Annotated in this window: 31 protein-coding genes; 7 read left to right on the top strand and 24 right to left on the bottom strand. The window is 42.0% G+C overall.

The window, feature by feature from the left end; translation table 11 throughout:
* The 22 genes from Q7S11_01240 to Q7S11_01345 form a co-directional block, all read right to left on the bottom strand.
* On the bottom strand, positions 1-244 hold a 244-nt coding region (locus Q7S11_01240), incomplete at its 3' end, for a hypothetical protein (GenBank protein MDO8572376.1).
* Positions 241-681: an Imm44 family immunity protein gene (locus Q7S11_01245; GenBank protein ID MDO8572377.1), complete on the bottom strand. Its 441-nt coding sequence runs from the start codon at positions 679-681 to the stop codon at positions 241-243. The genes Q7S11_01245 and Q7S11_01240, both read right to left, overlap by 4 nt.
* Before the next feature lie 4 nt (positions 682-685).
* Positions 686-8,275: a SpvB/TcaC N-terminal domain-containing protein gene (locus Q7S11_01250; protein MDO8572378.1), complete on the bottom strand. Its 7,590-nt coding sequence runs from the start codon at positions 8,273-8,275 to the stop codon at positions 686-688.
* 137 nt (positions 8,276-8,412) lie between these two features.
* The gene (locus Q7S11_01255) at positions 8,413-9,699 is read right to left on the bottom strand and encodes a carboxypeptidase-like regulatory domain-containing protein (protein MDO8572379.1); all 1,287 of its coding nucleotides are present in this window, start codon (positions 9,697-9,699) and stop codon (positions 8,413-8,415) included.
* Between the two features lie 21 nt (positions 9,700-9,720).
* Complete coding sequence (locus Q7S11_01260; protein ID MDO8572380.1) at positions 9,721-11,352, bottom strand: hypothetical protein; 1,632 nt, start codon at positions 11,350-11,352, stop codon at positions 9,721-9,723.
* A gap of 31 nt (positions 11,353-11,383) precedes the next feature.
* A complete protein-coding gene (locus Q7S11_01265) occupies positions 11,384-12,970 on the bottom strand; it encodes a glycosyltransferase family 39 protein (protein MDO8572381.1) in 1,587 nt (528 codons plus the stop codon).
* 23 nt (positions 12,971-12,993) lie between these two features.
* Positions 12,994-13,908 carry a glycosyltransferase gene (locus Q7S11_01270; protein MDO8572382.1) on the bottom strand — a complete coding sequence of 305 codons (915 nt, stop codon included), beginning with the start codon at positions 13,906-13,908 and terminating at the stop codon, positions 12,994-12,996.
* Between the two features lies 1 nt (position 13,909).
* The gene (locus tag Q7S11_01275; GenBank protein ID MDO8572383.1) at positions 13,910-14,797 is read right to left on the bottom strand and encodes a glycosyltransferase; all 888 of its coding nucleotides are present in this window, start codon (positions 14,795-14,797) and stop codon (positions 13,910-13,912) included.
* Positions 14,794-15,978 carry a glycosyltransferase family 4 protein gene (locus tag Q7S11_01280; GenBank protein MDO8572384.1) on the bottom strand — a complete coding sequence of 395 codons (1,185 nt, stop codon included), beginning with the start codon at positions 15,976-15,978 and terminating at the stop codon, positions 14,794-14,796. The genes Q7S11_01275 and Q7S11_01280 overlap by 4 nt, the downstream gene beginning before the upstream one ends.
* Before the next feature lie 15 nt (positions 15,979-15,993).
* A complete protein-coding gene (locus Q7S11_01285) occupies positions 15,994-16,701 on the bottom strand; it encodes a methyltransferase domain-containing protein (GenBank protein ID MDO8572385.1) in 708 nt (235 codons plus the stop codon).
* 7 nt (positions 16,702-16,708) lie between these two features.
* Positions 16,709-17,515, bottom strand: coding sequence for a polysaccharide deacetylase family protein (locus Q7S11_01290; GenBank protein MDO8572386.1), 807 nt, complete (start codon positions 17,513-17,515; stop codon positions 16,709-16,711).
* Positions 17,512-21,513 (bottom strand): glycosyltransferase, encoded by a 4,002-nt coding sequence (locus Q7S11_01295; protein ID MDO8572387.1) that lies wholly within the window; start codon positions 21,511-21,513, stop codon positions 17,512-17,514. Before Q7S11_01295 ends, Q7S11_01290 begins: the two co-directional genes overlap by 4 nt.
* Before the next feature lie 8 nt (positions 21,514-21,521).
* Positions 21,522-22,259 (bottom strand): glycosyltransferase family 2 protein, encoded by a 738-nt coding sequence (locus Q7S11_01300; protein ID MDO8572388.1) that lies wholly within the window; start codon positions 22,257-22,259, stop codon positions 21,522-21,524.
* Entirely contained in the window at positions 22,252-22,671 is a 420-nt protein-coding gene (locus Q7S11_01305; GenBank protein MDO8572389.1) for a GtrA family protein, read from the bottom strand. The genes Q7S11_01300 and Q7S11_01305 overlap by 8 nt, the downstream gene beginning before the upstream one ends.
* Before the next feature lie 284 nt (positions 22,672-22,955).
* Positions 22,956-23,198 carry a type II toxin-antitoxin system HicA family toxin gene (locus Q7S11_01310; GenBank protein ID MDO8572390.1) on the bottom strand — a complete coding sequence of 81 codons (243 nt, stop codon included), beginning with the start codon at positions 23,196-23,198 and terminating at the stop codon, positions 22,956-22,958.
* Positions 23,191-23,418, bottom strand: a complete 228-nt coding sequence (locus Q7S11_01315) for a type II toxin-antitoxin system HicB family antitoxin (GenBank protein ID MDO8572391.1) — start codon at positions 23,416-23,418, stop codon at positions 23,191-23,193. Before Q7S11_01315 ends, Q7S11_01310 begins: the two co-directional genes overlap by 8 nt.
* Before the next feature lie 141 nt (positions 23,419-23,559).
* The gene (locus Q7S11_01320) at positions 23,560-24,450 is read right to left on the bottom strand and encodes a hypothetical protein (GenBank protein MDO8572392.1); all 891 of its coding nucleotides are present in this window, start codon (positions 24,448-24,450) and stop codon (positions 23,560-23,562) included.
* A gap of 22 nt (positions 24,451-24,472) precedes the next feature.
* Positions 24,473-24,958: a hypothetical protein gene (locus Q7S11_01325; GenBank protein MDO8572393.1), complete on the bottom strand. Its 486-nt coding sequence runs from the start codon at positions 24,956-24,958 to the stop codon at positions 24,473-24,475.
* Between the two features lie 101 nt (positions 24,959-25,059).
* Entirely contained in the window at positions 25,060-26,580 is a 1,521-nt protein-coding gene (locus Q7S11_01330; protein MDO8572394.1) for a glycosyltransferase family 39 protein, read from the bottom strand.
* Entirely contained in the window at positions 26,577-28,148 is a 1,572-nt protein-coding gene (locus tag Q7S11_01335) for a polysaccharide deacetylase family protein (protein ID MDO8572395.1), read from the bottom strand. Before Q7S11_01335 ends, Q7S11_01330 begins: the two co-directional genes overlap by 4 nt.
* 10 nt (positions 28,149-28,158) lie before the next feature.
* Entirely contained in the window at positions 28,159-30,195 is a 2,037-nt protein-coding gene (locus tag Q7S11_01340) for a glycosyltransferase (protein MDO8572396.1), read from the bottom strand.
* On the bottom strand, positions 30,188-30,607 hold the full coding sequence (locus tag Q7S11_01345; protein ID MDO8572397.1) for a GtrA family protein: 420 nt from the start codon (positions 30,605-30,607) through the stop codon (positions 30,188-30,190). The genes Q7S11_01340 and Q7S11_01345 overlap by 8 nt, the downstream gene beginning before the upstream one ends.
* A gap of 322 nt (positions 30,608-30,929) precedes the next feature.
* On the opposite strand from Q7S11_01345, the gene Q7S11_01350 reads away from it, so the two are divergent.
* Positions 30,930-31,643, top strand: coding sequence for an alpha/beta hydrolase (locus Q7S11_01350; protein MDO8572398.1), 714 nt, complete (start codon positions 30,930-30,932; stop codon positions 31,641-31,643).
* Between the two features lie 62 nt (positions 31,644-31,705).
* Here the strand turns inward: Q7S11_01350 and Q7S11_01355 are convergent, their stop codons facing one another.
* A complete protein-coding gene (locus Q7S11_01355; protein MDO8572399.1) occupies positions 31,706-32,104 on the bottom strand; it encodes a hypothetical protein in 399 nt (132 codons plus the stop codon).
* Positions 32,105-32,172: 68 nt separating this feature from the next.
* Between Q7S11_01355 and Q7S11_01360 the strand changes: the two genes are divergently transcribed.
* Genes Q7S11_01360 through Q7S11_01380 form a run of 5 tightly spaced genes read left to right on the top strand, consistent with a single transcriptional unit; the run spans position 32,173 to position 35,736 of the window.
* On the top strand, positions 32,173-32,370 hold the full coding sequence (locus Q7S11_01360) for a helix-turn-helix transcriptional regulator (GenBank protein MDO8572400.1): 198 nt from the start codon (positions 32,173-32,175) through the stop codon (positions 32,368-32,370).
* Positions 32,367-32,732 (top strand): hypothetical protein, encoded by a 366-nt coding sequence (locus tag Q7S11_01365; GenBank protein ID MDO8572401.1) that lies wholly within the window; start codon positions 32,367-32,369, stop codon positions 32,730-32,732. Before Q7S11_01360 ends, Q7S11_01365 begins: the two co-directional genes overlap by 4 nt.
* 41 nt (positions 32,733-32,773) lie before the next feature.
* Complete coding sequence (locus Q7S11_01370) at positions 32,774-33,787, top strand: thioredoxin family protein (protein MDO8572402.1); 1,014 nt, start codon at positions 32,774-32,776, stop codon at positions 33,785-33,787.
* A gap of 1 nt (position 33,788) precedes the next feature.
* Positions 33,789-34,589 (top strand): cytochrome c biogenesis protein CcdA, encoded by an 801-nt coding sequence (locus tag Q7S11_01375; GenBank protein MDO8572403.1) that lies wholly within the window; start codon positions 33,789-33,791, stop codon positions 34,587-34,589.
* Positions 34,590-34,599: 10 nt separating this feature from the next.
* A complete protein-coding gene (locus tag Q7S11_01380; protein ID MDO8572404.1) occupies positions 34,600-35,736 on the top strand; it encodes a redoxin family protein in 1,137 nt (378 codons plus the stop codon).
* Between the two features lie 123 nt (positions 35,737-35,859).
* Here the strand turns inward: Q7S11_01380 and Q7S11_01385 are convergent, their stop codons facing one another.
* Positions 35,860-39,084: an Ig-like domain-containing protein gene (locus tag Q7S11_01385; GenBank protein ID MDO8572405.1), complete on the bottom strand. Its 3,225-nt coding sequence runs from the start codon at positions 39,082-39,084 to the stop codon at positions 35,860-35,862.
* A gap of 207 nt (positions 39,085-39,291) precedes the next feature.
* Between Q7S11_01385 and Q7S11_01390 the strand changes: the two genes are divergently transcribed.
* Positions 39,292-40,407: hypothetical protein (locus Q7S11_01390; GenBank protein ID MDO8572406.1), on the top strand; the 1,116-nt coding region annotated here is incomplete at its 3' end.

The raw sequence follows: 40,407 nt of genomic DNA on the forward strand, positions 1-40,407 counted from the left end.
CAGTCTGGTTGCCGTTGTTGTCGTAGGTGAGGGGGGTGGTGGTGATATCAAGCGGAGCAATAGCATACGCAATAATGTCTTCCGTAATGGGAGTGACGGCAACAATGAAAGGTGGGTCTTCAGTGGTGAGGAAGAAGTAGATGGGGATGATATTTTCACCACTGACAGCCTCACCTTCTTGGGCGAGAGAAAGAGATGGGGTGAAGAAAGAGAGGATGAGGATGGCGGGGAGGAGGTTTTTCATGGCGCTTTTTGTTCGTTTCGTTCTCGTATGTCTTCTGCTCCTAAGTTAAACAGGGAAAGGATATCCGCTTCCAACTTGTCACCATCAAATCCTTTTTTGATTTTTCGTTTAAGATCCCTAATGGCATGAAGGATGTTTTCGATAAGAAGACGCCGCTTACCCTCGTCGTCGGCATTGATAAATTCGTTGTAATCTATGGCAAGGCGATAGTCGGTTGATTTATCTTTTTTTCGGTAAAGCTTGCGTTCTTTGTAGCTAAGAGACACCTGAAATTGAAAAGAAAAGATTGTTGGAATAATGTCTAAACTTTCTACAGCATCCCCATAATCGTTTTCTGCCATCAATATATTAATTTTTTTCTCAATTTCCTTACTGATTAAACTAAATTTTTCTGGGTGAGCGTCGTGACTCACCTCACCTGTTATAAAGAACTTCATAGATTTACCAGTCACTCATATTCAACGGTGGACGAATTCCGTTGTACTGCAGTTTGTAATCAAGAATCTGATTATGCTGCCAGTCGTGAATGTCGCGTTTAGTACCAGTAACTTCTGGCTGAAACTTATAATTATTTTCTTTCAAGAATGTTTTAGAATATCGCTGGTCCGGTCTTGTTGTTTCTCCGTACTTAAGAATATTACCTTCCGTATTTCTTAATGTATATCCCGTATTTAATTTCGTACTCTCCAAACTATTTCCATGTACCGGTTTAATTTTTTCCGCAACACTCTGACTAATAGTTTTGCTTGTGTTGAGTAATGTATCAGCACCCCTAGTTTCTGAAATTAATTTTTGTGTTCTTGCTATCGCCCCAAATGCCGGTATGCCAGGTATAAGCCCGGTTGCGGAGAGCGAAAGACTCGCACTCGCTTCTTTGATCCCCTGTCCTGATGAAAGCGCGTTGCTTAATCTGTAGAGGTCAATCGCAATTGCGGCGAGAGTAATGCCAAGATCAACGGGGCTTATCGCCTCTCCCGTTGGATCAGCATACCGCAGAGGGTTGTTTCTTGCATAGCTGTACGAATTCTGCTGTTGCGGATCAACAAGAAGTCGAGGAGTAATTTCAGACACTCCTATGCCGAGAAAGGAGGGGTCTTCAGAAATAAATTGTCCTCGATTCCCATCATAATACCTCGCCCCCATGTAGTTGAGCGTGGTCTCGCTGTCATACTCCGTCCCCGCATACTTCCTCTGCTCTGCATACCCATTGATTCTGTCATCTGTCCGTATCGATCCATAGGGCAGGTAATCAGTCAGCTCTGCAACATGAGCTCCACTGTCTGAAACGACATTGCTCCCCGTTAAGTGGTCCGTGTGGTCGTAGTAGAGTATTCCATTCCCCCATCCTCCCTTTACGGTAGCAAGCATGTTGCCGTTGAGAAAGATGTGCTTTATGGGAGTGGGTCCGCTGATGTTGTAAAGCGTGTTGGGGTAGTGAGTGGCGCTTGATCCTTGCGCTATCACAGCTCGTTCATTGTTCGAATCGTAGGAGTATGAGCTTGCCGCAGAGTTCACGGTACTATCGGTCATTCTGTTGCGATAGTCAAAGGCGTAGGTGGAACTTCCGTTACCAGTCTGGTTGCCGTTGTTGTCGTAGGTGAGGGGGGTTCCTCCTATGGATGTGGGGGCGTGAGGGTTGGCGTAGTTTGTTCCTGCGTAGGAGTAGTTTCCCGCTCCTGTCTTTGAAGTGAGATTGCCGAGGGGAGAATATGCGTAGGATTCTGAGAAATTCACGGTGACAGCATTCGTGGTCGAGGCGGAGGTGAGGCGAGAGAGATCGTCATAGGTGAAATTGACACTCTTTTCCGTTCTTGTATTTGATGTATCATCGATCTTGGTGATATTTCCATTTGCGTCGTAGGTATAATGAAGATCCTGCACCCTGTTCCCGCTTGTAGTGAAGTAATCTCGTCCGTTTGTCCAGGGACTTGCATTGTCCGAGCTGTCCCAGAGCTTGATACGCCAGAAGTACTTCTTGCCGTCCATGGGAAGCGTGGGACCAACATAAGTGGAAGAGGCGATGCGCGCACCTTCGGCTGTTTGAGGCGAGAGCGCGGTTTTTGCAGAGTCCCAGAGAGGAGAGGAGAACGAGCCGCCTTTTACTATGACCTGCACTTGATATGCCGAAGCGGTTTCTCCCGCCCCGTCGGGGTCGTCGAAGATAGCGGTGAATTTGGGAGAGACGGTAGAGATTTTGGTGTTTGTTTTCTTCCAGAATTTGACGTTGTCGAAATATACCGTGCTTGTAGCAACGCCAAGCTGGAACACAAAACGACCTTGGTTATCTCCTCCGCTAGAAGTAATTTCGATTACATACTTGTTCCAGTCCGGATAAAGAGTAAAGGTCTGGGCGGAAGAGAAGGTATTGTATGGGTCATGGTTTTGGCCGAGGATAACAGAAACATCGCGCGTTACAGAGGCTTTAGCGTCAAAGGTAAGCATATAGGTTGTAGAGGTGGCGAGAGACACTTCCTGATTCAATTGAACATACCAATCAGTGCCAGACTGATTGACAATCGTTTTGTTTGAGCAGTCGCCGGAATAGGCCACAGCGCAGTCAACAGAGTTCGTCGCACGCGATGATCCGCCGTTTGCCCAAAATGCCCATGGGGATGAGCCATTCTCAAAGCCGGGATTCGTCGTCCGCGTAAGCTGATCAGGCACGAGCTCCACATCGTCTATCCAGTAGGTGGCGGCAACAGCTCCTAAGCCGAAGTAGATGCGAGAGTTTTCGTCTATGCTCGGCGCGGAAGATGTGAAGCGATATTCGTACTCTTTCCATGCGGGAGAAATCGAGACGCCGGTCTTCGCTATGCCGTAGGTGAGATAGTTTCCATAGTTTTGACCAACATTGAATTCAAATGTGGTTGTGGCGGATGCTTTTGCTTTAAATTTGAGGATGTAATTCATCCCGGGATCGATGCGGAGGATGTGGGAAAGGGTTGGGCTCCATGAGCTTCCTGCAGTAGGGACTACAATTTTTTCCGAACAGGTCCCCGAGTATGCGACCGTGCAATCTTCACTCCGTGTTGCCCCCGAATTGGTCCAGAAGCCCCAAAAATTAAAACCATTTTCGAATGAGTGATTGTTGGTGATGGACTCGGAAAGCCAGAGGTTTTCAGTATTCATATTATCCGACTCAGTGGGGATACCAGCACCCAGAAGCATTACACCAATGTATTCTTTCGGGAAGAAAGGTAAAGGGGTTGGTTGTTCTATATTCGATTTTTTTGACATTTCGTTGCTGAACTTCCGCTCTTCTGGAGAAACGGGTTGAGAAAATGAGATGGGTGGAGTGATAAAAGTAAAGACTTCATCGCTCGGATGTTTCTCCCCTTCTTTTTTCCAGGAGCCTTCCGTCTTTAGCGTACGCTTCATCGATCCGGGAAGATTATTCTGGTCAACGGGTGATGAGAAGTCGGCAGGAGCACCTCCTTCTCCGGCACTCGACATCATCATGAGAGCGCCAGAACCAGAGCCTTGATCGCCAGTAATGTCGGGAAGGATGGTTACGCGATCTGATAGCCGATAGAGTTTTGCGGCATCATATGTATTCGTAGTCGTTGCGCCATTTGCGTAGACGATCTGTGTCTCGAGACCAAGAGGATTGTAATCTATCGACTTCGTAATGTTTCGAAACGAGAGCCAATTTCCATCACGCTGTTCTACTTTGTTCACAAAACCAGCATTACCATAGGTATACCGCGCTTCAGAAGTATCGGGGTAGGAAATGAGGGTTTGATTCCCTTGTCGATCATATGAATATGCAGTGGTATAAACTGAGCCATTGATTGTCTCCGTTTCAGAACCAAGGAAACCCAGCGGATTGTACGTGCGTGTGGTAGTGACAGAGGTGGTGGTCGCCGAGCAGAGACGCGTCTTACCGTTAGCGCAAGTGTCATAGCCATACGTGATTTCGGTTCCTGACGCACCGGTGTAATCTTCGGTAAGTGCGCGATTGAGTGAATCATAAACATAGTTGACCGTTTGATTTTTTGGATCAACACTTCGCGTCATGTTGCTTGCATCATCATAGGTGTACGTCCATGTACCGTAACTTCCATCACTTGTCGCATGCAAGTCCTGCGCAGTGAGACGGCGCCCGAGTCCATCGTAGGTGAAGTTGCGAACGTTTCCGTTTGCATCCGTAATTTTGGTGAGATTTTTCAAAAGGTTGTACTCGTAGGTTGTGGTGTAATTGGAAGCCCCATCACGTTCAACAACCGTCGCGAGATTGCCATACGCGTCCTTGGTGAAATCTTTTGTTTTGCCGTTCGCATCAGTCGTTGTTACTTTCCAATCATCATAAGCATTCGTGGTGTTCCCCACTGCATTTGATGCCTGTGTCACACGACCAAGCGCATCGTACGTGTAATTGGTGTAGAGCGCTGTAGTGCCTGTGGGAGATGTTTTCGCCGATCCAGTGGAAAAATATGGGAGCGATTCTTTATCAAGAAGCCCGCGATTATTGTACGCGAAGTCTCTTGCGCTAAAATTACTTCCTTCGGCTTGCGCTCTCGTCTGAAGAGTCCGCCCGAGTCCATCTTTGTACTCATATGAATCCGTTGAGGTGGCGCTGTTGAGATAGCTTGTCTTTTTCATGGAGACAGCAAGCGGAGTATCCGTATAGGTGTAGAGGGATTTTGTAACGAGTGTTGTCGGCGTTGTAATATCCGGCTGTTTTTCTTCCTTCACGCGATCAAGACCGTCATATGTTGTTTGAAAAACACGGTTGTTTTCGTCAGTCAGTTGTTTAACGTTGCCGGAAGAATAGTCGTATTGGAAACCGCGCGCCTGCGAGAGCGCGTTGGTCGAAGTCGCGACAAAAAGATTGTAGGAGTCGTAAATATAATTTGTGGCATTTCCTCGCGCGTCTTTTTCTTGTGTCACATTGCCATAAGTGCTGTCATATATTTTAGTCGTACTTGCGTACAACGAACCAGTTTTCCAAAGTTCCTGTTTTGTAAGGTTCCCTTTTTGAACGGAGCCGAAAGCCAGATTGTCATAATAATTTTTTGTTTCGCTTACCTTTGTTCCGGATTGATTAGTAAGGGTTGATTGAGATGGTGCCCCCGTGACGGCGTATGACCCGCCGGTGGCATACGCAAGTGTTGTTGTACGTTTGTCATTCCCCGTGTCGCTCCACGTTCCCCATGTCCCGTCGCTCGTATTTCCTGTCACCTCGCCCCAGTTTATCGTGGAAATAAGATTGCCGGTAGATGTGGCATAGTCAAATGAGGACGCGCTATCTTTGTGCGAAGAATTTAAATCGTAATCATACTGTATGGCATCTTTGAGATAGACAAGAGTACGTCCCCCGCCGAGGTCTTTCTTCTCCCATCTGTTTATAGCTATGTTGCTCGTGCCAACTCCCGGTGTGATTTTTTGGATTCTCCACGGCCGATACATCTTTGCTTCTATGTCATCGTATTCGCCCTGTGCGTAGCTATTCCATGGGTAGGGACTGTAAATATTATCCCCGTTTCCTTGATGGTAATTTGTTACCATGTAGTTGTTGAGAGAATCTATCTCGTCCACTTCATCGAATCCTCTGAATTTCCTATTCTGCCAGTCTGTCTGAAACTGTCCGCCAATAAATGTATAGGTTGTCGTGGCTACCGTAGCCCCAAGTCCGGGGTCGCGAGCGATTGTTTTAACTACGCGAAGAAGAGAAGTCTCCGCGTCAACTCCTTTATATGTTGCCAAAGTATTTCCACCCGAGGGAAAAGTAACGCTTGTCAAAACATCAACAGGATCCCCACTGCTTATGTAGTTATTTTTGGTGGTATTGTATCCCCCTCTTACGAAATCCGGAATGCCGTCATAATTTGCCTGAACCATCCGTACTCCAATATCTCGGTCGCTCGTATCAAGAAAATAGGGGATACTGCCAGCACCGATCGATAGGTCAACCCAACCCCATGGATCGCTTCCGGCGCCGGTACCTCGGTTAATATAAAAATGTATTCCCCTGGTCGGCGTAGAAACAACAAAGTCGATGAGCCCATCAGAGTTAACATCGGTCATTCTCGTGCCGATGTCTTTCCCATTGGCTCCCGTAATTTGAGGTCCGGCATATTGTGATGTATTGGGAATGTCGCTCGTACTCCAGTTTGTTCCGCCTCCGAGATTAAAATTAACTCTCGTAACCGTGGAGGTATCCGTTCTTGTTACAATGTCATCGAGACCATCGCCGTTCACATCCATAACTCTTGCTCCGTAGTCGTTACCGTTTACATCTACAAATTGTTCTGGATTACCAAAAACACCTACCCCGTCAGCCCACCCCGTACCATCGGCTTTATTGAGAAATAAATAATATGAAAGTCCTGCTTTTCCACGAAGATAATCGGGATATCCGTCGCCGTTGAAATCGCCGAAACGAATGCCATTATCATTACCGTCAGCGTCTACAAGATAGGGGGTATTGGAATAAGTGGTAGCTACAAAACTGGTGCCAGACCTCAAATAGACAGTATTATACAAGGGGTTCGGAAAACCATCTTTTCCAAGAACGATGTCTGTATGGCCATCGCCATTCACGTCAACAAGCGCGGAGCCGCGATCATTGCCTGAAGAGTCGACAAGAGCCGGAGCAGTTTGAGAAACTGAAATACCCGACCATGAATTTTGATATTCGTAGCCAGACGGCGAAACCCCTTCTTTTAAAAGGAGCGAATCGCTCAGTGAATTATTATTGTAGTCTAAAACGCGAAACCCTGTATCTTTCCAGTTGACATCGGTAATGTCGGGTAAATTCCACGGCGAGTCAGTAGTCTGCGGCCAGCTTGTGTTACTTGCCTGATATGTAAACGTCATTGGTGGCAGTGCGGTCGGCGTACCGGCTTCGTCGTAGCCGGTTTCTGTTACAGACTGAAGCAAACTTTTCACGCCGTTATGACCTGTTGTAAAAGCAAGAACGTATTTTTTCACCAGATTCCCGTTGAATTTTATGTCAATCTCTTTTATGCGATAAAGTGTTTTTACTAGAAAACCATATTTATAGACAATAGGATTATCGGAACGGCTTTCGGTGACAAAGCTCACTTCAAAAAGGCCTGACAATCCCCCGTTCCCCGTGTAAGTTATCTTTGATGGATATATCTGCGCATTATCTTTCGTGTATTCATACTTCATAAAATTACCATTCGTATCGCGCATTTCTTCAAGCATCCAACGGTAGACTTGTGAGGAATTGTTTGGATTAGAGAGACGACCAGTCGTTGTTGTGCCAAAGGTGTATTTCACCCCCGCCTTATCAGTCATCGTCCATATTGAAGTTGAGCTGGCAAATGAATAGTTTCTGAAGCTTCCATCGTCAAACTTCGCTCCATAAGTCGATGAGCTTGTCGTCGAAAGTTCTCCGTCAAAAGAGGAAATGAAATATTGCTGGCTGTAAAGATCTTCACTCCCACTTTTGTTCATTCGTTCAATAATGGGAATGTTGAGTGACCATCCGAGCCCAAAAAGATTTTCACCATCCCGGTCTTGGCTTTTATAGGAAAGCTTGAGACTAGGTTCCACTCCGTTTCTCCCCGGAGGAGTCACGATTGGAACGTCTTGAGTAAACGCCCCGGAAACATGTTCCGGTTCGGGCAAGCGTATAGAGTCAGAATAGCTATTGAGCCATTTATTTGCAGCCACTGAAGCAAGTGCAGATACGCCACCGGAAGATTCCTTACCCGCTGGTATTTTGTCTTCTGGTACTATTTTTGTTCCCGGCAATGTTGCAGCTTCGTTTGACGGAGTGTCACGAACTGGCTTGATTTCTGGAAAGCGTGGCAATCCCAAAAGCGACCATTCTTTTTCGGATGGTCCGGCAATAACATCTTTCTTCACAGGAGCAGACGACTCAATTACAGGAGAGGGTTGGGTAGGATTAGCCTCTGTATCAACGGGAAGGTTTGCAACTTGCCCGAAAACCGAGAGAGGAGAGGCAAATGCGAGTGAGAATAAAACGAATGAAGCAAGGAACTTTTTTCTCGCATGAGAAAATCTGACAAGAGACTGGGTCGTATCTCCTCTGTTCATATTTATATACTACTATCTTGTAATACCAGAATGATAGCATTTGAAAGGAAGGTACGCAAAAGAAGGTTGTGCTCATAATGACGTTAGGCTTTACTATATAAAATTTGGAAGCAAGGCTTCCAAATTCACTCTCACGCTCAACGCAGAAATAGCTGGTAGTAAATTTTCTTAATTTCGTACCATGGCGATGCATGTTCAGGCTCAAGATAAAAATCTTTTTGCGTGGAAGAAGCGATGTCGGCAGGAAATACTACCGTCAGATTTTTGTAACCTTTATGGTTAACGGTAACAGTTCTCTGTGGGTCCAACAAAAACATGTTGTATAAACCTGCATCGGTCTTGGTTGAATATGATGTGCTCGCAACGGCAATGTCTACTCCATCAAGTGGCTCGCCGAGTGAATTGAAAACAGTCCCATAAATACGTGGCGCGGTAAAATAAGTCTTGAGAACATGGTACGCCAAGCGCGGTGTTCCACTGTCATTCATAAGCGCCGTTGAACCGTCATTTAAAACCCAGTAATTTACAAGTGGTATTTCCTCGTTTCGGATGTACAATTCATCAAGCAGTTTTCGCACAAACTCTGCTTGTGACTTTTCTGTCATATTGCCATTGATATCTGGTATTGGAGCGCCGAACTCACCAAGTCCGATGCGAGCATTGAGCGTTTTAGATATTGAATCCACGTCCTCTCCAAATTTCTTTACAGAATTTACATAGTGATCAATGAGAATAACTCCGCCGAGCAAGCGTGCTGTATCGGGATCAAGAATTTCGCGAGCAATATCAGCATTCATGGTGGGACGGATAGCAATAGATTTCCCCATCGCATTAAACTCACGCTCTGCGATTGAGCGTTCTTCGATAAGAAACTTGGTGAATCCCGCCCTGTCGCCCGTTGCCCGCGGATCACCCTCTCCCCCGTTCTCACATTCCGGACATGGAGAAAATATGTCTCCGTCAACAAAAAGTTCGTGGTTTTTTACTAAAAATGACGCAAGAAGTTTTTTGTGGTCGGAACGATCAATCTTCTCGTACTCAAACCACCCTTCCCAGCCGGAAAAATTACCACGAAACCAAACCGAGAGATTGTTTTTTCTTGCAGAATTCACCCATCGCGTAAGTATCGGGGCAAACTCAGGATCATACGGAGTGCCAATTGCCACATGAGTCGCACCCATTTCACGTATGAGGCGCATCTGCGTATCTATGACCTGTTCAAACGAAACGTCATGAAGTGTTTCTCGCGCCTTATCACGAGAATATTTCATCGTGTCTACCGCTTGCACCAGAAAAAGATTGTTTTTATTGTTATTGGTGGGTGGTGGTTGATATTGGTGCGCTTGAGAAGCGTTGAACAAATAGACAGCAAGAAAAACGGCAAGAATTCCAATTAAAAGTAATTTTATTTTTATTCCGCGCATGTAATTTTCCAAGTCTATCGCCTAGTTATCAATTCTCCTGAAGATGAGAATATCTTCTGAAGTATATACTTTATTGAAATATTTGAAGAGCCGCGCGTTCGTTTGCCGATCTTCGTATATATTTTTCCAGAGAGTGTCGTTTTGCTGCATAACAATCCAACGAGCATACTTTTCCGGTTCAATAAGCGATTCTTCCCAATAGGGTTTATTGCCGATATAGATTACATCTTTCATGTGAACAGGAGTACGAATAATACTGATTGTTCGAGCAAAATCGTCTGTGAGAAGTTTCCCATGATCATAATTATCTTCAAGCCATTGTTGCGCATCTGGCATTTTGGCAATGGCTGACGAAAGACCCGAAACACTGTCATCGAGCGATAAAACCGGAGTAAATCCAATATAAAAAAGTGCGGACTGAAGAGCAATGATGCCAATTATCATAACACGCATTGCGAATTTCGCGCGATAAAACAAATATCCGATAAAAAGCGCAATGAGAGGAAGCATCATAACGCCATATCTCACATTAAAGAGCGTCCACTCAAATGTTGTTGGTGTAATTCCCGGGATAAATATGACTGATTGTCCAAGGTAGAGTGTCAATATATTGAATATAAATGGTACCATCAAAATTAAAAATATGTAACTGCGGTATTGTGTTCTCTTGCTCAAGAAAAACAGAATCATTCCGATCATTGCGGCTAACGACAACACGAAACCGCTACTCTCGACACTGGTAACGAAATAATAAAGAAATGCCACATCTAAATGTTTATACGCGGGCAGTTCTCCGCGCGCGAACCATGAAAGTTGTTGAGAGTTTGCCGAAAACTCACTATGCGTAAAATAAAGCGGGTCACCGAGAATTAAAAATCCCCACAGGATCCAAAGCGCGATCCCAAAAAACGCCATAGTCGCAAACATAATCAATCGTCCTTCAAGCAGTCCCCATCGTTCTCCAAATGTACGGTCTGTTGACGGGATAAATACATTTTGAATTTTGCGCGAGACATTGGACCAATCGACTCTGATCTTATAAGGAAGATAGTGGAGCACTAAAATCCCTGCTTCCATGAGCACAAGTCCCCATCCGTCATAACGGGAAAGCGATGCGCAAAATCCGAAAAATGCCGCAAGAATGAGCATCAGGAGATTACTGTCATCCAAAAGAAACGATATAAAGTAATAACTTGAAAGCACGAAGAAAACGATCAGCGTAAGCTCCGTCATAGGTGTCGACTGCAGATAAAGAACGTTGGGGTTTATAATGAAGACTAGTGAAGCAACAAAGGACGCCCCCGAATGTTTAGTGAGAAGAAATGCTAGTTTATAGATATAGATAGCTGATATTACAAAAGCAATTCCCGAAATTATGGCGCCGGCAAGTCCCGTGCGCCATAAAACGTCGAAATACACAAAAGGAATCAACAGAATATGAGGCAAAGGCAACCATATTCCTCCAAGTTGTGCAAAGCCCGGCGTCAAACTTTCGATGACTCGTTTGGCAATATTCAAATGCGATTCTGCGTCGCCATACGAAATCGTATACCCATAATAAAAAGAATATGCCGTTGCGAGAGTTGCCATGAATATCGAAATCCATGTGACCCACTGCAGTGGCGTAAGGCGCTTCACAAACGTTGTGAACATATCCCCATATCGCGTTTTAATGATAACATTGCTATTCATGGTGGTAGTGGGAAACAATGAGCGTTATTGCGGCAATAACAGCAATCGTTATGTATATGAAAAGAAAATAATCAACAAGAGATATGTGCTCCACAAAATATGTTTTATACATGAAACTACCGCTTTTCCCCTCCTGAAGTAAGGGGATGTTTTTGAGAAAATTAAATGTTTTAATCGGTAAGTTCAAAGCCTCTGATTTGGTGGGAATCGCGTTTGTAGTGAGTGCCCCCAAGAGTGCGACGGCGGATGAGTATAGAAAAAGATTAAACGCAAGAATTTTTTGCATCGCCGATGACTGCCGTTCAAAAAGCGCCACTCCGGCAAAAAGCGAAAGCCATGTCATCGAGGGAATGAGATACCTTGGCCCATACGCCCAACCACCCCATGGATCACCCCATGAGGCATAGAGAAATAGGTTTAATGCGATCAACGATATCGGAACAATGTATATTGCGGTGTGTTCTTCCTTTCTTCGGAGAGCATACGCGATTCCAAAAAATGAAATTATGAATATTGGTGTGAAATACAAAAGCCCGCGTTCATCAGAAAATAAAAGCACATAAAAACCGTTGGGGATGTTTTTCTCAAAAAAAGAAGCTGTGAGAGTTTTTTCTTTCACCGACACCGGAGCACCTGCGCGGGTCTCTTCCAGAACACGTGCGACTTGAGTTGAGGTACTGGCAACAATCGTGGGCAAACGTGGCGTGGTGGTTGCCGTTATTTGTCTATAGTTTGGCAATGTCCCCGCAACATTATTCCAACCCCCATAATAATGAGCGTTATGCAAAAAATGAAGTCCGGTGACCGCCACAAATGCGAGTGCAGAAACAATCCCCGCCCATCGAACGGATACACTGATCCCCTCCTGCACTTTTTTTATTCTAAATGTTGAATATGCAAGATAAAACATTATCGGAAGCATCAAAAGCGCGTTTGGATAGTCAACAAAAATAGCGAGCGCATAGGCAAGCCATGCATACGCCGCATAGAGCCATGAATATCGAGAATTATTTTGAGAAAATCGCCAGACGGCATAAAACGAAGTCACCATAAAGCATGCCGTGAAAGCATTTTGATAAAGCGTTATTGCGTAACTCCACGATGTTGAGCCAAATGCATACATAATAACAGTAAAATAAGATATCGCCCGTGGAAGTTTAAATATTCGCCGTGCAATCAAAAAAATAAATATCAACGTGATAATGCTTACCAACGATTCCGCGGCAAACGTAGAAACTTGACCCAATCCGTATTTGCTTCCCCAAAAATAGAACGGTAATGTAAAATACGCGACGCCCGGTGCAAAGAAGCTATAATATTCACCATTATAAACACCGACATCGGGATACGCGACATCCGCCCATTCCTTGGTAAGTTCAAATGTTCCATGCTCTGCCATACTCACGACATGCACATATCGCCCACGCTCCGGTGAAAGTTCAAAAGCGCGAGTCGGTAAGTCCCAATTATTCTTGAATTGATTTGCGGCAGGATTCCCGTGTGAACCACGCAACGTAAGCGCATACATCGTAGCGCCCAATATGACAATAGAAACAATAATAGCAATGTCTTTTTTCATGTGGTCTGTTATAGCAGAATGCGTCAATGTTTCTTGGTGGAAACAGCAATGTTCCACAGTGGAGTCATCGCTTCTCTGACGTGAAAAAGTGATACGGTCTTTGGTATTACCAAAAATAAAACATACGCAAGCACTTCGATTGGGTTCTTTACCCAAAATCGTAAAAGTGTTTTTAACCTATGGTGAGTTTTAATAACGTAAAATTGACTAACAAATCCCTTGTCAAAATTTTGCTGTTGGATCCGTTCTGATCCATGAAATCTGATCATTTGTTTTACATAGTCAATATACGAAGAAGGTTGTGAATAAAAAACGGTCGCATTGGGCGCAAATGCTATACGGTGATTATGCTTTTTACAGTAGAGAAACGGAAACGCATCGTCCGCGCTTGCGTTGGGGAATCTCATTGTTTTATATAATTCTCTTCGAAACGCACGGATCGTTCCTTGGCAATTATAAAGTTCTGCGTTGGGCGTATTCTTTTTTAGATCTTCCCACATATCCCAACCCACCGTAACTATTTTTTGGATTAAATTTTTCGGTGGCAAAATATCGGCAGATCCAAACACAGCTTGAGTGGTAATATTATGTATCATTGGCGTAAGGAGCTCTTCCAAGAGATTTTGAGAATGGACATCAATATCTGCATCAAACAGTACGACAATATCTGTGTTTATATGATTGAATATTTGATTGATTCTGGCAGGTTTTCCAAGTCTATCTCTATCATGAAGAACCGTCACGCGAGCATCTCCCGTAGATGATGCTCTTGAAACCGTATGATCTGTAGAACCATCAGAGGCGACTATAATTTCTTTCAACAGAAATACCTTGTCGTGTTGACTAAGTAACGATTTGAGAAGAGGAAGGATGGTGTGCTCTTCGTTATAAGCAGGAATCCCTATGGCAAGTGTGGGTTTTTTGGTTTTATTGTTCATGTTATATTTTTTTTGAACTCGTTGCCATATCCCAAGTTGAAACAAAAGAATCTTTTTGGTGTGTACGGACAATCATTGACATAACCACAAAGGCACCAAAAAGAATCGGGTGAAATAAAAATTCTTTCACCATAGATTTGATAAAAAGCGAGCGCGGAATAACATATGCGTGTTCCGCATCCTGTCCAAAAAGTTTAACAACAGCATCTTTCCCCGCAAGAAATCTTGAGCTTTGCTTAATATGGTCGGAAAGATTTGAAGGACAACGAAATACCGCTCGTGGGTAATCCACTGAAACAAACCTTAAATGATTTGTTGCGCAGTACATATACGAGATCGCGTCATAGGGACAATCATTGGGACACTGAAACATTGCATAAAGCTTGCGAGAAAAAGCTCGTGCCGGACCAAAACAGGTATAAAGATTATTACCTTGATTTATTTGTGAGAATACCCCCTTTTTCCACTCATGATTTCTGCTCAATATTTTTTCAACAAACGTTCTTGGTGTAGCTGGCAATAATGTCGCACTCGTTAAACCAACCGAAGAATCTTCTATGATCGGCTGTATGAGTTTTTCTATAAAGAATTCGTTTTCTGGCAAAATATCCGCATCCAGCATTACAAGAATATCGCTTTTTACAGAACCCGTAATAATATTCTGTGCATTGCACGAACCTCGTCTTTCGGGTAATCGCCTAAGTTCCACATGAGATGCAGAGAAAGACAAAACGATTGCGTCAGTCCCATCAGTGCTTGCATCTGAAACCACAATAATATCGACTAAGTGGGCAGATTTAATATTCTGCTCAAGAAGCGCAGAAAGGAGTGGGCCGATGTTTTCTGCTTCGTTGTATGCCGCTATTCCTATTGAGAGTGTGGGTTTCATATGGTTTTAAGATTTTCTAAATAAAAATCATTCATTTTTTTCGCCACATCTTTCCAAGACTGCCCTTTTCCGAACAGAATGTTCGCCGCTCGTATCTTTTGCACCGTGGAACTATTTTTCTTATCCAAAATCCATGTTATACGTTCGGCAACATTTTTTTCATTGTGGACAGAAAGACAAAATCCATTAATCTCGTCTTTTACCAAACCCGGCAAGCCATATACATTGGATACAATACATGGTAGCCCTTGGCTCATTCCTTCACGCACAACATTGCACCCACTCTCCCATAGCGCCATATGCACCATCGCAATAGCATGACGCATGAGATAATACTTATCTACGCCGCGAACAACTCCTGCAAATATAACACGATTTTCAAGATGAAGTCGTTTTATAAGCAACGCGAGTGAATGTTGATACTCTTCGTCCTGCAATTGTCCTACGATAACAAATTTTATATCTTCGGGTACATAAGCGAGGCTTTTAATCGCAGTCTCAAAATTTTTAATCGGATACACTCTGGCAATTTGAATGACATATCGTCCATACGCTTGCACGTCTTTCTTAATTTTTCCACTAGCCAATTTTTCAATATCTGTATATGCCTCATCTTCCAAACCATTATCAATAAGATGAACCTTGTCGTTTTTAATAAATTTTATTTCTTCTGAACGTTCCCATCCCGAAACTGCACGCACGCCATCGACCGTGGCATTGATAAGCCATGCGCCCAACGTATAAGTATAAATTTTTTTGATAAAGCGACTGAACGGAGGAAACATTGACCATTCTGGACTAAATCCTCCGTGCGGAGTTACTATTAGAGCAAACGTTTTTTTACCCATGAGTTTGAGGTACAGAGCCTTAACGAGATAGCGAACGAAAAAAATATCAAAATTATGGAGAGCGATAACATCGATATTTTTCCAATCTATCTCGGGATTAAACCCGAACATACCAGTTTGGTAACGCTTCACGGTGAGGGTGTTTATTGTCTCCTCGGGGGACAAACAATCTTTTTTTACATAGGTATCTTTGGATGTGTGAATCGTCACATCCCATCCAAAGTCCTTTTGAAGTGTTGTGTATGTTTGCATGATATTATTTTCTATGCCCGCTACGACAGGGTGAAAATACTTGGTAATCACAGCAACTTTTTTTCTTGGATGTGCGTTCATATTTATGGTGTATAATTATTTTTTCTGTATTACTCCCGCCGACACGATTGCGTATCTTGGATCGTTGTACGATAATTCTTCAGCAGAAAGTTCCTCTGCCGCAAGCCCAACCCAAAACGCCTGACCGGAGAGAACATTTCCATATGAGGTGGTTTCAATATTACCATCGGGTAGATATTTTTTAAACAAATATTTGAGTCCTGCCGGCGTATATCTCCAGAAACAATGCGCGGGGTCCTGTGCTACCCCCATTGCAGACACCGTCACAAGAATAACTCCACCTGGTTTCAATATTCGAAGTAATTCTTGAACCGCTCCCTCATGGTTATCAATAACACCAAGCGTGTGAGTAAGTATCACACAATCATAAGTGTCGTTTAAAATGTCGGGGATGTCTCTCAAGTCGCCATAAATATTTGCTTGAGTATTGTCGGCATTGATGTCAAGAACATCGCTTTTTGTAACATGAGAACCGCCGAATTTCTTTGTGTAATAATTGTCATGTATCTCAAGACACACGCCCTTTATGTGCGCGGCATGCAGACGAATAAACTGCTCAATATATGAACGATCTACTGGCGTTCCGCGATCGAAACCAAACTTCGCGCTTATTGGTCGAAGAGATTTTGCGGGGAAGAGAAAATACCCCTTTTTGGGGAAAAGGTTTTTTGTGACGAACGCTCGTATTGAACGCATTGTGTTTATAATAATGTTTTGATTCATAAATTATTTATCTCTTCAATAGCGCGCCCAAATATTTTACCCGCTGGCGAAATGAAATGACGAGTGGTGATGTTAAGTATTTAAACTCGATAAATGAATGTGTCCTATCGACACCGATACGAAAAACCTTCATTGGATCATCTCCCGTATTTACAAAACCTTCATCCATCGAGAATGCTAGATTATATCCAGCTTGCTTAACGGATTGAAGAATCTCATCAGAATAAACACCCTTGGGATATGCAAAATATTTTATGGGGAAACCCAATATCGACTCGAGTTTTAATTTTGATTCAATAATTTCCAAATCTCGCTCCTCTTTTGATAACGATGAAAAATCTTGATGGGTCATGCTATGACACCCAATATCCCATCCACTTTTTTTAAGTTCCTGAATCTCGCTTAACGAAAGAAATGGTCGATCACCGCCAAGTTCATTCTGATTTGCATGCGGGGAATCTCCCAACACTAAAGAAACTGGTTTTATTCCTCTCTCTTTAAAATATTCCTTCGTCCGTAAAATATCTTTATACCCATCATCAAATGCAATAAGGAAGGATGGTTCTTTAATAACATGTTTCCCGCTTACGTGCAGGAAGAGGTCATCTATCGATATTGCCTTGCGATGTAGTCGTAAAAATTCAATCTGCTTTTTAAGTTCATCGAAATTCTCGCTAAATCGCCATACATCTTCGGCGATACTGTGATAACAAAAAACCACAACACCCTTTGGGGGCACGCGCAACACCCCACCGATTGTCCCAAGGGTGACGTAAATTATTCGACGGATCAATATATATATTCGAAACATCATACGGAATCTACTAAAGAAGTTTTATAATTAACCGGTAAAAATTTAGGTTTTAAAATAATATCAACAAATGCATCACTACTTTTTTGCCATTCAAAATTTGCAGCCCATACAACTCCTTGAGTAGAAAGGGTTTCCCTCTTTAATTCGTCGAGAAGTAACTGCTTAATAGTTTTTGCCAATACATCTATTTTCCCATAAGGTACCAAAATACCAGTCTCACCGTCCCGTACAGAATCACGCAACCCTGGCACATCCGATGCGATGACAGGTGTCCCACAAGCATTTGCTTCGATGGTTGTTATCCCCCACCCCTCCATCATCGACGGATTGACGAACACCCACGATGCTCGCATAATATCGCGCTTATTCTCTTCGGTTACTTTTCCAAGAAATGATACCTTGGACACGATGCCAAGTTCTCCCGCAAGACGCTTTAAACTATCTCCTTCGTCACCATCCCCGCCTATCACAAGTTGTGCTTCCGGTATCGATTCGAGAACATCCACAAATGCCCTAAGGAGTAAGTCGACAGACTTATAGTCCTTCAATCGACCAACATAAGAAACTATCGGCACTAATGATTTTACACCAGGTGAAAGAAATTCGAGATCTACCCCGGGATGCACAACGTGTATTTCTTTGTCGGTGATCTTAAGTGCTTCCATATCATGCTTTGACGACTCTGACACCGTAATAAAATTGCTATGCCGATACACAAGTGGCATGAATCTTTTTTCCAGAAATCCCGCAAGTATTGCGAGGGGCAAAACGAGCGCCTTTCGGAATACTTCTTGGTGGATATGATGAATGAGACAATAGACTGGTTCTTTCACATACAGGGGGGTAAAAAATGGTACACCATTTTCACAATCTACGATTACATCAAATTTTCCTCGGAATTTAAAGAAATAATATACAAATGCGGCAACATATACACCGTAAAATCCTCCGCGTCGAATGAGCCGTACGCCATCAACAGAGCCGTTGGGTGTTTGCTTACCGTCATTACCAGAAAAAAGAGTTACCGAGTGACCTCCATTCACCCAACGTTTTGCCAATGCGTGAATATATGTTTCAGCGCCACCGGCATGGGAATTCTCGATATCGCGCCAGTTGAATATAAGAATCCTTGCTTGTCCTGGAAGTGGTTTTCGATCTTTTGGTAATTTTTTGAAAACGGAAACGATATCCCGCAGATTTCGATATACATATATAAATGCGTCTTCGGAAAAATAAACTAAAGCAACGGTAAAAAAATAAATGATATTAATGATAAAAATAATATGCACGAACTCATTGATCGATGTATGCGAACTGACGATATTTAAGAACATCAAAACGGACATGAGCAGGGATATGGCCGGATACATATAGTTTTTGCGTGCAAGTTGATAGAGAACGATTGTCGTTGACAAGGTAAAAAGTGTCATGGCTGTTGCATACAGTGATACAAAAGGAACGATCGAACGAGCTTTTTCGCCGAGCAGGAGCGGGACCAAGAATGAACCGAGTAAACTCAATCCTAATCCTCCTGATATCGTAAGAAATGCGGTGCCTGCAAAAATCTTTCCAAATTCCTTGCGCGGACTTGTCCCCTTGCCCACGGCACGGCTTACCACGGTTACAATAAACATATTGAGAAGCGAACCGAAAAAGTAGATCATCTTCCCCACCAAGGAAAGCATTGCGTACCTGCCGGCATCATCCGGACTCAAGTAATGCTTTGCTAAAATCACATCAATACTTAAAAATGCTGCAATCGAAATACCGCTTGCAAATGAAGCACAATAAAAGCTCCCTGGAAACTTTCCCTTTTCAAGTGCCACCCTGGGTGTTTTGCGTAATCTGCGATACACCAAGAGTGCGCCAATCGTTGAACTAACCGAGGCAAGTGCAATAGACGCAGGAATCGCAAAAGATGCAAAATCTTGAAATCCAAATTGTACCAGTGCAATCACCATCGCAAGTTTTGATACAACCTCAAAAAGAACCACAGCGGCCGTTGTTTTAAAATTAAACGTTCCTTGTAAATACCCCTTATTGAATAAATCGAGCGCGCCAAGAATTATGGCTGGAGCAAACGAGATAATTATAATAAAACTCTCCACTTGAAAAAATTGCGCAATCTTCGGGACAAATAAGAGCCACACAAAACTTGAAACCGCTGCCGTTATAAAAACGGGAACCCATGTTCTTCGAAAAAATCGATTACTTGCTCCGATGTGTTTCCCCTCAAGGAAAGAAACAACATGGGTAACCGTCGTTGAAAGTGCGCTTGTGAACAAACTTAATATGTATACAAACGTGCTTATTATTGTCACAATCCCAAATTGTTCAAGTGTTAATTCTCTTCCAAGATATGCATTAAAAATGAAATTTATACTATTCGCCACTATCGAAGAAAATACGAGCGTACCAGCACCCGACTGAAGAAACCCGAAAGTATTGCTAGACGCCTTTTGTACGACAACATCTTTTACCAGAGTTCCGCTCAAATGTAATCCGTGTTGCGTTTTATGCCAATAGTGAGGCTTTACAAATATCTCGTATACGGCTTTCCACGCTGCCAAGCTCATACCAAGCCAATAGAATGGAATTAAAAAAACATATTTAATAATGTCGTTGTACCCTCGCTTGGCGCATCCAGCCATGTAGTAGTAGAGTGAAAGAAAATTGCCGAAAATAAAAGAGAACACGCCAATATAGAGTATGGGCCCTGGAAAAAGAGACTCGATGAAGGGACCCGTCTCTGTGCGAAATATAAAATAAATTGCCGTAGTCACCCACATCACCGGATTAACAAAGAGCGACATGATTTTAGTGCCAACAATAAATTGAAATAGAAATAAGTCCCTCCCTCTTCCCTCTCGGATTAATTTAATTGGATGACGCATGTGAACAAAATACGTTTGTATGTATCCCTTAATCCACCTGCTTCGCTGTTTATACCAGTTGAGCATATCTGAATTTGCTTCCTCGTATGTTGTTGAATCAACGATTGCGGTTCTGTATCCCCTTCGTGAAAGTCTCATGCCAAGATCGCAATCTTCAGTTACATTAAATGCATCCCACCCTGAAAGCGAACGAAGTTTATCGGCACGAAAATGATTGGACGTGCCGCCAAGCGGGATCGGAGCAGAAATCGACTGGAGCCCCGGCAATACAAGATCAAACCACAGTGAATACTCGGCAGTAAACACGCGCGTTAAAATATTTTGATTTGGATTATAAAAATTGAGTTTCGCCTGCACACACACAACTTCCTCAGCGCTCTTTTGAAATGTAATAATCGCTTTTTTGAGCTGATCAGGTTCTGGCACATCTTCCGCATCGTAAATTACAATGTATTCACCGCGTGCATGCCGAAGACCGTAGTTCATCGCCTTTGGTTTCGTTTTTGGCTTTGAGTGTGGTACCACAATAATTTCAAAATGACTCGGTAAATTTGCGTCTTTAATCTTTTTTATCGTTTCTGCATCATCTTCCTCAAGGAGAAATAAGATTTGAAGTTTGTCCGTAGGATAATCAAGCTTTAGCATCGCCTCGGTAAATTGCGGAACAACCTGCCATTCTTTGTATAATGGACAAAATATCGTATAGGTCGGCCATGTATTTTTATCAAAAGCATGGAGCTCTTCCTCGCTTACTTTTATTTCAGGGTGCGTGTGAAATGTTCGATACGTAATAAATGCGCTAAAAAGAAAATCAAAAAAATAAATTGCCGTGAGAATCGAAAACAGCACAACAAGACTTTGATGCCAATCAATGACGAAAACAAGTACAATAAAAATAACAAAGCTTATGAGAAATATTTTTTGTCGTCTGATTAAATTAAAAAAGGCCGTTTCAAAGTGATGCAATTCACTGTGGTGGATAAATTCTTTTCCCTTATATATAAACCCCTCATAGTGTTTCTTGTCGGCAGGTAGAGACATCATGTGTGTATCATGTTCGGGACCGAGTATGTATTGCCAAATTTTTTGTAAAATATTTTTCATGCCAAGATTTACGGTGTTTCTGTGGAATATTTATTGAAAATTCTATTACGAACGATTACCAAAAGCTCGCGAAACGTCTGAAAATAGGATCCGAGAGTAACCTTGGAGCCGATCGGATTAATCCACGCGACAGGCGCTTCCTTGATTTTAAGCTTGTGTTTTCGTGCTATGACCAAAATCTCGATATCAAAGCCAAATCGCTCAATAGTTTGTTTCGGAAAAATTTTATTTGCCGCGGCACAAGTAAAAAGCTTGAAACCTCGCTGTGTATCCTTTATGCCAGAGACGGCGAGGAGTCGAACCAACACGTGAGAAATGCAACCCAGTATTCTTCGATGCCACCCACTGTTTTCTGTCACTGAAGCGTCGTCAAGAGCAATGGAGCCAATAACAACATCGTACCCTCGACCCATTAACCCCATAAATATATCGAGATGTGAAATATCAACGGAATTATCAGCATCCATAAAAAGCCGATATTCTCCATGCGCGGCACGCATGCCCCGATTAACAGAAAATCCCTTCCCACGATTTTTTTCGTTCACTAAAACACGTAAGCGGGAAATCCTATTTTGGTATTCTAAAACTAAATCCGGCGTTCCATCTGAAGAACCATCATCCACGACAATAACCTCATGGAGAAATGTTTTGCCCTTGAAATACTGTTCAATGCTCCCCAGCGTTTCGTGGATTCGCTTAGATTCGTTATATGCGGGGATAATGACCGATATAAATATTTTATTCATGTTTTTTAGAGAATACAAAAAATTTATACCCGATAAAATTCCAGAGGACAACGGCGCCCGTACCGGCAATTGCGCCGATATTCGCAGCAAGATGAGGAGATACTGCGTATACGGCATTGATAGAAAGAAATGCGAAATACGAAATGGAAACATTGAGTAAAAATCCAATGAAACTGACGGTAAAAAAGAAGAATGACTCTTTCACGTGTGGATCTCCTCCGTTTCGAAAAACCCAATATTTATTGAAAAAATAACTATTTGCTACCGCAATTAAAAAAGAAGCGGATTTTAACAAAATATAAAATTCTCCGTTAGTGCCGATACCAAAAAAAAGAATGAGCAGGTTAAGTGCAGTGAAGTCAATTACTGTATTGAGTATCCCAATAATAAAAAATTTTATAAATTCAATCATGCGTATATGAAGAACGTCTTAGGCACACTGAGTCGTTTAAGAAACACGCGATGCAATCAAAGCGCCATATTGGTATACCGCTCCTTCTTTGATTGCACAACATTAAAAGGAAACCCATATTTGTGGTTTCCTTTTAATGTTCGCCGGTTGCGAGAGATTAGTTCAAAAAATGAATCTGCTTACTATTGGCGCCGTATTTACATGTAAATGACTACTGTTAATGTGTATTCTACACGAAATCAACTTATTGTCAAGGTTTTTGCGTTGAAACACAGGACAAAGATTCAGTCAGAATAAAAATGTCTTCGAAGTTCTGATTCTGGAATATACCGCATGGCTTGTTTGAATATGCCTACAACGGCACCTGTTTTCAATTCTTTATGATTCGAAATGAGCAGGACTTGTTTTCTGTTGTTTTCAAAACGCGCAAGCTTCACATGACTTCCCCTCTGGCTCTCGATTGTAAAACTAAAAAGCGCAAATATTTTTATAATTTCCAATCCTGAAAGCCGCCTTGGTTTAGACATGCGCAAGCGTAGGAAGTTCAAAATTTACTAATACTGACGGGGTGGTAGCAAAGCCCAGTTCGGCGAGATTTTCATCTTTTATATACAATCCAACTGCTTCGCGAATATTCGCAGTAAGCTCGTCAAGCGTATCTCCCTGTGTCACGATAGGTACGCCCACGCCCTCTGCAACATAGCCCCCATCGCTCTCGGAGATTTGAAATTGGATGATGTTTCTCATGCCCACCAGTATACCATAGCGAGACTTAGTCATCCACCATGCCATGGTCTCCGCGCGGCCACGTTTACGTTTGGGTAGAAAATCACCCCACCTTCCATTACACAAACAGAACTTGGAAGCCTTGCTTCCAAATTTTGCCCGCTATATTTTCACAATTCTATAATCATCAAACAGAACATCCATGAAATCGGTGCGGATGCCAGCATAGCCTTCGTTTAAGATCGGCACCCCGCCGTAATTTTTGCCGTCATCTTTGGCTTCTGCGACTAATACCCAATTCCCTGTTTTGTCTTTATCAATGAAAAGCTTAATGCTAACTGTATTGTCGGAATTTGTTTTAACTTCGCTTTTTAAACCAATCCATTTAAGGGTAGGGATAAGATTCGGATTAGTGTCGCGATTGTATAACGTATCAGCTTTATAAAACGGCTTATACGCCATAGTGTAATATACCCCCTTTATTTTCTTTTTAATAACAGCCGCCCCATCAACCCGTATACCCGTATAATACAAATTATTGCCATCTTGATAACGATTAACGAGGAGAATGCCGTTTGAAGCATTTCTGTTCGTGCTAGTACTCATGTTTAATTTCACATTTTGGAAAGATGCTTCTTGGCTGAAATTCCTCCATTTGCTTCTGGTAACTAACCGAAAAATATTTTGCGGATGATAACCATTGTCTGTGTCAATCGGATTTGAAGCAGCATAAGTCAAACGCCACTTATTAAATTTTGCAAGTTCTCTCTGAACAGTCTTGCCGATGCCATCTTTGAGATAAAACTGACCCCCGGAATTTAACCACCAATAAGGACTCGAGCTATCATCCATTTTCCCCGCCTCATCAAGAACACCGTCAACTTTGAAAGTGTAATAAAATGGTGAATTTACTATCGCCGCGACTGAAGCCGCCTGTTTATCCGACAACAATATAATATGTGCGGCAATTCTATTAAAATATAGACTCTGCCATGCAAGAATCCCGCCGACAAAGAATACCGTGACTAAAAATCCTAAAAAATACTTTTTCATTTTATTGAGTTTTATTTCTTGTCTAACGATCCAATTGAGCTAATATAAAAATATATACGCAATCATTAGATTTGTCGGCATGAGATTCGTCTTGAATAATAACACCTTCCTTGGAAGGATTAATATCAGTGTTCAACATAAACATTGTCCCAGAATAAAAGATGCTTTCTATTCCTTCGCCCTTGAGAAAGTTATTTATTTCTGAAGCAAATTGCAGAGATTCTTTACTTTGCCTGTTCTCTACATAAATACATTTTAGCTTATTGATTTTTTTAGTTTCTTGTAAGCTTTTTTTTAATTCATCTGATATTCGTCTGGGTTGGAGTGGAATCTCTCCGATATTTACAACCCCTGCCGTTACTCCCCCTCCTTGATCTTGAGAAGAAACATTATAGACGGAGTTCCCGTTACCTCCTTGCTCTTTAAATACAAATGAAAGAAGTCCGATAATTGCTGTTATTATAATTCCGACTATTGTTATTTTTTGATTTCTTGTTAATTTTTTCATTTTATTTAAGAGTATATAATTCATTCAGTTTTGATATTGTTTCCTATGCTACTCAATCCTACCATACCCAAAAGAAAAGTTTTTCATTTTATTTCTAACAATCATTTTTCCAAAAGATTGAGGTAATCCTCTTCATCGGAATTCTTTCTTGTTACACGATATACAATTAAATCGCCGCCATATAATTTAGATAAATTTTCTGTGCGAAATATTTCTGTTAAAATAATATCAAATTCCACAGCCACATCCTGATTAATCTGTGGCTCCTTTAGTGTAGCGCGAACTATGCTGTAATGATCTTTTCTTAAATGAATACGAAAATCTTTTTTAAAGGTAGCTGCATTGTTAATTTTTAGTGTATTACATTTGGAGTACCACGAAACTCTTGGGCGATTAGTTGGAATTGCCCATATTGCACAGCCGTTATTATCTGTGCTATCATAACGAATTGCTTCCGATGCCTTAACATATGCAACAGAATATAGATCCATTTCTTTTGTTCTAAAAAATGAATTAATTTCCTGATAACTATTTACTCCATAAAACATTACACCTAACAAAAAAATTGCTATCAATGAATTAATAAATGCTTTTGGCCAATTTCGCATCAAATAATAAAGACTTGCGATACCTGTTCCCGAGAGAAGAACCATAGGAAAGAAAACGTATCTGGCTTCAGCGTGTACCAACAATCCCGTTACTATGAAATTAAGTAGTCCGATACTCCCAATCCACAGTAAACCTGCATAATTTTCTCGTAAATTTTTTCTAAAAATAATAACGACGGTCACGATAGTACCAATAATCGCAGTAATGCCAAGTGCCCAACCTCCAAGTTCATTTGGCAGCAACCTTATATAGTCTAATAATCCTTCGCCAAGATATTGACGACCCGCGGCTTCACCGCTGCGACTCAAGATGCCCAACAATTTCCCTTCTACAACAAGAGATTGTATAAAATGTGGAACAAATAAAAGAATGGAAATAATGAGCGAAGTTCCCAACTTGGAGTAATCCACACCCTCTTTTTTTATAAATTTAGGTACCAACACAAGGAGTGTTAAGACCCCGATTATTCCGAGTGCGCTCACTACACCGTAACGAAGATAAAAAGCGAGTGCAGCTAATGGTCCAACAAAATATATTACTTTACTTTTACCCGCACTCTCATAATAAATATAGAGCAACCAAAGAATCCCGATTAAAAGACCCGAGGAAGGGACATCATTTTGAAATAACGGGGCTTCCTGTAAAAATAAGGTTGATGTTCCGACAGTAATAGTAATGCCGAGGGCAACAAAAATATTGAACATCCGCTTAAAAAGCAGATGGACAAAAAGAAGAGCTACTGCGCCGAAAATCACACCAAAGAAGCGCACGAAGACTTCAGAATCACCAAAATTGAGGAAAATCCAACCGAAACCGGCCATCCCAATTGGTCTATAAATCTTAAATTCATCGGCAGGCGAACCATCTATCCACGAGCGTGCTTCTGTCAAATATACAGATTCATCATGGCCAAATGGCTGCGAACTGACAAGAGATCCTAGGATAAAAAGTGTACTACCTAAGATAAGGCACGGAATCAAGAAATGCGATAATTTTACTAAAATCTTTTTCATTTTATTTCTTCAACAGAAATTTCTTTGATAACTATATCGCTGTTATTAACCTCTGGATCCCATGTTTCAAAACCGACTCCTCCATGATTAGGTATTTTAATTACACCATCACTCTTTAATGCCACTTCGCCATCTATATAACAATCGACTACATTATCATTCACTCCCATTCCTACTTCACGATTTCTTCCAATAAATACAAATTTTCCTTTTTTCTCCTGTACTAATGTTTTATTTCCTTCTTTCGCATATTCTATTCTTATATACTCGGGCGTAAACTGGCAAGAAACGTGGTTGTCGCTGTCTTTGTATCGAGAAAGTAATGAAAAAGATTTTCCTTTCAATAATCTAATGTTACTTTTAAAAATATAATTTTTCCACAAGTAAGAGCCGTCAAGGAAAACCGAACTTCCCGTTGAAGAATTAGAACCTAGAATCATCGAGGTGTTCTCTATTGATAGTTTTCCATCATTTATTAACCACCCATTATAATTACTAAAATTATCAATATAGGGAAGGTTTTTCTCTTTTGCAGTGTCTAGTACTTTTAACAAATTATCAGAGCTCCAATATGGCCTAACCCCAATTCTTTTAACCAAAAATTGCTCTCCTTCCGGATAATTAAAACTAAAACCTTTCCGCGGCCAAACTTGATAAAAAGACATCGGGTAAACTGATTTTACCGTATCCAAAACAACATTTTCTGCTTCAGGATAATTTTTTGAAATATGGCCAAAATCACCAAAAGGATAGGCAAATCCATTTACATCTACTCCAAATGCTTGATGGATATCATCTTTTGAACCTGCAATATCTGCTTCTATTCGCAGTCTAAATTCTTCATCTGTTTCAATACTTTCCTTATCATGAAGCCATAATTTATTACCGAGAAAGGTTCCCATGGCTCCTTCGCTACTTATAGGATAAAGAGAATGAGCCATTCTGCCATGTGACTGTATTTCCCATCGTTTACTTTTCAGCATCACCCTAAGCTCTTGTGGAGATAAATAATACTTATTTCCGCCTAACGTTATGGAATGTTCGGTATCAATAAACATTACTGCCGTATAACTCAAACTTCTTAGAAGTGGATCCGTTGTATAATAGCTATCTTTTCTGCCATCATCAAACGTTAAGAGAAAGGATTTATCAGGAAGCTCTTTTTCTCCTTTCATAAATTTATAAAAATCTTCAATACTTACTGTTTGCCATCCAGCTTTTTTCAGCGCAAACATTTGTTCCTTAAAATTTTTCAGTAAAATATTCGATCCGTCAGGTTCGTTAATAATGCCGTGGTACAACAAAACAGGAATAGATTTTGCAACATCATTACCTTTAATACTTGGACTAGTGTTAGCAAAAATTGATATTACTGAGGCTGTTAAGTTTTTATCATTAGTATAAGTAAAAGACGATTTATAATGGAGATAGTCAATTACCTGCGATATATGTTGTGCAGTAAATAAATTACTGTCTTTAAGCACAGAAATGCCGATAATAATGCCCATTATCAGCAATAAAATAGTTGCCGAAAACAATATTTTTATATTTTTAAGATAATTTTCCATATTTTTAAATTTATCTTGTTCCCCACCCCCGATCTTGGATGCGGATAGCGGCATAAATAATAATGTAAGAAAAAATTATAATATTTAAAAATGACCATGCATAAAGATAGAGCCAGTGTTTATTTTTTGGAGCATATAAACGATAAAAAATTACGATAATCGTGGTTACCATCATAGAACCAAGAATGTAGTAAATTGGCAATGTTCCTTTAGCAATAGGTGAATAAATCATTGCTCTAAATACCATAAAAGGAGTTAAAAAAGAAATTAGTAATAAAGGGAAAAAATAAAATAAGGCCATAAATAAATGCTGCTTATAAATAAAGCGGGAGGTAAAAATACCGTTAATTATCCATGACTTTTTCCATCGCAATTGTTGTTTAAAAAGTTGTCTTACATTATCAGGAACAATCGTAAAAGCCTTAACCTTGTCTGTATAGATAACTTTATGACCCAATTTTAAGATCCAACTTGTTAAAGCCCTGTCATCACCCCAAGTAACAGGCTTTCCTAGAAACATCTCATTAAGCCATTCGTCTAAAATCGGCAAGACCACACTCTTTCTATAAGCAGAAGAACATCCGCTACAACAAAACACCGACATAAAAACTGATTCCGCGGCCTTTAGTATTCTGAACGACATAAAATAATACGCTGCTTGCATTTTTGTAATAAAATTTTTATTTGCATTTGTTGGATCTGCGTGGGCACAAACAGCGGCAATTTCCAAATTTTGAAACGGCTTTATTAAATTTCTAAAAGTTTTAGGTTCGATATAACTATCACTATCAAGTTGAATGATTATTTCACCTTTTGATATTCTAAATCCTTCTGCCATTCCATACCGTTTGCCTTTATTTATTTTCCAATTAACAATAATAAGATTTTTGTATTTTCTTTTTATTTTCTTTAAAACCTCCATTGTATTGTCTGTACTGCCGTCGTTTATTACAATGACTTCTAGTTTGTTTTTAGGGTAATCTGACTCAAAACATTGAGTTATCGTTTTGTAAATAGCTTCAGCTTCGTTCTTACAAGGAATCACAAAGCTAACAAGTGGCTCATACTCTTCTTTCTGACTATTCTTAATATCAATCACTTTTGATAAAGAGTGATTGTAGAATAAAGAACTGAATAATCTTGAAAAAATAAATGTTGTAACAAAAATTGAATAAACAAAAAGCATTGGATCGTTTTGAAACTCAACGACAGTTTTTGATTTTATTAAAATTAAAAGAAATAATGAAATAATACCGAGAAAAATCAGTATCATTTTGTAAGAAGTTTTAGAAGAGTCAAATCTCAAAAATTTATTTATTTTCACCGAATATTTTCCGAAAACGCGATTTCGAATGATTGTGAAAAGCTCCCAAAGTGTGTGCACATATGAGGTGAGGCTCACTTTTGAACCGCCGGGGTTCACCCAAGCAACCGGGAGCTCTTTCACCGCAAGTCTGTTTTCTTTTGCAATGACAAGAAGCTCGATATCAAAGCCGAAGCGCTCTATGGTCTGGAGGGGAAAAATTGTCTCCGCTGCTTGTGCGGAAAAAAGTTTGAAACCCCGTTGGGTATCCTTAACCTGAAGTTGTGTCGCAGCACGGATGAGAAATTTTGAAAGATCTCCAAGCACTCTTCTGTGCCAACCGTTCTTTTCATGTACTGCCGCATTGAGCGTGCGTATCGAGCCAATTGTTATATCAAATCCTTTGTTCATCCATGGAAGAAACATATCGAGGTGCAAGATATCAACAGAATTGTCCGCATCCATAAATAGTCGATGCGCGCCGGAGGCTACACTCATCCCGTGGCGAACGGAATACCCCTTCCCGCGGTTCTTTTCATTTTCGAGAACACGAAGACCTGGTATACTGCTTTGATACGTGCGGACAATATCGGGTGTGCCATCGTTTGACCCGTCGTCAACCACAATTATTTCGTATTGAAAATTTTTATTGCATAAATATCTCCTGAGGCTCTCAATCGTTACTCCAATACGTTCCGCTTCGTTGTATGCCGGTATGATTATAGAAAGTGCTAAATTACTCATATTGTTTTTTAAAAACAATAAATTTGTACCCGATAAAATTTAAGAGGAAAATAGCACCCGATCCAAAAAGTGCTCCTATGTTTGCCGCAAGACCCGGAGAGACATCCAAGATATGTGTGAGAATGAAGAAAGCGACGGAAGAGATACCGACATTTATAAAAAGCCCCACGGTAGAAATGCTGAGGAATAGAGCCGACTCTTTTATTTCCGGAGAGCCCCGCTTTGCAAAAACCCAATACTTATTAAAGAAAAAGCTGTTTATCACCGCTACAAGAAAGGAGGCAGATTTAAAGACGATATACAACCACCCTTGAGCTCCGCCTATAAAGACGAAAAAAAGTACATTAAGGACAGCAAGATCTACTGCCGTATTCAGCAACCCGACGCAAATAAATTTTATGAGTTCTCGCATATTACATAAACAAAGGAGCTCTAGATTAGTAGCACTAATCTAGAGCTCCTTGTTAGTAAAATTATTATAGATGACGTAAGAACCCAGTTGTTCTATACGTATCACTTAATCTAACACGTTGAAATATTTTGTCAACCCCGCGTACCGGTAAATTCCTCAGTATGGGAGAATCTACTGGGTTTAGGGAAGAACCCGCGCGGGCAAAAACTTTATAAAACAGGCGGGATATGAGGTAAGTCTTGTTGACACAGGTATTTTGCCCGAGTTTCGTTAACATTCAATACCCCTTTGCTCATTACGAGTAAGGGGGTATTATTTATCCATGGAAACTTATGAGATAAAGGGTCTTTTTTCAGATATTGTAAAAATATATCATTACCCGAGCATTCGTTCGTCAAATAATATCATTTTGGTGCTAAAAGGTATTTATAGTGAACATGTGCCGAGGGAAGAAGTGCTGAACTTTTCCTGGGATCATGAGCTCGTAAAACTGATGCGTGACAATTATCACCTGATCTTTGTGCGAACTTCTCGATTGAAAGATAGGAACGAAAGAGATGCTTTTGTTGGTAAAACGTTTAAACAAGAGTGTGTCGAGATTGAGAATGCCTTTGAGTACTGCAATAAAAATATTTTCTCACAAGATTACAGATGGGGGTGCGTGAGTATGTCATTCGGAGGCACGACCCTTCTTGGTATTCCGGAAGTACTTTCTGAAATGCAAGTGGTAATTATGGCGGGAAGTGGTTGTGGTAAAAGTCCCACAACAATAAAACCTTTACTATCTTCCTTGCCACACACAGAACAATTACTTCATTCTCTTGATAACTATCGCGGCGTATTTATTTTTCTACACGGAGTAAACGACACCGTTGTCCCGAAAAAATCCCAACAGTTAATCTATGAAAGGGCGGTGTCCGCAGCTAAACGTAAATGGGTTGAACTCCAAAATCTCGACCATACCCTCCGTGATATGTACACAGGGAAATCCAGCGCGGCAAATATTATGTCTCAATATATTAGAAAAATTTTTTGATACGATTTTCCCTCACTACTTATAAAGGAAGTAGGCCAATCATTGCGTATCAGCTTACAATCTCACGCGACATTTTTCTTTGGCGGATTTGCAAAAGTAATTTCCGGCAAACGAACAATTGTCTCGGCAGGGATACTCAGTTCCTTTTCGTATACTAGATCAATACTGCCAAAAACAGCTTTTTCGAAATCAAAATTTAATTCATTGGATATTCCTCGCACTATTTTCTCATTTGCTCCCTCAACCTCTACAAATGGATTTAATCCAGGACATGTATCAATCGTTACTTCCACTCCGTCACGCATCCATACCTCACGCATATTTTCTTGAAATGCTTTTGCGGGAGTATTACATGCTTCAAAATATTCCTGATTTTTATCCCATCTGTTTTGTAAAGTCTTTGCCCCGCGCGGATTCCTCCCCACACTCTTTCGACAGTGGCTCAAGCCATTTATCCACATCTCTTATGTAAAGTAAACTTGACATTCACATGTCCTTCGATATTATGTGAAGATGTATGAAAGAGTTATTGGTAAGCAACATTACGGAATTAAGAAAAAAATCGGGTGTCACCCAGGAGGCACTCGCGGGAGCAGTTGGCGTAACACGTCAGACGATAATTGCAATTGAGCGTGGTAATTACTCCCCTTCTATATTACTTGCGCTCAAATTAGCAAAATTTTTCAAAAAGTCCGTTGAAGATATTTTTATTCTAAAACATGTATGAGAAATGAATCTCTGCAAGAAATCATGGTCGCACTAGCGCTTGGATTCCTTCTTTTGTTTTTTATTGATCCATTCATGCTTTTTATGCCGGATGTCGTGATGATGATAATCATGGGTGGATTGATTGTGGCATTCGGCATATTCGCCATGTTTGTATGGAAAGAACACCCCACGGACGAACGCGAATCGCTCCATAGCATGATTGCAGATAGGGTTGCATTCCTTGCAGGGGGTGGAGCATTGGTGGCAGGAATTATCATTCAAACACTTCGCCACAATGAAGCCCTTTGGCTTGTACTCGTGCTCGGAATAATGATCGCCGCAAAAATAGCAGGTCTCATGTGGGCACGAATGAAATTATGAGTTTTTATTATGTATCAGTTTATTAATTAATAGTTAGTCATATGAATACAAAAAATCAACATGGTTCAAAAAAACTTTTCGCGGGAGGATTTTCTCCCATCATCGTCGTGATAATTCTTGTAGCACTGGGGGGCGCAGCATTCTATTTCTCACAAAAGAATGTTGCAGAAAAACAAAATTCTGGGGATGTTGTTACTATAAAAAAGAGTGAGGTAGTGATAGACGATAGGATGATGGATGAGATGGGTACGTTGACATATAACTTTGCCACACAGAATAATTCTGGAGAGACAGGAACCGTTACCTTTTCTGAAGCTGGAGAAGATACCACGAAAGTAGTGCTTGCGCTTCTCGGCGCGCCGAAATATGTTTCGCAACCCGCGCATATCCATCTGGGAACATGTAAAACAATTGGAACAGTTTCGCATCCTTTGAAAAATGTCGTTAGTGGAAAATCCGAGACAATTCTCACTATGTCGTATAGTAATCTCTGGAAGGAAGTTCCTTTCTCGGTGAATGTGCACAAATCAGGGGCTGAAGCAAAAATTTATACTGCCTGTGCAGATATTTCCTCTGACCACGCGATGATGAAGGATACTGGGGCACGTGCCCCAAGCGGAGTCGAGGGGATGATGAATCCTTCGACAGGCTCTGGACAAGAAAAAATGATGACAAATTATATGGGAGCAGTTCTTGCAGGAAAGTCATCTCCACTCATCGATTTCAACAAGGGTGATTATGACGCGGCAATTAAAACAAATAAATTGGTAGTACTTTATTTCTATGCCAACTGGTGTCCGATATGTAAAGAAGAAACCGCAAATGCCCTCTTCCCCGCCTTCAATGAATTAACAACCGACAAGGTGGTTGGTTTTCGCATCAACTACAAAGATAGCGACACCGACAAGGATGAAGAAAATTTGGCACGAGAGTATGGTATCCCCTATCAGCACACGAAAGTATTTGTGAAGAACGGCAAGCAAATTTTGAAAGCGCCGGATGGATGGAATAAAGCGCGATATCTCACAGAAATAAACAAAGCACTGGCACAATAATATGGAATACGCCACTCAAACTAACAAAACTAACATGGCAGAAAAACCCAAACGCGACTGGAGTATTTTCTTCTCAAGCGTCTTCTTTGTGTTTGGCTTTTCGCTTGTATTTTCGCTTGTTGGAGTGCTCTTGCAAACCATACTTTCAAATGTTTCCTACACGGTCCAAGAATGGCTAGGCAGAATCGGCGGCATCATTATTATTTTATTCGGGTTTTTCTTACTCGGGTTATTCACGCCGGCGTTTTTGAAACGCGATCATAAAATTTCGATCAAGTACCAATTTCGCTCCCATTATCTGACATCATTCGCTTTTGGCGCAGCATTTGCCGTAGGCTGGACTCCGTGTGTTTCCGCGGCACTTGGCGCAATCTTGGCGCTTGCAACAACGGCGGCAGGAAGTGCGTTTTTACTCCTCTTCGCTTATACGCTCGGGATTGGAATTCCATTTCTTCTGGTCGGACTTTTTACCAATCAAGCCCAAGCGCTTATCAACCGCATGGGGAAAAAACTTCAATATTTCCAATATTTTTTTGGCGTTATGCTGATCGCCCTTGGCGTCCTTGTCTTTACGGGAACTCTCTCGCGCGTCGCAAATCTGGAGTTTCTTACCAATATTCTTCTATCTTTAAATTTGGTAACCTCTATTGGCGGCGGTATTAATTCGCTTACAATTGTTAACTTTGGTATTTCTTTCCTCGCCGGTGTGGGGTCATTTTTAAGTCCGTGCATCTTGCCTCTCATTCCCGGCTTTCTTTCCTACCTTGCTTCTACTGCAGTAAAAAAGGAATCTCTTGCATAACCTAAATACTATGAGTATTCAAAAATCGATCGTGGTGGTGATACTTGTGGCTACCGTTGTTGTGAGTATTTCGTATTTGAATTCTCAGAAAGTTTCGCGTGATTCAATTGGCGGAAAAGTAGAAGTAAAAACAGCTGCCAATGTAATAAATAAAGAGGAGAAGGATAGAAAATATCCGGTCGCAAAAGAAATCACGACACCTGATGGTTTCATCAACACACCGCAAGCCGCTGACGGATCTGCAAAACCGATCACCATCGGAGAATTTATCGGGAAAAAAGTCGTGCTCCTCGATATCTGGACCTATTCATGTATTAATTGCCAACGTACAACACCCTACCTCAATGCCTGGTATAAAAAATATGAGGATAACGGTCTTGTTATTATCGGGCTCCATACTCCGGAGTTTGAGTTTGAAAAAATTTACAAAAATGTCGCCGAAGCGACAAAAAGATTGGACATTAAATACCCGGTGGTACTTGATAACGACTATTCTACATGGGATGCGTATGACAACCGATTCTGGCCCCATAAATATCTCATTGATATTGACGGCTATATTGTGTACGACCATATCGGAGAAGGCGGATATGGAGAGGCCGAAAAAAGAATTCAGAAAGCCCTTCTTGAGCGTTCACAGAAACTTGGAATTGCTGAAGTGATTCCCCAAACGATTCTCAATAAAAATGAGGTGGACAGTACCACAGCGGGCAATGTGGGAAGTCCTGAAGTGTATTTTGGCTCTGGGAGAAATTCGCTTCTCGTAAACGGACTGTCCGGAAAAACGGGCTTACAAACATTTATTCGCCCCCAAAATTCGTCCCTCAATCATCTCAACCTTGTGGGAACATGGAATATCCAAGATGAATTCGCCGAAAACACGGAGAGCAACGCGCGCATCATATTCGGCTACAAAGCGCAATATATATACATGGTCGCCTCGGCTGAAAAAGAAGTGCGAGCAAAAATTCTCGTTGATGGAAAGGTTGTTGAAACACCGGGTAAAGATGTTGATGAAAATGGGTTTGTAGTAATACAAGGAGATCAGCTCTACACTCTCGTTGCAAACATAACTTCAGAGGAACACATACTCGAGATTATTATTGAGAACCCAGGGTTGCGAGCATTTACCTTTACGTTTGGATAGAATTGCAAAAAATCCTCGACATATCTCGGATATGCCTCGATATTTTTTCTTCGTCTCGCTCGAAATTTTAACGACTTAACGGAAGACTTTAATTTGGGGTGGTATAAATTATTGAAAAGTTGCTCATTGGCTCCGCGCTACGCCAAGTGTCGCAAGCTTCTCAATAAGTCCCTTCAATATTTTCATAAGTTCAAGTACCTGTTTCTGAAGTGAAGCCACGAGCACTTCACGGTCAGTGGATATTCCTCCACTGCCTCCCCCTTCTGCACCTTGTGCTGAGCTTGTCGAAGCATAGAGTTCATTTAACTTGGCACGGGTTCCGGGACCGGCAAGACCGTAGCCAGTGGTATCGGGAGCTCCTGTGGTAACAAGGTTGTATTTTTTCTGAAACTTTTTTACTGCCTGCGTGGTGAGCTGTCCATAGTAGCCGGTTGCCTCTCCGCTTAAACTGCCGTCGGCGATGAGCATCTCCTGAAGTTTTTTCACTTCATCACTTTGTTGTCCAATACCAAAGGGACCAGTGAGTCGCGAGTGGCTAATAATTTGTTGTGTGGTTGGTTGATTCGTCTGTTGGTTCGCCGGTTGAGAAGAAGCGCTGGGATATGCATTGCCTCCCGTTCCCGCGCTATTGGCTGTACCCGCGGATGATGTGGTGCTTCCCAAAGTATCACCCACTCCTCCATTACCACTTCCACCTCCACCACCCGATGAGGCACTGCTTCCACCGCCACCGCCTCCACCACCGCCGGTCGTACCCGCCGATGACGTGGTGCCTCCCGAGGTGCCACTCGATCCCAAACTGCCGGTTGCAACACCGCCAGTTGATGAGCCCGAAGAACCTGAAGTGGGTGGGGCTTGTGTGGTGAAGGAAATTTTGGACGGGTCAGAATAAATCCCTAGATCGTCCACGGTGTACACGGTGTAATAATAAGTGACACCTGCGGTTACGGATGCATCTCGATAGTATGTCGCAGACGGATCAGTGAGCGTGACAAGAAGTGAGGACGAGTCGGTATTAGTAGGGTATGTTAGCAAGGAGCGGTAGATTTCGATTCGAGCTACAAAATCATTTTTTGGAGCTTCCCAAGAGAGAGCCACTGATCCGTTGGATGCCTGAAGATTATTCACCGTGGAAGGCTTTCCTTTGGTGGTGGTGAATGTAACAAGAGATGACGTCGCAGTATTCCCCGAAGTATCTGCGGAGCTTACGCGATATGAGTAGGTAGTGCGACGCTTAAGATTGATAAGCGACATGCTATGAGAAGTGACGGGCGAAGAATTGTTGAGTTGTTGCGTAAGAAGCGTGGAAGAAGTCCCGTAGATCACACGTGATACGGCCAATTCATTCGTCGTCCAAGAAATGAGCGCTGATGAAGTAGTAATGTTTGACGCGGTTATTCCCGAGAGAGTCGGTGGTGTGGTATCAAGCGGGAGCACAATACTGTTCAATACCGTAACAATAGACCCTACCGATGTAGTGGTATTACCAGCATTATCACGTGCTACTGCGATGAGTGTGTGGGAGCCATTTCCTACAGAGGTTGTATTCCAACTTACGGAGTACGGTGTGCTAGTGTCTTCGATTCCGAGGTTTACATTGTCAATCTTAAATTGAACACCGATGACACCCACGTTGTCAGAGGCGGTGGCAGAAACAGTGACTGTGTTTGATACCGTGGTGCCGCTTGCAGGTGTGGAAAGTGAGACTGTTGGCCGAGTGGTATCAGGGACGATGATTACCGCAGTCGTGGTAGCAGAAACGGGAGATGATTGAGGTGACGAGCTCCCCCCGGTAATAATCGCGGATACCGTGTAACTATATGAGGTTCCCGATAAAAGATTTGTGTCATTGTATGATGTAGTGACCACGGATGCGATTTGTGTGCCATTGCGATAAATGTTGTAGCCCGTGACTCCTACGTTAGCAGTAGAACTATTCCACGACAGATTGATTTGCGAAGTTGAAACCGTAGTGGCTAAGAGTCCCGTTGGTATAGCTGATGTGGTGGGAACAGGAGAGGGAGTGCCCGTTGCGGAAGGAAGGGCGTTTACAAATTCAATAAGTGAGTTTGGGTCTGACGATACGCGCCAGTCTCGTTCTTTATTTTGATTGAACCAGAGCCATCCGACAACTTCAGGATATTTATAGAGTTGTACCGTGAGCGCATCTTTGATCCACGCAGCCTTTCCCGGGCCTCCCGCTGAAGCAAAAGAAAAAATATAGACCGGCTTGTTGTACTGCTTCAGACGTGTGAGAGAGTTGCTAAATGCTTGTGCGAATGTCTGCTCCTCTACCCCGCCAAAATTAAATCCGTCCACCCCGACATAGTCAACAACATCATCACCGGGATAATAAAGCTCCATTTGATTTGTCGCAATGTTGGGTACTGAACCATTGTTGGGCGACCACCCAAATTTTACATTAGGGATGTCTTTAAAAAATTTATGAAGGTAGCGATACGCGGCAATGAGTTTTTCGGGAGTATTTGTTCCAACACCACCTCCCCACGGCATCCATTTTCCATTGAACTCTGAATACGGGATGATGATGATGGGACCGCCATATGTTTTTGCTCCCGCAGCAAAGTTTGTGAAATAAGAATCAAGTTTCCCCGTAAGAACCGCGTCAAAAGAAAATTCCGGCTGTGTGAAAGGGTCCCGTGTGTAATCACTTGCTTCCCAAAAAAGGACCATTGTTCTTCCTTTGTCGCGAATACGTGCTCCGTAATAAAAAGGAAATTGTGTTTCATTGCCCCAATGCACAAAAACCATTTCCATGTCAGGTTTTTTGTTGGTAAGCGCTTCAAATTCTGTGATCGAGGTAGCTTGCCATCCTGTATACACTCCCCACTTCATCCATGGTGGCATTTTGCCCGGAACAACAGTTGTTGGAGGTGGCGTTACGGGAGTTGGTGTTGGAGTTGTGCCAGATTGTCTGCATTCCGGGACTGCAATTGAGACCTCGCTCGAATAAACATTAACATCGGATCGTACTGCCTCGATACGGTAGAAAAATGTCCCGACACCGTAGTCGCTTCTCCATAGTACGTCGACATAACGAGTATCTCTAATTTGGCTATCAAGAATTCCGCTCCATGGTACGCTTGAAATGTTTTTTCTCTGAATCCTGTAATAGAGCGCACCGGTCTGTGACTTCCATGTAAGAGTTATTTCGGGTAAATTATTCACACAACGAACGGTTGCCGCATTTTGCACAAACGCTCCCGTCTCTTGCGCGAACGCCTGTTGATGGAAAACATCAACGGTGCTTCGAGTAATCACAAAAAACGCAGATATAAAAATAATACATCCTACTCCCCAAATAATTTTGTTATGTTTGCTTGCCATAGTCTCCTACCTTACTATAAATTCTAGTTGAACTCCAGCACGTGCACTGTGGATTCATTTGCACAATATCCCCACGTCAAAATATCCCCCTATGTAGCCCTATTTACCCACCATCTTCTCCGTGCTACCCTTACTCCAGATCTCCACAAAAAATTGTGGAGTTGATTGTTTCTTTGACAGACCAATACAGACCTATAGGAGGTCATCATGCAACGCACACAGTACTCTCTTCGACTCTGGATTATCGGGAGCATCTTCGCTCTCTTCTCATCCGCATCTTTTGCTATTGTTCTGCACGATGCAGTGCAGGCAACGGCAAACCTAAACACTCGTTCTACACCAAGCGCTTCGGGCACTCTTATCGCCACCATGCCTTCTGGCAGTACGGGAACGACAGACAACGGCTCGACAGTGGCAGACGGATACACGTGGTGGTACATGAGATGGAGCACGGGACAGCAAGGGTGGTCAATACAAGACTATCTCACCACTGTCTCGCCAAGTCTCATCGCGTACAGCGACAAGCTCGAGTACGGTTGGTATCTATACCCTTGGGCAAACACATCAGCCAACACTCTGTCTTCAACACACCAATATGGAACGAGTGGCATACAAGTAACTACCTATGCCTCATGGGCTCGCCTCTATCTCAAAACGAATGGATTCAATACGGCAACGTACGGAAGTCAGACGCTTCGTTTTTCGGTGAACGGCGGAAGTCTCGCGGGGCAAAATTTGTATGTTGCTCTCTATGATACAGGTGGCGCGCCAATGCAGTATGTGAATGTTGCCGCGTATGTGAACGGAGGAAATCTTTCTCCTGCACAATGGTATGACGTAGCAATACCGCTCACCGATATCAACGCATCAAATCGCATCGTAGGCGGATTCGTTATTGAAGCCGCGCAAGCAATGACGTTTTATGTCGATGACATCTGGTTCCCCTCTTTCCTCTCCTCTACCAAATGGACGCCGACAGCTCCAACAATCACAGGAGTGAGTGTTAACTGTTCGCCGAGTTCCATTGAGATATATCAAGCTTCACAATGCAATGCGATAGTAAACGGCACAGGAAGTTACAACAGTGCCGTTACGTGGAGCACTAATACCGGGTCAATTAATTCATCCGGATTTTTTACAGCTCCAGCGTATACAACTACTGCAACTGTAACCGCAACAAGTGTGCAAGATGCATCAAAATCTAGCACGACATATGTTACCGTCACCGCTCCCCTTCCTCCACAAGCAAGCCAAGCAGGAAGCATCGTATACAGTGAGACAATCGGCTGGGGATGGGATGTTGGAACGTGGCCCAATGTCATC

The organism is bacterium (assembly GCA_030648955.1).
Lineage (GTDB): Bacteria > Patescibacteriota > Minisyncoccia > Phycocordibacterales > JAUSHB01 > JAUSHB01.

Coding starts and splice junctions, on each gene's coding strand:
- Q7S11_01350 (MDO8572398.1), top strand. CDS start 30,930: ATGGAAACTTATGAGATAAAGGGTCTTTTTTCAGATATTGTAAAAATA.
- Q7S11_01275 (MDO8572383.1), bottom strand. CDS start 14,797: ATGAAACCCACACTCTCAATAGGAATAGCGGCATACAACGAAGCAGAA.
- Q7S11_01250 (MDO8572378.1), bottom strand. CDS start 8,275: ATGAACAGAGGAGATACGACCCAGTCTCTTGTCAGATTTTCTCATGCG.
- Q7S11_01365 (MDO8572401.1), top strand. CDS start 32,367: ATGAGAAATGAATCTCTGCAAGAAATCATGGTCGCACTAGCGCTTGGA.
- Q7S11_01285 (MDO8572385.1), bottom strand. CDS start 16,701: ATGAATCAAAACATTATTATAAACACAATGCGTTCAATACGAGCGTTC.
- Q7S11_01305 (MDO8572389.1), bottom strand. CDS start 22,671: ATGATTGAATTTATAAAATTTTTTATTATTGGGATACTCAATACAGTA.
- Q7S11_01310 (MDO8572390.1), bottom strand. CDS start 23,198: ATGTCTAAACCAAGGCGGCTTTCAGGATTGGAAATTATAAAAATATTT.
- Q7S11_01255 (MDO8572379.1), bottom strand. CDS start 9,699: ATGCGCGGAATAAAAATAAAATTACTTTTAATTGGAATTCTTGCCGTT.
- Q7S11_01245 (MDO8572377.1), bottom strand. CDS start 681: ATGAAGTTCTTTATAACAGGTGAGGTGAGTCACGACGCTCACCCAGAA.
- Q7S11_01300 (MDO8572388.1), bottom strand. CDS start 22,259: ATGAATAAAATATTTATATCGGTCATTATCCCCGCATATAACGAATCT.
- Q7S11_01335 (MDO8572395.1), bottom strand. CDS start 28,148: ATGGAAAATTATCTTAAAAATATAAAAATATTGTTTTCGGCAACTATT.
- Q7S11_01325 (MDO8572393.1), bottom strand. CDS start 24,958: ATGAAAAAATTAACAAGAAATCAAAAAATAACAATAGTCGGAATTATA.
- Q7S11_01355 (MDO8572399.1), bottom strand. CDS start 32,104: ATGTGGATAAATGGCTTGAGCCACTGTCGAAAGAGTGTGGGGAGGAAT.
- Q7S11_01265 (MDO8572381.1), bottom strand. CDS start 12,970: ATGAAAAAAGACATTGCTATTATTGTTTCTATTGTCATATTGGGCGCT.
- Q7S11_01260 (MDO8572380.1), bottom strand. CDS start 11,352: ATGTTCACAACGTTTGTGAAGCGCCTTACGCCACTGCAGTGGGTCACA.
- Q7S11_01295 (MDO8572387.1), bottom strand. CDS start 21,513: ATGAAAAATATTTTACAAAAAATTTGGCAATACATACTCGGTCCCGAA.
- Q7S11_01385 (MDO8572405.1), bottom strand. CDS start 39,084: ATGGCAAGCAAACATAACAAAATTATTTGGGGAGTAGGATGTATTATT.
- Q7S11_01330 (MDO8572394.1), bottom strand. CDS start 26,580: ATGAAAAAGATTTTAGTAAAATTATCGCATTTCTTGATTCCGTGCCTT.
- Q7S11_01340 (MDO8572396.1), bottom strand. CDS start 30,195: ATGAGTAATTTAGCACTTTCTATAATCATACCGGCATACAACGAAGCG.
- Q7S11_01315 (MDO8572391.1), bottom strand. CDS start 23,418: ATGAGAAACATCATCCAATTTCAAATCTCCGAGAGCGATGGGGGCTAT.
- Q7S11_01375 (MDO8572403.1), top strand. CDS start 33,789: ATGGAATACGCCACTCAAACTAACAAAACTAACATGGCAGAAAAACCC.
- Q7S11_01370 (MDO8572402.1), top strand. CDS start 32,774: ATGAATACAAAAAATCAACATGGTTCAAAAAAACTTTTCGCGGGAGGA.
- Q7S11_01320 (MDO8572392.1), bottom strand. CDS start 24,450: ATGAAAAAGTATTTTTTAGGATTTTTAGTCACGGTATTCTTTGTCGGC.
- Q7S11_01345 (MDO8572397.1), bottom strand. CDS start 30,607: ATGCGAGAACTCATAAAATTTATTTGCGTCGGGTTGCTGAATACGGCA.
- Q7S11_01380 (MDO8572404.1), top strand. CDS start 34,600: ATGAGTATTCAAAAATCGATCGTGGTGGTGATACTTGTGGCTACCGTT.
- Q7S11_01270 (MDO8572382.1), bottom strand. CDS start 13,908: ATGAACAATAAAACCAAAAAACCCACACTTGCCATAGGGATTCCTGCT.
- Q7S11_01280 (MDO8572384.1), bottom strand. CDS start 15,978: ATGAACGCACATCCAAGAAAAAAAGTTGCTGTGATTACCAAGTATTTT.
- Q7S11_01290 (MDO8572386.1), bottom strand. CDS start 17,515: ATGATGTTTCGAATATATATATTGATCCGTCGAATAATTTACGTCACC.